Origin of the sequence: Pseudomonas mosselii, assembly GCF_003205295.1 — a bacterium.
Classification (GTDB): Bacteria; Pseudomonadota; Gammaproteobacteria; order Pseudomonadales; family Pseudomonadaceae; genus Aquipseudomonas; species Aquipseudomonas mosselii_B.
The window spans coordinates 1-44,333 of sequence record NZ_QJRP01000036.1 but is presented as its reverse complement, the minus strand read 5'-3'; the positions used below and the strand labels follow the sequence as shown (position 1 = coordinate 44,333).

Below are 44,333 nucleotides of genomic sequence, written 5' to 3'. Positions count from 1 at the left end.
AGGATTACATCGCCTACTACAACCAAGAACGCATCAGTCTCAGACTGAATGGCTTGAGTCCGGTAGAATTCCGAACCCAAGCGCTGGCCGCATAGCGCTACCTGTCCAACTTTCGGGGGTCAGTTCACGTAAAGGCGAAAAGGTGACGATGCGTCACCATCGCCAATGAATGCGTATACAACTATAAAAACAAACTTTAAAACTATAGGCGCACTTAATTCAGATGTCAGCAGTTACTGGTTCCGCCTTCAATACCAGCAGCCCCCAATTGACGCCACCCCCCGCCTGGGTAAGGCTACCCCTTCCTCCCAAACCATGAGACCACCAATGCTGATCGATCCCCGCAAGGCCACGCTGCTGGTCGTCGACATCCAGGAAAAACTCATCGGCGCCATGAGCGACCCAGAGGGCACCGCGGCCCGCGCCCGCTGGCTGCTCGCGGCAACCGCCGAACTAAAACTCCCCACGGTGATCTCCGAGCAATACCCCAAGGGCCTGGGCCACACCCTGGCTGCCCTCAAGGCCGCGGCACCAGCCGCCGAGATCGTCGAGAAACTGCACTTCTCCTGCGTCGCCGCCGAATGCCTGCCTCCCAGCCTGCTTGAGCGCGAACAGGTAATCGTCTGCGGCATGGAAACCCACGTCTGCGTGCTGCAGACCGTGCTCGGCCTGCGGGCCCTGGGCAAGCAGGTGTTCGTGGTCGAGGACGCCTGCGACAGCCGTACCCCGGCCAGCAAGGCAGCGGGCCTGGCGCGCATGCGCGATGCAGGTGCCCAGGTAGTCACCCGCGAGATGGTGCTGTTCGAGTTGCTGGGCAGCTCCAGCCACCCGCTGTTCCGCCAGATCAGCAAGACCTACCTGGTCGGTGAACAGCCCTGAACGCCCGCCTGCTGACCAGCGCGCTGCTGGCCCTGGGCCTGCTCCAGGGCTGCGCCGGGCGACGTGAGGAGGCGGTCGAGGCCGACCCGGCCAAGGTCCGCGCGCAGCTCGTGCGCCTGCTGCCAGCCCAGGTCAAGGACCGCCAGGGCTGGGCCGAGGATATCCAGGTGGCGTTCCACGCCCAGGGCATCAGCCCGAGCAAGAGCAACCTGTGCGCGGTGCTGGCGGTGACCGAACAGGAGTCCACCTTCAACGCCGACCCGCAGGTGCCGAACCTGGGGCGCATCGCCCGGGAGGAGATCGACCGCCGGGCGGCGCGCCTGCATGTGCCCCGGCTGCTGGTCGATGGCGCCCTGGCCACGCCCTCGGCCAATGGCAGGACCTACCAGCAACGGCTGCTCGCCGTGCGCAGCGAGAAGCAGCTCAGCGCCCTGTACGACGAGGTGATCGGCGGCCTGCCGCTGGGGCGCTCGCTGTTGGGCGGGCTGAACCCGGTGCGCACCGGTGGGCCGATGCAGGTCAGCGTTGACTTTGCCGAGCGGCACGCCAAGGGCTATCCCTACGACCACCCGGGCAGCATTCGCCAGGAGGTATTCAGCCGCCGTGGCGGTATGTACTTTGGCATCGCCCACCTGCTCGGCTATCCCACCCACTATGAACGCCAACTGTACCGCTTCGCCGACTTCAACGCGGGCTGGTACGCCAGTCGCAATGCGGCGTTCCAGGCGGCCTTGAGCCGGGCGAGCGGGGTGGCGTTGGCGCTCGATGGCGACCTGATCGCCCCCGGCGCCATACTGCCCGGCACCACCGAGCAGGCGGCGCGCAAGCTGGGGACGAAGCTGGGGTTGCGCAATCCGCAGATCAGGGCTCAGCTGGAGAAGGAGAATGGCCTGGAACTGGAGGACACCACGCTGTATCGCGGGGTGTTCGCCCTGGCCGAAGCGAAGGCGGGCAAGGCGTTGCCACGTGCGGTTTTGCCGGGGATCGAGCTGAAGAGCCCGAAGATCACCCGCAAGCTGACCACGGCGTGGTTTGCCGGCAGGGTGGATGAGCGGTATCAGCGGTGCATGAAACGCTGAGGTGGTCCTATGGTATTGAACATGACTCATTGATTTAGTCGGGGCCTGTGGGAGCGGCTTTAGCCGCGAACTCCGGCGAAGCCGGTGCCATGCACCGTGTTGCTTTCTTCGCGGGTAAACCCGCTCCCACAGGGTATTTGTTCCCTTCGCGATTTCCTGCAAAGGCGCTCAACTGTCGCCGAGTGCCTTGACCACCTGCTCGACACTGGCCTTGAGCCCCGTCACGGTGTCGTCCGGATCGCTGTCCAGCACCAGCAACTTCGCCCCGGAAGCGGCGATCATCTCGGCCACCTTTGCGTCCGGCTGACGATGATGCAGCACCAGCGCCACATCCTGCGCCTTGAGGTGCTCGCCCAGCGCCTTGAGCGCCGTCTCGTCCCATTTGTCGTCGGCGGGCAGTGGCTGTTCGACCACATCCAGGTTCAACCCGCTGGCCAGGTAGCCCAGGCGCTCGGACAGGCTGACCACAGTCAGGTTGTCGACCTCGGCCAGTCGCGTCTGGCTGCTGGCGGTCAGCTCCAGCATCTGCCGCTTGATGCCGGCCAGGTTGGCCTGGATCTTTGCCTTGTCCGCTGGCGAAAGCCGTTCCAGATCGTTGGCGACAACATCGGCCATGCGCCCCAGGTTGGTCGGGTTCAGCCAGGGATAGGCAGCGAAGGCTTCGTCACCCTTGACCGCGATGCCGGGCAGGGCGCCGTCCACCGGGCGTGCGGCATCGATCTCGACAATGCGGATGTTGCTGCGCCGGGCGATGGGGTAGAGCGGGTCGTCGCGCCAGATCGAGCGCACGCCGATCACCGCGTCGGCCTTCGACGCCGCCTTCTGCAGGCTGGCGCCGCCACGGCCGCTGAAGTACGAAGGCTGACGGCTGGCCGGCAGGTTGGCCGGGGCGGCGCGCTGGAGCTGCACCGAGGTGCCGTCGAGCAATGCGCTGGCCAGGCTGTGGGTCACCGGCAGGGTGGTCAGCACTTCGGTGGCACTGGCCAGCAGCGGCAGGCCGCTCAGGGCTAGGGCCAGGGTCAGTTTTTTCAAGGTCATGCCGGGTTTCCTTGCAGGCGGGGGACGAGAGCACGGGCCAGGGCGGCGAGGGCGAAGCAGACACCGGCGACCAGGATGATCGCCGCGCCCGAAGGCACCGGCAGGTCGAAGACGATCGGCAGCAGGATGCCGAGCAGGGTACTCAGGGTGGCGATGATCACCGAGACGAAGAAGAAGCCCTTGAGCGACTGGCTGACCAGCCGCGCCGCCGCCGCTGGGATCACCAGCAGGGCGCCGACCAGGATCGCGCCGATCACCTTCACCGAGGCCACGGTGACCAGGGTCACCAGCACCACGAACAGGTAGTCCAGGGTCTTCACCGCCACCCCGCGCACCGCCGCCAGCTGCGGGTTGAAGCTGGCCAGCATGATGCGGTTGTACAGCGGCAGGGCCAGGGCCAGCACCAGCACGGCGACGATGCCCAGCACCAGCAGGTCGTGGGCGCTGACGGTGAGCACCGAGCCGAACAGCACGTTCTCGAGGATGTGCACGTTGATCTTGCCGGCCAGCATCAGCAGCAGGCTCGCGCCCAGGGCCAGCGATACCGAGAGGAATACGCCGATCAGCGTGTCCGGGGACAGTCCGGTGCGGTTGCGCAGGAAGTTGAGCAGGATACCGAACAGCAGGCAGTAGCCGAACAGGCTGCCGTATGGGCCGGTATAGGGCTCGCCGAGCAGGATGCCGATGGCCACGCCGGTCAGCGCGGCGTGGCCGACCGCCTCGGAGAAGAAGGCGAAGCGCTTGACCACCACCAGGGTGCCCAGCCCGCCCAGCACCGGGCCGATCATCAGGCCCGCCAGCAGGGCGTTGACCACGAAGCCGTAGGCCAGGGCCTCCGGCAGGTAACCAGCGGTGGCCCAGTCCTGGACCAGCTGGCGGAACGATTCGAAACTCATCAGGCAAGGCTCTCGCTGCGCGGGTGGACGGAGAACAGCCCGAGCAGGCGCTCGGGCGTCAGGGCCTGGGCCGGCGGGGCGTCGAACAGCACCTGGCGGCTCAGCCCGGTGACCCGGTCGGCCAGGCGCAGCACCGCTTCCAGGTCGTGCTCGATCCACAGCACGGTGGTGCCGGCCTGGCGCCAGCCGTGCAGCAGTTGCTCGAACACCTGGATGCCGGCCTCGTCGAGGGCCGACATCGGCTCGTCCAGCACCAGCAGTTGCGGCTCTGGGATCAGCCCCTGGGCCAGCAGCACGCGCTGGCGCTCGCCGCCGGACAGCGCGCCCATGCGCCGCTTGCGCTTGTCGAGCATGCCCACCCGCGCCAGCGCCGCGTCGATCGCCGGGCGCACGCGTCGGGACAGGCCAAGGAACGCCGGGCGGCGCTGGCACATGGCGGCCATGAAGTCGTCCACGGTCATCGGCAGGCCGCGGTCGAACTCCAGGGCCTGGGGTACATAGCCAATCACCTCCTGCTCGGCGGGCCAGTGCAGGGTCAGCTGGCCCTGGTGCGGCATCTGCCCGAGCAGGGTCTTGATCAGCGAGCTCTTGCCGCCGCCGTTGGGGCCGACGATAGCGTGCACACTGCCGGGGGCGACGCTGAAGCGTACGTTCTCGAGGATACGCGTGCGGCCCAGGGTGAGGTCGATGCCGTCGAACTCGATGCGTGGCCCGCTGGCGGTTGTGAGGTTGGCGGCGGCGGTCACGTGCGGTTCTCCTGGATGGCCTGGACTACCGTGTCGAGGTTGCGCTTCATCTCCACCTCGTACTTTTCCTTGGTGTACTCGCCGTAGGAGATGTGCGTGAGCGGGTAGATGCGCACGCCGGACTCGCGGTGGATGGTGTCGACGTAGGCCGAGGGGAAGTCCATCTCCGAGAAGATCACCTTCACATCCAGGGCCTTGAGCTGGTCGATGGTCTTCTTCAGCTGTGCCGGGCTCGGCTCGATGCCGTGGGCCGGTTCCACCACGGCAGTGACTTCCAGGCCGAAGTCGCGCACCAGGTAGTCGTAGGCGGCGTGGATGGTGGCCACGCGGAAGGTCGCGTCCGGCGCCTGGGTGACCTTGGCCAGGGCCTCGGCGCGCAGGGCGCGCAGGCGCTTGGCGTAGGCCCGCGCATTCTGCGTGTAGAACTTGGCGTTGTCCGGGTCGAGCTTGCCCAGCTCGCGGGCGATGTTGTTGACCTGGGCGATGGTGGCGCTGATCGACAGGAAGGTATGCGGGTTGACCACCTTGCCGGCGCCGCGGGCGGCGATACCGGTGGCCGCCAGCAGCGGCACGTTGGCGTTGGACTCGATGGTCTTGATATCGGGTTTCTCGCTGGCGGCGATCATGCGGTCGGCGAAGTCGTCGTGGCCCACGCCGTTGAGCACGATCACGTCGAGGCTGCCGATGCGCTTGATGTCCTCGGCGCGGGGCTCGTAGGCATGCGGATTGAAGCCGGCCGGGATCAGCGGCACCACCTCGGCCTTGTCGCCGACGATGTTGCTCACGTAGCTGTAGTAGGGGTGCAGGGTGATGCCGATGCGCAGCGGCTTGCCGTTATCGGCGAGGGCCAGGGCGGGCAGGGTGCAGGCCAGGAGCAGCGCCAGGGTGCGGCGGGCGAAGCGGAGCATGGGCAGGTCCTTAGTGACGGTGTTGGCGGGTGACCCCGGCGTCGTAGTGGGTGATGATCTGCTGCCAGCCGGCGGCGATCAGCGCGTCGCTGTCCAGCGCGTCCGGGGGCAGGGCGGTGCTGTCGCGGCGCAGCCAGATATCAGGCTGGGCGCCGCTGGCGGCGGGCAGGATCACCAGGAAGCTGCCGGCCAGCTGGGCATCCTGGCTGCGGCCCAGGTAGGCGCCGTTGGCCAGCAGTGACCACTGGTGGCTGCCGCGGCTCTGACTGCTGGCGTCGCTGACGAACGGCGGCAACCCCTCGTCGGCCAGGGCCTGGGCGTCCGGGGCGGCGCCGTTGTCCTCGCGCAGGGCGCGGATCTCCTCGACGGCCACCCACAGGTCGGTGTGGATGCCCTGTTCGGCGGCATTGAGGTCGCGGCGGGCATCGAGCTGGTGGGCGGCGATGGCCTGTTCATCCTCGCGCTCGCCGCGCGCGGCCACCACGCTGGCGGCCAGCAACACGATCAGCAGCGCGGCCAGCAGCACGTAGAGGGTCTCGTGCCCGGCCCCGGCCGGGCGCACTACCTGGGCGCGGCTCATGGCGCACCGATGTCGGCGTGGTCCACTTCCACCACGTGGCCTGGGCCGGCATCGAACAGCACGTAGAACTCGCCGTCGGGACGCTTGAAGGTCAAGGTCGAGTCGTCGCCGAGCTTGCTCGCCACCAGCACCTGCTCGTCGTAGCCGATCACGTCCAGGGTCACCCCGGGGGCGCCGCTGCCGTCGGAAAAGCCACCCTTGCAGGTGATCTGCTCGCCGTGCTCGGTGCACTCGCACATCGGGTTGTGCGCCAGCGCCGGGGTGGCGGCCAGGGCCAAGAGGGGCAGGGCGAGCCTGCGCATCAGCTGTTTCATTTGTTGCCTCCTTGTTTCTCGAGCCAGGCCGCGGTGGCGGGGGATGCCTTGGCCAGCGGCACCGAGGCCTGGTACATCTTGCCGTCCCAGCCTTCGATGGTGATCCAGATGTCGGCGTCGGGCCGGGTGCGCGGCGGGATCGGCAGCGAGGTGCCCATGCGCGCCGGCGCGCCGAAGAAGATCGTGCCGGCGGCGCGCAGGCTGCGCGGCTTGCCCACCCGCAGGTAGATGGCCTTGACGCCTTCGTCGCAGCTTGTGCAGGCGGCGTTGAAGGCCTTGAAGTAGCCGGCCGGGCCTTCGGCGCGCGGGGCTTCGTCGCGCAGTTCGGCCAGGTCCAGGGTCCAGCGCCCGACCTGGAGGTCCTCGACGATATTGGCGCCCAGGCCGCTGTCGCCGCGGAACAGGCTGGCGTCGGCGAAGTATTTGGGCATGAAACCCAGGGGAACGAGGATCAGCAGGATGTTCAGGTGGAAGCGCCATTTCAGCCACAGCTGCTTCAGGCCGATGGGCGGCAGGGTGTCGGTCTGGCTCAAGGTTGGGCCTCCAGGGTGGTTGGGCTGGCCGCGGCGCGTGAGCGCGGACGCTCGCCGCGCTTGAGAGCGGCGAGGGTGGCCTGGGTGGTGCGCTTGGTCCAGATCAGCAGGCCGCTGAACACTATCAGGGTCAGTACCAGGCCGAAGAAGAACCAGATCAGCTTGATCGCCAGGCCACCGAAATCACCGGTGTGCAGCGGGCGCATGGATTCGGTGACGAACTCAAGGGCCGAGCGGTCGCCGAGCAGGAACTGGCTGTCGACGTTGCGCGTGTAGGGGTTGACCTCGGCGGTCTGGAACATCAGCGGGTACCAGCCACGGCCGCCCATGCTGTAGTGGCTGTAGGCGGTGGCCGGCAACGAGATGAAGCTGATGTCCAGGCCGGGGATCTTCTGGCTGGCGATACGTGCCGCCTGGTCCAGGTCGATGCGTGGCGCGGGGCCGCCGTCGGCGGTCTGCGGCACCTGTTCGCGGGCGATCACCGGCACGATCGGCTCGCTGGAGATCGTCACATGGTTGTCGGCGAGAATCGCCTGGATCAGGAACCAGGTGCCGGTGACGGCGATCACCGCAATGAACCAGATCGACCACACGCCGGCCAGCCGATGCACATCGCCCCAGAAGATCCGTGGGCCGTGGCCGGTGCGCACCGGCTTGAAGAAACCGCGCCAGAACTTCTTGTAGACCACCAGCCCCGTGACCAGCGAGGCGAGCATCGGCAGCCCGAGCAGCGACACCAGGTACCAGCCCCAGCTGTAGCCGTTGGTGAAGGGCACCAGCCACCAGCCGTGCAAGGCGCGGGTGAAGGCCTCGAAGTCGAAGTCCGGGCGCTGGCCCTGGATGGCCCCGCTGTAGGGATTGACATAGAGCAGCGCGTTGGTGCCGTCGGCGCGGGTCACCGCGGCCTGCAGGGCGAAGTGCGAGCCGTCCGGCTGGCTGAAGAAGCGCACCGCCAGCTCAGGTTCGGCCTTGTGCATGGCGTCGAGCACCTGCTGGTAGCTCAGGCGCTGGCTGTCGTCGTCGGGTTTGCTGGCGCGCACGTCGGCGTTGGCCAGCCAGACGATCTCCTGGCTGACCACCGCGAGCATGCCGGTGAAACAGACGATCAGGACGAAGAACCAGATCGGCAGGGCAAGCCAGCTATGGACCAGGAACCACAGCTTGGAATTGGATTTCTTTCTCGATTGTCGGGCCATCGCTCGGTCTTCTGCATATAAAAATACGGTCGAGTCTGTGCTCAACCTGGAAGGCTGCATAAGTAAGGACGAATGAGAATCAGAAAGCTGCCAAGGCAAATGAAAGAGAATGTTTCAAGAACTGGACGTGACCTCCGTCGAAACCGGTACCTTGGCCGCGCGCGCCTGCTTCTGGCTGCGCTTGAGTGCGTTGGCGGTGGCCAGGGCCGTGCGTTTGCTCCAGATCAGCAGGCCGCTGAGCACCATCATGCTTAGCAGCAGGCCGAAGAAGAACCAGATCAGCTTGACCGGCAGGCCACCGAAGTCGCCGGTGTGCAGCGGGCGCATGGACTCGGTGACGAACTCCAGGGGCTTGCGGTCGGCGAGCAGGCGCGTGGCGTCCACTTCACCGGTGTAGGGGTTGATCTCGGCCTTCTGGTACATCAGCGGGTACCAGCTGATGCCGCCGATGCTCAGGTGGGCATAGGCATTGCTGGGGAAACCGACATAGTCGACGTCGAAACCGGGGATCTCGCGCTGGGTGATGCGCACGGCCTCGTCCGGGCTGATCATCGGCGTCGGGCTGCCGTCGGCGGTCAGCGGCACCTTTTCCCGGGCGATCACCGGCACGATCGGCTCGCTGGAGATGGAGATGTGGTTGTCGGCGAGCAAGGCCTTGATCAGGAACCAGACGCCGGTGATGGAAATCACCGCGATGAACCAGATCGACCAGATGCCGCTCAGGCGGTGGAAATCGCCCCAGAAGATCCGTGCGCCCTGGTTGAAGCGCAGGGTCGGTTTGAAGAAGCCCTTCCAGAAGCGCTTGTAGATCACCAGGCCGGTGACCAGCGAGGCCAGCATCGGCAGCCCGAGCAGCGACACCAGGTACCAGCCCCAGCTATAGCCGTTGGTGTGCGGCACCAGCCACCAGCCGTGCAGGGCGCGGGTGAACTCCTCGAAGTTGAACTGTGGGGTGACGCCCTGGATATGCCCGGTGTAAGGGTTGACGTAGACCCGTACCGTGCGGCCGTCGGGGTAGGTGACGTCCGACAGCATGGCGAAGTGCGATTCGCTCAGGGTCATCAGGCTGGCCACGGCGATACCGGGCTCGTCGCGCTGCATGGCCACCAGCAGTTCGTCGTAGTTAAGCCGCCGGGCCTCGTCCGAAGGCGGGTTGGCGCGGGTTTGCGGGTTGGCCAGCCAGACGATTTCGCGGCTGATCACCGCCAGCGTGCCGGTGACGCAGACGATCAGCACGAAGAACCAGATGGGCAGGGCCAGCCAGCTGTGCACGAGGAACCAGATTTTCGAGCGTGACTTTTTCGACATGGGATACGCAGTGTCAATGGCGAAGTTCAGGGGCAAAAGCCCGGCCGTATCAGAAAGAGACGCATGAGCAGGGCAAAACCTGATGGGCCAATTGCAAGCAAGTGTTTCCAGGTCGCCCTGTGGGCTGTGCGGACGGCCGACTAATTTGCCTGCGCCTCGAAACGTCCTCCTATCACCGGACGCGAGCGTGCCCATGGGCCGCCGGTCCCTTTCATCGAATGTGTACAGGAGGCCCGTCATGGGTGTTGCTGTGGGATTTACAGTGCGTCCGCTCTTGCCGGAGCAGGGACGTTTGCCGTTGCTGGTGGAGGCGGGTGACGACGACACCAGCCTGTTGGAGGTGTTCGACGAGCTCAAGGCGCTGGTGGATGAACACCTGCTGCGCGACGGCGGCATCCTGTTTCGTGGATTCCGCCTGGAGGGTGCCGAGCAGTTCCGCCAGTTCGCCGCCAGCTTCGGTCATCCGCTGCTCAACTATGAGTTCGGCTCGACACCGCGCACCAACGTCACCCAGGGGGTCTACACCTCCACCGAGTACCCGGCGCACCAGCATATTCCGCTGCACAACGAGCAGGCCTACTCCCGCGACTGGCCGATGAAGATCTGGTTCTACAGCATGATCGCGGCAAAATCCGGTGGCCAGACGCCGATTGCCGACAGCCGCGAAGTCTATCGGCGGGTACCGGTGCATGTCCGCGAGCGTTTCGTCAGCAAGGGCCTGATGTACGTGCGCAACTTCGGCAACGGGCTGGATGTGTCGTGGGAGGATGTATTCAATACCGATGACCCGCAGGAGGTCGAAGCCTACTGCAAGGCTCACGGCATCACCTGCGAATGGAAGGATGACGGCGAGCTGCGTACCCGTCAGGTGTGTCAGGCGGTGGCCGAGCACCCGGTCACCGGCGACATGGTCTGGTTCAACCAGGCGCACCTGTTCCATATTTCCAACCTGCCGCCCGAGGTGCGGGAAAGCCTGCTGGACATCGTCGATGAGGAAGACCTGCCGCGTAATGTCTACTACGGTGATGGTTCGCCGATCGAGGACGCGGTGCTCGATGAGATCCGTGCGGTGCTGGAAGAGTGCAAGATCAGTTTCCTCTGGCAGGAAGGCGACGTGATGATGCTCGACAACATGCTCGCCGCCCATGCCCGCGCGCCGTTCGAAGGTCCGCGCAAGGTGATTGTGGCAATGGCCGAGGGGCACTCGCTGGACCAGGCCTGATCTGTCCATCCCTGGGGCTGCTGCGCAGCCCTTTCGTGCTCCGGCAGGCCGGCGCTACTTCTTGTGGGAGCGGCCTTGCGTCGCGAAAGGGGCGCGCAGCGCCCCCAGGGCTCTTGCGCCGAATCTCTCCCGCTAAATCATCCCTGCGCCCATTCGTTCTTGTTGATGCGCCCGGACCTTCCGGTCGCGCCGCCGATCAGCAAGGACCTCACACATGAATGCCGCAGACGCCCAGAAACTTTCCCGCCGTTTCATCGAGTTGCCCCTGGACAAGCGCCGCTTGTTCCTCGAAGGGATGCGGCGCGAGGGCATCGATTTCGCGCAACTGCCCATGTCGTCCTGTGTCGGCCTGAGCGAGCGCGATGGCCTGTCCTACGCCCAGCAGCGCATGTGGTTCCTCTGGCAGCTGGAGCCCCACAGCGCCGCCTACAACCTGCCAATGGCCGTGCGTCTCGATGGTGAGCTGCAGGTCGAGGCGCTGGAGCGTGCGTTCAGCCTGCTGGTCGCTCGTCACGAATGCCTGCGCACCACCTTCGCCCAGGACGGCGAGCGGGCGTTGCAGCAGGTGGCGGAACCTGCGCCGGTGAGCATCCAGCTGTTCGACCTGGCCGACCTGCCCGAAACCACGCGCTGGGAGCGCGCCCATCAGCAGATGGCGGCCCAGGCCACCCAGGCCTTCGATCTCGAAGGCGGGCCGCTGTTCGGCATCGCCCTGTTGCGCCTGGCGCCCCAGGAGCACGTGCTGCTGCTGACCCTGCACCACATCATCGCCGACGGCTGGTCGATGAATATCCTGATCGACGAGTTCATGCGCAGCTACGACGCCCTGGTGGCGGGGCACGAGCCGCAGCTGGCGGAGCTCAAGGTGCACTACCGCGACTATGCGCTGTGGCAGCGCAGCTGGCTGGAGGCCGGCGAGCGCGAGCGTCAGCTGGACTATTGGCGCGAGCAGCTGGGTGATGAACACCCGTTGCTGGAGCTGCCGACCGACCGGCCGTACCCGGCCCAGCCCAGCCACCTCGGCGAGCGCCTGGAGCTGGTACTCGACGCTGGCCTGCGCGAGGACCTGAAGCAACTGGCCCAGCAGCACGGCGTGACCCTGTCCACGGTGCTGCTGGCGGTGTTCAAGACCCTGCTGTACCGCTACAGCGGCCAGACCGACATCCGTGTCGGCGGCCTGATCGCCAACCGCAACCGCAGCGAGACCGAAGGGCTGGTCGGCTTCTTCGTCAACACCCAGGTGCTGCGCAGCCAGTTCACCGCGCAGACGCCGTTCAGCGACCTGCTGCGCAGCCTGCACCAGGCCTCGGTCGGTGCCCAGGCGCACCAGGACCTGCCGTTCGATGCGCTGATCGAGGCCCTGCAGCCCCAGCGCAGCCAGAGCCATACGCCGCTGTTCCAGGTGATGTTCAACCACCAGCCACTGGTCACCGACCTTAATGACGTGCGCTTGGGCTGCGGCCTGCGCGTGGGCTACCTGAGTGCCGAGCAACTGGCCGGCAGCCGTCGCCAGCATGCCGCCACCAGCGACCTGATGCTTGACACCCGGGAGGAGGGCGAGCAGTTGTTCGCCGCCTTCACCTATGCCACCGATCTCTTCGACGAAGCCACTATCGCCGCCCTGGCCGGGCACTGGCGCAACCTGCTGCGCGCGGTCTGCCAGGCGCCGCGTCAGCGCCTGGGCGAGTTGCCGCTGCTGGCCGAGGCCGAGCGCCAGGCGCTGCTGTATCCGGTGGCCGAAGGGTCGCCGCTGGTGCCGGTGCAGCGCCTGTTCGAGGCCCAGGCCGCCCGCAGTGGCGAGGCGCTGGCATTGATCCTGGCCGACGGCGCCACGGCGCCGTCGATGAGCTATGCCGAACTCAATGCCCGCAGCAATCGGCTGGCCCACCACCTGCGTGGCCAGGGCGTCGGCCCCGATGTGCTGGTGGGCGTGGCCCTGGATCGCTCGCTGGACCTGGCCGTGGCCCTGCTGGCCGTACTCAAGGCCGGTGGCGCCTATGTGCCGCTGGATCTGCAGGCCCCGGCCGAACGCCTGGGCCATGTCTTCGAGGACAGCGGCCTGCAGTGGCTGCTGACCACCACCGCCCAGTTGCCCGGCCTGCCGGTGCAGGATGGGCTGCGCTGCCTGTGCCTGGACCAGCTGGCGTTGGACGACGAACCGGCGGACGACCTGGCGCTGACTGTCACGGGCGACAACCTGGCTTATGTGATCTACACCTCCGGCTCCACCGGCCGGCCCAAGGGCGTGGCCATTAGTCACGGCGCCCTGAGCGAATTCATCGCCCGCGCCATCGACTACAGCGACCTGCGCGAAGGCGACCGCGTCCTGCAGTTCGCCACCAGCAGCTTCGACGGCTTCGTCGAGCAGTTCTTCCCGCCGCTGTGCCACGGCGCCTGTGTGGTGCTGCGCGATACCCGCCTGTGGGACAGCGCCGCCCTGCACGAGGTGCTGATCAGCCACGGCGTGACCCTGGCCGACCTGCCGGCCGCCTACTGGTACTGGCTGGTACAGGACTTCGCGGCGCGTCCGCCGGCCAATTACGGTGCGCTGCGCCAGATCCATGTCGGCGGCGAGGCGATGGCGGTGGACGGCCTGCGCTTGTCGCAACTGGCTGGGTTGGGTCATGTGCGCCTGCTCAACACCTATGGCCCGACCGAGGCCACGGTGGTCTCGACCATCCACGACTGCACCGGGCTCGGCCACGAGGCGGTGTCCTGGCGCGGCATCCCCATCGGCCAGGGCCTGGCGCAGCGCCGGCTGTACATTCTCGACGATGATCTTGAACTGCTGCCGCAGGGCGCCGTGGGCGAGCTGTATATCGGCGGCCCGGGCCTGGCCCGTGGCTACCACGGTCAGCCGGCGCTGAGCGCCCAGCGCTTCGTCGCCGACCCGTTCGCCCATGGCGAGCGCCTGTACCGCACCGGCGACCGTGCGCGCCTGGGCGCTGACGGCGCCATCGAATACATCGGCCGTGTCGATCACCAGGTCAAGGTCCGGGGTTTCCGCATCGAGCTCGGCGAGATCGAGGCGCGCCTGCAGCAGTGCCCGGGCGTTCGCGAAGCGGTGGTGCTGGCCCTGCCGATGACCGGCGGCCTGCAACTGGTCGCCTATGTAGTGCCCGACGCTGGCGAGCAGGATGCCGCCGAACAGGCGCGTTTCCGCCAGCAGGTGCGCAGCCTGCTCAAGGCCCGACTGCCCGAGTACATGGTGCCTGGCCACCTGCTGCTGTTGCCGCGCCTGCCCCTGACACCCAGCGGCAAGCTGGACCGCAAGGCCCTGCCGGCACCGGACCCGAGCGCGTTGCAGGCTGAATACCGACCGCCGCAGAGCGCCATCGAGCAGCAGCTGGCGCAGATCTGGATGCAGGTGCTGGGCGTGGCCAAGGTCGGCCTGGACGATCACTTCTTCGAGCTGGGCGGGCACTCGTTGCTGGCCGCACAGGTGCTGGCGCGGATCAAGGACCAGCTGGGCCTGGTGCTGCCGTTGCGCAGCCTGTTCGAACACCCGGCGCTGGGCGACCTGGCCGCCGAGCTGGGCCGTCTGGAGGGCGGCGATAAGGATGACGACTGGTCGGATATGGACGCGTTCATGAGTTCGTTGGAAGGGGTTGAGGCATGAGTGGCAACATGGCGGTACGCATTGCGAAACGGTTCGTCAGCCTGCCCCTGGAGCAGCGTCGGCAGTTCCTCGCCAAACTGCGTGAAGACGGCAAGGACTTCAGCCTGTTGCCGGTGGTCGAGTCGCGTCACGACTTCGCCAGCATTCCCCTGTCCTTCGCCCAGCAGCGCCTGCTGTTCCTCTGGCAGTTGGAGCCGCACAGCGCGGCCTACAACATGGCGGCCGGCCTGCGCCTGAGCGGCCGGCTCGATTTGGTGGCCCTGCAGCGTTCGTTCGAGCATCTGGTGGCGCGCCACGAGGCGCTGCGCACGGTATTCCAGGTCGATGGCGAACAGCCGAGCCAGGTGATCCTCCAGGGTCAGGCCGTGCCGCTGGAGCAGGTCGATCTCACCCAGGTCGCCAGCGAGCGGCGCGAGGCCGAGCTGGCCGCGCAGGTGCGCGAGGCCAGCCACCAACCCTTCGACCTGCTGCGCGGGCCGCTGCTGCGCGCCAGCCTGTACCGGCTAGCGGCCGAGGACTACGTGCTGCTGGTGTGCATGCACCACATCGTCTCCGACGGCTGGTCGATGGATGTGATGGTCAAGGAGTTCGTGCACAGCTACCAGGCTTTCAGCCAGGGGCAGGCGCCGCAGTTGCCGGCGCTGGAGGTGCAGTACGCCGACTATGCGATCTGGCAGCGCAGCTGGCTGGAGGCCGGGGAGGGCGAGCGCCAGCTCGGCTACTGGCGCCAGCAGCTGGGCGAGGAGCAGCCGTTGCTGGAGGTGGCCGCTGACCATGCCCGCCCGCTGACCCAGAGCTTCGACGGCCAGACCCTGAGCTTCGACTTCGGCGCCGAGCTGTCCCGACGCCTCAGCGGCTACGCCCGCGCCCAGGGCATGACCCTGTTCATGCTGGTGCTGGCCGGCTTCTCGCTGTTCCTCTCGCGCCAGGCCGGGCAGCGCGATATCCGCATCGGCGTGCCCAACGCCAACCGCGGCCGCGCCGAGGTCGAAGGGCTGATCGGCTTCTTCGTCAACACCCAGGTGCTGCGCTGTAAGGTGGACGAGCGCCTGAGCTTCGACGACCTGCTGGCCCAGGTGCGCGAGGCGGTGCTCGGTGCCCAGGCGCATCAGGAACTGCCGTTCGAGCAACTGGTGGACGCGCTGGTGCCGGAGCGCAACCTGGGCCACAATCCGCTGTTCCAGGTCAAGTTCAACCAGAACGTCGGCATGCAGCGCCAGCGTTCGCTTGCCCTGCCGGGCCTGAGCGTTGCCGAGTACCCGCTGGACAAGGTTGGCACTCACTTCGATCTGGCGCTGGACATCACCGACGACGGCCAGCTGATCCATGGCGAGATGACCTTCGCCAGCGACCTTTACCAGCGCTCCACGGTGGAGGCGTTCATTCCGGCGTTCATCGAGCTGCTGGGGCAGTTGCTCGACGCCCCGCAGCTGCCGCTGCACCGCCTGGCCGCGCCGCTGCGTGTTGGGCAGGCGCCGGAGCGCGAGGCGCCGGCGCTGGTGCTGGAGCAGTGGCAGCAACAGGTGCGTCAGCAGCCCGAGGCGCTCGCCGCGCGCAGCCTGGAGCACAGCCTGAGCTTCGTCGCCCTGGACCAGGCCGCCAATCGTCTGGCTCACCACCTGCAACGTCAGGGCGTGACTCGCGGTCAGCCGGTCGCGGTGCTGATGGAGCGTTCGCTGGACTGGCTGACCTGCATGCTCGGTATCCTCAAGGCTGGCGCCGTGTACATGCCGCTGGACACCAAGGCGCCTGAAGCGCGCCTGCGCCAGATGCTCGATGCAGCGCAAGCCAAGGTACTGCTGTGCACCGCCGGCGATGCGCGACTGGTCAGCCTGGCCAGCGCCGAGCGCCAGGCTCTGGCCTTCGCGCCAGCGCAATGGCAGGACCTGTCGGCCAGCGCGCCTGCCATCACGCTGTGGGCCGAATCGCCGGCCTATGTGATCCACACCTCCGGCTCCACCGGCCAGCCCAAAGGCGTGCTGGTCAGCCATGGCGCCCTGGCCAGCTACGTCGCCGGCCTGCTCGAACGCCTGGCGCCGGCACCGGAGGCGAGCATGGCGCTGGTCTCGACCATCGCCGCCGACCTGGGCCATACCGTGCTGTTCGGCGCCCTGTGCGCCGGGCGCCTGCTGCACGTGCTGCCCGAGGCGCTGGGCTTCGACCCGGACGCCTTCGCCCGCTACATGGCCGAACACCGGGTCGGCGTACTGAAGATCGTCCCCGGCCACCTGGCGGCGCTGCTGCAGGCCGGCACGCCCGCCGATGTGCTGCCCGAGCAGGCGCTTATCGTCGGTGGCGAGGCCTGCACGCCAGCCCTGGTGGAGCAGGTGCGCCGGCTCAAGCCGGGCTGCCGCCTGATCAACCACTATGGCCCGAGCGAGACCACGGTCGGCGTGCTGACCCATGAGGTCACGACCCTGGCCGCCGAGGCCCGCGCCGTGCCGGTGGGCACGGCCCTGCCGGGCGCCCATGTGCTGCTGCTCGACGATGTGCTCAGCCCGGTGGCCGACCAGGTCGCGGGCGAGCTGTACATTGGCGGCGCCAGCGTGGCCCAGGGTTACCTGGGCCAGCCGGGCCTGACCGCCGAACGCTTCGTGCCGGACCCGACGCGGCCGGGCCAGCGCCTCTATCGCAGCGGCGACCGGGTGCGGCGCAACCGCGCGGGCCAGGTGGAGTTCATTGGTCGCGCCGACGACCAAGTCAAGGTGCGCGGCTACCGCGTCGAACCGGCTGAGGTAGCGCGGGTGCTGCTGGGGCTGGACGGGGTCGCCGAGGCGGTGGTCCTGGCCCAGCCGGTGGACGGCGATGAAAGCCGCCTGCAACTGGTGGGCTGGTGCGTGGGGCAGGGGCTGCAGGGTGAAGCCTTGCGCCAGCAACTGCAGGACCACCTGCCGGACTACATGGTGCCGGCGCAGATCCTGGTCCTGGAGCGCCTGCCGCTGACCGCCAACGGCAAGCTGGACAAGCGCGCGCTGCCGGCACCGGGTGTCGCCCGGCGCCAGTACACCGCGCCGGTTGGCGAGATCGAGCAGGCCCTGGCGACGATCTGGGCCGAGGTGCTCAAGCTCGACCAGGTCGGCAGCACTGACAACTTCTTCGAACTGGGCGGCGACTCGATCCTCAGCCTGCAGATCATCGCCCGGGCCAAGCGCCAGGGCATCAAGCTCAGCCCCAAGCAATTGTTCGAGAAACAGACCATCGGCCAGCTGGCGGCGGTGGCCAAGCGCATCGAGAAAAAGGCCGTGCCGCTCGAGCAGGCCAGCGGCACGCTGGCGTTGCTGCCGATCCAGGCGCGCTTCTTCGAAACCGACATTCCTGAGCGTCAGCACTGGAACCAGGCCCTGCTGCTCAAACCGACCCAGGCGCTGCGCGCCGATTGCCTGACGGGCGCGCTGCAGGCGCTGGTCGACCAGCACGACGGCCTGCGCCTGCGCTTCACCCAGCGTGACAGCTGGCAGGCTGAGTTCCAGGCCGGCAAGGCCGACGACATTCTTTGGGTTCGTGAGTTGAACGATGTGGCTGAGCTGCCGGCCCTGGCCGAGCAGGCCCAGCGCAGCCTCGACCTGGCCAAGGGGCCGCTGCTGCGGGCGCTGCTGGTCGACCTGCCAGAAGGCCAGCAGCGTTTGCTGCTGGTGATCCACCACCTGGTGGTCGACGGTGTGTCCTGGCGGGTGCTGCTTGAGGACCTGCAACTGGCCTACGCGGCACTGGCCGAAGGCAAGCCGTTGATGCTGGCGGCCAAGAGCAGTTCGCTCAAGGCCTGGGCAGAGCGTCTTGGCGCCTATGCTCGCAGCCCCGAACTGCAGGCCGAGGCCGACTACTGGCTGGACGGCCTCGCAGCCGCTGGCGATGAGTTGCCCCGGGACAATCCGTCGGGCGCCCAGACCAACCGTCACGTCGCCCATGCCTCGTCGCGCCTGGACACCGCGCTGACCCGCAAACTGCTGCAGGTGGCGCCTGCAGCCTACCGCACCCAGGTCAACGACCTGCTGCTGGCGGCCCTGGCGCGGGTGTTGTGCGACTGGACCGAAGAGGAATCGGTGCTGATCCAGCTCGAAGGCCATGGCCGCGAGGACCTGTTCCCGGAACTGGACCTCAGCCGCACCCTGGGCTGGTTCAGCAGCCTGTTCCCGGTACGCCTGACGCCGGCCCGGGAACTGGGCGCCGGGCTGTGCGCGATCAAGGAGCAACTGCGTGCGGTGCCGAACAAAGGCATCGGCTACGGCGTGCTGCGCTACCTCGGCGAGCCCGACCTGCGCGAGCGCCTGGCGGTATTGCCGCAGCCACGGGTGACCTTCAACTACCTGGGGCAGTTCGACGGCAGCTTCGCCGAGGCCGAGGGCGCGCTGTTCACTCCGGCCGGCGAGGCCAGCGGTGCTACCCAGGATATGGACAGCCCGCTGGGCAACTGGCTCGGCATCACCGGGCAGGTCTACCAGGGCGAGCTGGAGCTGGACTGGAGCTTCAGCCGCGAGGTGTTCCGTCCCGAGACCATCGAGGCCCTGGCGCGCCGCTACGAGCAGGTGCTGGCCGAGCTGGTCGAGCACTGCGCCCAGGCGCCGCACCAGGGCGTCACGCCATCGGACTTCCCGCTGGCCGAGCTGACCCAGGCGCAACTGGATGGCCTGCCGCTGGCGGCCGGGGAGATCGAAGATCTCTATCCTCTGTCGCCGATGCAGCAGGGCATGCTGTTCCACAGCCTCTACGAGCAGGCGGCGGGCAACTACATCAACCAGTTGCGCGTGGATGTGCGCGGGCTTGACATGGCGCGCTTCCGTGCGGCCTGGCAGGCGGTGGTGGACAACCACGAAGTGCTGCGCAGCTGCTTCCCGCAGGATCTGCCGGCACCGGTGCAGGTGGTGCGCCGTCAGGTACAGGTGCCGTTCGTCGAGCTCGACCAGTCCCAGGATCCGGATGCCGTGGCCCAGGCCGAGCGCCAGGCCGGTTTCGACTTGGCCAGCGGTCCGCTGCTGCGCCTGACGCTGATCCGCACAGGCGATGACAGTCATCACCTGATCTACACCAGCCACCATATCCTGATGGACGGTTGGAGCAGCTCGCGCTTGCTGGGCGAAGTGCTGCAGCGCTACAGCGGCGCGACGCCGGGCGGCAAGACCAGCCGTTATCGCGACTATATCCAGTGGCTGCAAGGCCAGGACCAGCAGGCCAGCGAAACCTTCTGGCGCGGGCAGGTGGCCGATTTGCAAGAACCGACCCGTCTGGTCCAGGCATTCAAGTCCTCGGCCCAGGGGCAGGGCCATGGTGCCCTGGCGCTGCGTTTCGAGGCGCAGCAGACCCGGCAGTTGGCCGACTTCGCCCGGGACCAGCGCGTCACCCTCAACACCCTGCTCCAGGCCGCCTGGCTGCTGCTGTTGCAGCGCTACACCGGCCAGGCCAGCGTGACCTTCGGTGCCACCGTGGCCGGTCGCCCGGCCGAGTTGCCGGGTGTCGAGGAGCAACTGGGGCTGTTCATCAACACCTTGCCGGTGGTCGCCAGCCCTCGCCCGGAACAGACCGTCGGCGAGTGGGTGCAGCAGGTCCAGGCGATGAACCTGGCCTTGCGCGAGCACGAGCACACGCCGCTGTACGAGATCCAGCGCTGGGCCGGCTGGAGCGGTGAGGCGCTGTTCGACAACATTCTGGTATTCGAGAACTACCCGGTCGCCGAGGCGCTGCAACAGGGCGCGCCGCAGGGGCTGCAGTTCGGCGAGGTGCTCAACCTGGAGCAGACCAACTACCCGCTGACCCTGGTGGTGCAAGTAGGTGAGCGCCTCGAAGCAAGCTTCAGTTTCGATCGCCAGAGCTTCAGCGAGCAGGCCATCGACCAGTTGGCGGGGCACTTCCAGTACCTGCTTGCGCAGCTGGTTGCTGACGGTCAGCGTGCCCTGGGTGAGCTCAGCCTGCCGGTGGAAGACCAGCAGGAGGTGGCCAGCTATCCGAGTACGGCGTGTGCCCAGGAGCTGATCGAAGAGCAGGCGGCACGTACACCTGAGGCGATTGCCGTGACCTTCGCCGGGCAGGCGCTGAGCTACGACCAGCTCAACCGCCGTGCCAACCGGCTGGCGCACAAGCTGCGCGAGCAGGGCGTGGGGCCGGATGTGCTGGTGGGTATCGCCGTGGAGCGCGGCTTCGAGATGATCGTCGGCCTGCTGGCGATCCTCAAGGCCGGCGGCGCCTATGTGCCGCTGGATCCGGAATACCCGCAGGATCGCCTGAGCTACATGATGGAAGACAGCGGCATTCAACTGCTGCTGACGCAAGGTCACTTGCTGGCCGATCTGCCTGTGCCGGCGCAAGTCCGCAGCCTGAAGCTGGAAGACGATCTGGCCGGCTACAGCGAGGAGAATCCTGCGCACCTGAGCCAACCGGACAACCTGGCCTATGTGATCTACACCTCGGGCTCGACCGGCAAGCCGAAAGGTACTTTGCTGCCGCACCACAACCTGCTGCGTCTGTTCAAAGCGACCGATGCCTGGTTCGGCTTCGGCCCGCAGGACGTGTGGACGCTGTTCCATTCCTACGCCTTCGACTTCTCCGTGTGGGAGATCTTCGGCGCGCTGCTGCACGGTGGTCGCCTGGTGATCGTGCCGCGTGAAACCACCCGTTCGCCGGAAGACTTCCACCAGCTGCTGGTGGAGCAGGGCGTGACCGTGCTCAACCAGACCCCGTCGGCGTTCAAACCGCTGATGCGGGTGGCTTGTGACAGTGCTGATGATCTGGCACTGCGTTACGTGATTTTCGGCGGGGAGGCCTTGGACGTTGCTGCACTGCAACCGTGGTTCGAACGCTTCGGCGAGGACTGCGACAATCTGATCAACATGTACGGCATCACCGAGACCACGGTCCACGTGACCTACCGGCCGATCCGCTTTGCTGATACCCAGCAGCCGGGCAGCCCGATTGGTGCGGCGATCCCGGACTTGTCGATGTATGTACTGGACGCCGATTTCAATCCGGTGGCCAAGGGCTGCACGGGCGAGCTGCACGTCGGCCATGCCGGCCTGGCGCGCGGTTACCATAACCGTGCTTCGCTGACTGCTGAACGCTTCGTGCCGGACCCGTTCTCCAGCGAAGGCGGGCGCCTGTACCGCACCGGCGACCTGGCGCGTTATCGCGGCCAGGAGGTGATCGAATACGTGGGCCGGATCGACCATCAGGTGAAGATCCGTGGTTTCCGTATCGAACTGGGCGAGATCGAGGCACGCCTGCAAGAGCACGCTGCTGTGCGCGAAGTGCTGGTGCTGGATATCGATGGGGCAGGGGGCAAGCAACTGGCGGCTTACCTGATCGCCCAAGACGAAAATGCAGATCACGCAGCGCTGCGTGACACGCTGAAACAGCACCTGAAAGCCAACCTGCCGGACTACATGGTCCCCACGCACTTCCTGGTGCTGGAACAGTGGCCGCTGACCGCCAACGGCAAGCTGGACCGCAAGGCCCTGCCCAAGCCTGACGCCAGCCAGCTGCAACAAGGCTATGTGGCCCCGCGTACGGCGCTGGAACAACAACTGGCCGCGATCTGGAGCGAGGTACTGAAAGTCGAGCAGGTCGGTCTGCACGACAACTTCTTCGAACTCGGCGGTCATTCGCTGCTGGCCACCCAGGTGACCTCGCGCATCCGCCAGCGCCTGGAGCTGGAAGTCCCGCTGCGCAGCCTGTTCGAGTCCGCCGACCTGCAGGCCTTCGCCCAGGCCGCCGGTCAAGGCTCTGCCAGCCAGGCACCGGCCTTCAGCGTGGTAGATCGCAGCCAGCCGCTGCCGCTGTCCTATGCCCAGCAACGCCAGTGGTTCCTCTGGCAGCTGGAGCCGGACAGCGCCGCCTACAACATCCCCTCGGCCCTGCGTCTGAAGGGCGAGCTGAACATCGAGGCCCTGCGCAGCAGCTTCGCCGCGCTGATCGCCCGTCACGAAACCCTGCGCACCACCTTCAGGCAGCAGGGCGATAGTGCCGAACAGGTGGTTCACCCGACGCTCGATGTTCCGCTGCAGGTCGCGTCGGCTGCCCTGGATGAGACGGCGCTACAGGCCTGGGTCGAGGCCCAGGTGCGCGAGCCGTTCAACCTCGAGCACGGTCCGCTGCTGCGCGCCCGCTTGCTGCGCCTGGCCGCCGACGACCACGTGCTGGTGCTGACCCTGCACCATATCGTCGCCGACGGCTGGTCGATGCCGATCATGGTCGACGAACTGGTGCGCGGCTATGAAAGCCATCTGCAGGGTAAGGCCCCGCAGCTGCCGGCCCTGGCGTTCCAGTACGCCGACTACGCCGCCTGGCAGCGCCAGTGGATGGAGGCTGGCGAGCAACAGCGCCAGCTGGACTACTGGCAAGCGCGCCTGGGCAGCAGCCAGCCGATCCTCGAACTGGCCACCGACCGCCTGCGTCCCGCCGTGCAGCAATACGACGGTGCCCGTCTGCAGGTGAGCCTGGAGCCGGGCCTGGTTGCCCAGCTCAAGGCGCTGGCCGGGCAACAGGACGTGACCCTGTTCATGCTCCTGCTGGCGTCGTTCCAGGCCTTGCTGCATCGTCATTCCGGTCAGGCCGACATCCGCGTCGGCGTGCCGGTGGCCAACCGCACCCGGGCGGAAACCGAAGGCCTGATCGGCTTCTTCGTCAACACCCAGGTGCTGGACGCCCGCTTCCAGCCGCAAATTCGCTTCGACGAGCTACTGCAACAGGTCAAGCACACCGCCCTGGGCGCCCAGGCGCACCAGGAGCTGCCTTTCGAGCAGTTGGTCGAGGCCCTGCAGCCGGAGCGCAGCCTTAGCCACAGCCCGCTGTTCCAGGTGATGTTCAACCACCAGACCCAGGTGCTGGGCGAGTCCCGCGAGCTGGCGGGCCTCAGCCTGCAGGGGTTGGTCTCGGACAAGCAGACCGCGCAGTTCGACCTGACCCTGGACACCGCCGAGCACGAAGGTGGCCTGAGCGCGACCCTGACCTACGCCACCAGCCTGTTCGAGGCTGCCAGCGTGGCGCGCATGGCCGAGCACTGGCGCAACCTGTTGCAGGGTATCTGCCAGGACGCGGCTCAGCGGGTTGCCGAGCTGCCGCTGCTGAGCCGCGAGGAGCGCGAGCGCACCCTGCACGCCTGGAACGACAGCGCCGCCGACTACCCACGCGGGCAGGCCGTCCAGCAGTTGTTCGAGGCGCAGGCCGCGCGCACGCCGCAGGCCATCGCCGCGGTGCTGGGCGAGCAGTCGCTGAGCTATGAGCAACTGAACCGTCGCGCCAACGCCCTGGCCCATCACCTGCGCAGCCTGGGCGTCGGCCCCGATGTGCTGGTGGGGATCGCCGTGGAGCGCAGCCTGGATATGCTGGTCGGCCTGCTGGCGGTGCTCAAGGCCGGCGGCGCCTACGTGCCGCTGGACCCGCAGTTCCCCGAGGACCGCCTGGCCTACATGATGGAGGACAGCGGCATCGCGCTGCTGCTGACCCAGTCCAGTCTGCTGCAGCGCCTGCCGATTCCGCCGCAGGTGCACAGCCTGTGCCTGGACCAGCCGCTGCCGGCCGAGCACGGCGAGGACAATCCACGCCAGCTGGCACTGCCGGAAAACCTCGCGTACGTGATCTACACCTCCGGCTCCACCGGCAAGCCCAAGGGCGTGACCATCCGCCACGACGCGCTGGTCAACTTCCTGTGCAGCATGGCGCGCCAGCCGGGCATCGACGCTTCGGACAAGGTGCTGTCGCTGACCTCGTTGTCGTTCGATATCGCCGGCCTCGAGCTGTACCTGCCGTTGCTGCGCGGCGCCAGCGTGGTGCTCCTGGGCGAGCAGGTGAACAAGGACCCGCAGGCCTTGCTGGCGGTGATCCAGTCCCAGGCGGTCAGTGTCGTCCAGGCCACGCCATCGACCTGGCGCATGCTGCTGGATGCCGCGACGCCCGGGGCCTTCGCCGGCAAGAAGGTACTGTGCGGCGGCGAGGCGCTGAGCGCCGAGCTGGCCCAGCGCCTGATCGCCCAGGCCGGGCATGTGTGGAACGTCTACGGCCCGACCGAGACCACCATCTGGTCGGCTTGCCACTACCTGACCGCCAGCGACGATGTGTGGTTGGGCCGTCCGCTGGCCAACACCCGCCTGCATGTGCTCGGCGCCGAGCTGGACGTGTTGCCGCAAGGCGCGCGCGGCGAGTTGCTGATCGGCGGCGATGGCCTGGCGCGGGGCTACCACAACCGCCCAGGGCTGACCGCCGAGCGCTTCGTGCCGGATCCGTTCGCCAGCGAGCCGGGCGCGCGCCTGTACCGCACCGGCGACCTGACCCGCTATCGCGATGACGGCGTGATTGAGTATGTCGGGCGCCTGGACCATCAGGTGAAGATCCGTGGCTTCCGTATCGAACTGGGCGAAATCGAGGAGCGCCTGCTGCTGCACCCGGCGATCCGCGAGGCCGCGGTGATCGATATCGACGGTCCGGCCGGCAAGCAGCTGGCCGCCTACCTGGTGCTGCACGATGCGCAGCAAGCTGTGGATGCCCTGCGCGGCGAGCTGCGCGCGCACCTGAAGGCCGGTCTGCCGGACTACATGGTGCCGAGCCACCTGGTGGGCCTGGCGCGCATGCCCCAGACCCCCAACGGCAAGCTGGACCGCAAGGCCCTGCCACTGCCGGACGCCAGCCAGTTGCAGCCGGCCCATGTGGCGCCGGTCACGGAGCTGGAGCGCAAGCTGGCGGCGATCTGGGCCGAAGTGCTGCACGTCGAACGGGTGGGCCTGCAGGACAACTTCTTCGACCTGGGTGGGCACTCGCTGCTGATTGTCCAGGTGATCGGTCGGGTGCGCGAGCAACTGGGCGTCGACCTGAGCCTCAACGAGCTGTTCGAGCAGGCCACCCTGGCCGATTTCAGCCAGGTGGTCGAGCGCAAGTCGGGGCAGGTCGCCAACGCCCATGACGAACTGACTAAATCCCTGGAGGCCTTGAAACGTCTTACTGCACAGGAAATCGATAATCTGATCGCTTAGCGGGAGACATTCAAAGTGCAAGAGCTGCTCGACACCGTAAAGTCGCTGTCCACCAGGGAGCGCAAGGCATTGGCAGCCTTGCTCAAGCGCCAGGGTGTCAACCTCTACGGGGTCACCCCGATCTTCAGAAGGGACTCTGCGGACGGGGCAGCGCTTTCATACGCACAGCAGCGCCAGTGGTTCCTCTGGCAGCTCGATCCGCACAGCGCCGCCTACAACATCCCGGCGGCGCTGCGGCTCAAGGGCGCGCTGGATATCGAGGCGTTGCAGCGCAGCTTCGACAGCCTGGTGGCGCGCCACGAAACCCTGCGCACCACCTTCCGCCAGGAGGGTGACGGTGCGGTGCAGATCGTCCATCCGCCGATGCCGCTGGCATTGATGGTGGAGCCGTTCGCGGTTGCCGATCCGGCAAATCTGGACGCGGCCATCCGCGCGCGGGTGGAAGCCGAGGTGCAGCAACCCTTCGACCTGCAACAGGGCCCGCTGCTGCGGGTCAGGCTGCTGGTGCTGGGGCCTGAAGAGCATGTGCTGATCCTCACTGTGCACCATATCGTCTCCGATGGCTGGTCCACGCCGATCCTGGTGGACGAGCTGATCCGTCTTTACCAAGGCTTGCGTCAGGGCTCGCCAGTGACCCTGGCCGAGCTGCCGATCCAGTACGCCGACTACGCGTTGTGGCAGCGCGACTGGATGGAGGCGGGCGAGCAGGAGCGCCAGCTCGGCTACTGGCGCCAGCAGCTGGCCGGCGAGCAGCCGCTGCTGGAGTTGCCCGTCGACCGTCCGCGGCCGTCGGTGCAGAACTTCCACGGCGCGCGCCTGGCCATCGATATCGATGCCTCCCTGGCCCAGGCGCTCAAGGCCTTGGCGCGCCAGCAGGGGGTGACCCTGTTCATGCTGTTGCTGGCATCGTTCCAGACCCTGCTGCACCGCTACAGCGGCCAGGCCGATATCCGTGTCGGCGTGCCGGTGGCCAACCGTGCCCGGGCTGAAACCCAAGGGCTGATCGGTTTCTTCGTCAACACCCAGGTGCTCAAGGCCGAGTTTGTGCCGCAGACCACCTTCACCGCGTTGTTGCAACAGGTTCGCGAGGCCGCGCTGCAGGCCCAGGCGCACCAGGACCTGCCGTTCGAGCAACTGGTCGAGGCGCTGCAGCCTGAGCGCAGCATGAGCCACAACCCGCTGTTCCAGGTGCTGTTCAACCACCAGGCCGAAAGCCCGGGCATGGCCCGTCAACTGGGCGAGCTGCAGGTCGAGGGCTTGAGCTGGGAAGGGCAGACCACCCAGTTCGACCTGATCCTCAATACCGCCGAACACGACGGCGGACTGATTGCGGCACTGACCTACGCCACCTCGCTGTTCGACCCGGCCACGGTCGAGCGCATCGGCCGGCATTGGCGCAACCTGTTGCAGGGCATCTGCCAGGACCACGCGCAGCGTGTGGCGCAGTTGCCGTTGCTCGATGCGGCTGAGCAGGGCGACTGGAAAACCGAAGTGCAGCGCTACCCAAGCACGCTGTGCGCCCATGAGCTGATCGAGGCGCAGGCGGCGCGTACGCCTGAGGCGGTCGCCGTGACCTTCGCCGGGCAGTCGCTTAGCTACGACCAGCTCAACCGCCGTGCCAACCGCCTGGCGCACAAGCTGCGCGAGCAGGGCGTGGGGCCGGATGTGCTGGTGGGTATCGCCGTGGAGCGCGGCTTCGAGATGATCGTCGGCCTGCTGGCGATCCTCAAGGCCGGCGGCGCCTATGTGCCGCTGGATCCGGAATACCCGCAGGACCGCCTGAGCTACATGATGAAAGACAGCGGCATTCAACTGCTGCTGACGCAAGGTTATCTGCTGGCCGCTCTGCCCGTGCCGGCACAGGTTCGCAGCCTGAAGCTGGAAGACGATCTGGCCGGCTACAGCGAGGAGAATCCTGCGCACCTGAGCCAGCCGGACAACCTGGCCTATGTGATCTACACCTCGGGCTCGACCGGCAAGCCGAAAGGTACTTTGCTGCCGCACCAGAACCTGCTGCGTCTGTTCAAGGCGACCGATGCCTGGTTCGGCTTCGGCCCGCAGGACGTGTGGACGCTGTTCCACTCCTACGCCTTTGACTTCTCGGTCTGGGAGATCTTTGGTGCGTTGCTGCACGGCGGTCGCCTGGTGATCGTGCCGCGTGAAGTGACCCGTTCGCCGGAAGACTTCCACCAGTTGCTGGTGGAGCAGGGTGTCACCGTGCTCAACCAGACCCCATCGGCGTTCAAGCCGCTGATGCGGGTGGCCTGTGACAGTGCGTCCGACCTGTCGCTGCGCTATGTGATTTTCGGCGGCGAAGCCTTGGATGTGGCGGCACTGCAACCCTGGTTCGAGCGTTTCGGCGAGGATTGCGACAACCTGATCAACATGTACGGCATCACCGAGACCACGGTTCATGTGACCTACCGGCCGATCCGCTTTGCCGACACGCAACAGCCGGGCAGCCCGATCGGTGCGGCGATCCCGGACCTGTCGATGTACGTGCTGGATGCCGACTTCAACCCGGTGGCCAAGGGTTGCACGGGCGAGCTGCACGTCGGCCATGCCGGCCTGGCACGTGGTTACCACAACCGTGCCTCGCTGACCGCCGAGCGCTTCGTGCCGGATCCGTTCTCCTGCGAAGGCGGGCGCCTGTACCGCACCGGCGACCTGGCGCGTTATCGCGGCCAGGAGGTGATCGAGTACGTAGGCCGGATCGACCATCAGGTGAAGATCCGTGGTTTCCGTATCGAACTGGGTGAAATCGAGGCACGCCTGCAAGAACATGCGTCGGTACGCGAAGTGCTGGTGCTGGATATCGACGGGGCAGGGGGCAAGCAACTGGCCGCTTACCTGATCGCCCAGGACGCCAACGCCGATCACGCCACTCTGCGCGACACGCTGAAACAGCACCTGAAAGCCAACCTGCCGGACTACATGGTCCCCACGCACTTCCTGGTGCTGGAGCAGTGGCCGCTGACCGCCAACGGCAAGTTGGACCGCAAGGCCCTGCCGAAACCGGACGCCAGCCAGCTGCAACAAGGCTACGTGGCCCCGCGTACGGAGCTGGAGCAGCAACTGGCGGCGATCTGGAGCGAAGTGCTGAAGGTCGAGCAGGTCGGCCTGCACGACAACTTCTTCGAGCTCGGCGGTCATTCGCTGCTGGCCACCCAGGTGACCTCGCGGATCCGCCAGCGCCTGGAGTTGGAAGTCCCGCTGCGCAGCCTGTTCGAGTCCGCCGACCTGCAGGCCTTCGCCCAGGCCGCCGGTCAAGGCTCGGCCAGCCAGGCGCCGGCGTTCACTGTCGTGGACCGCAACCAGCCGCTGCCGCTGTCCTACGCCCAGCAACGCCAGTGGTTCCTCTGGCAGTTGGAGCCTGAAAGCGCCGCCTACAATATCCCTTCAGCCCTGCGCCTGAAGGGCGAGCTGAACATCGAGGCACTGCGCAGCAGCTTCGCCGCGCTGGTTGCTCGTCACGAAACCCTGCGCACCACCTTCCATCAGGAAGGCGAGCAGGCCTGGCAACGCATCCATCCGGCCAGCGACTTCGAACTGGCCGTCGAAGCGGTCAGCGCTGAAGCCCTGCAGGCGCGGGTGGCCGAGGAAGCCCGCCAGCCGTTCCACCTGGAAAACGGTCCGCTGCTGCGTGCCCGCCTGCTGCGCCTGGCCGAAGACGACCATGTGCTGGTGCTGACCTTGCACCATATCGTCGCCGACGGCTGGTCGATGCCGATCATGGTCGACGAGGTGGTGCGCCTGTATGCCGGCTACCGTCAGGGCGCCGCCGCGCCACTGCCGACCCTGGCGTTCCAGTATGCCGACTACGCCGCCTGGCAGCGCCAGTGGATGGACGCTGGCGAGCAGACCCGCCAGCTGGACTACTGGCGCGGACAGCTGGGCGACGAGCAGCCAGTGCTGGAACTGCCACTCGACCGTCCGCGTCCGCTGTTGCAGAGCCATGTCGGCGAGCGCCTGGACATCACCCTCGAGCGCGAGCTGGCCGAGGCCCTGAAGGCCACGGCACGCGAACAGGGCGTGACCCTGTTCATGCTGTTGCTGGCCTCGTTCCAGAGCCTGCTGCATCGTGTGTCCGGGCAAACCGATATCCGCGTCGGCGTGCCGATTGCCAACCGTACCCGCGCCGAAACCGAAGGCCTGATCGGCTTCTTCGTCAACACCCAGGTGCTCAAGGCCGAGTTCGACCTGCGCACCACCTTCGGCGAGCTGCTGCAGCAGGTCAAGCACACCGCCCTGCAGGCCCAGGCCCACCAGGACCTGCCCTTCGAGCAACTGGTCGAGGCCCTGCAGCCGGAGCGCAGCCTGAGCCACAGCCCGTTGTTCCAGGTGATGTTCAACCACCAGACCTACCGCGCAGGCGATGCCCGTCAACTGCCGGGGTTGACCGTGGAAGGGCTGGCCTGGGACAACCACACCGCCCAGCTGGACCTGAGCCTGGACACCTTCGAGAGCGACGATGGCCTGGGCGCAAGCCTGACCTACGTCAGTGAGCTGTTCGAGCGCGCCACCGTGGAACGCCTGGCCGGCTACTGGCTGGCCTTGCTGCGCGCCATCGCCCTGCAGCCGCAGCAGTCGATCAGCGACCTGCCGCTGCTGGACTTTGAGCAACATCGGCCTGCCGATTTCAGCGACGCTCCTTGCGTGCACCAGCTGTTCGAGGCGCAGGCCGCCCAGGCCCCGCAAGCCGTGGCGCTGGTCTGCGAGGGCGAGGAGCTGAGCTACCAGGCGCTGAACCGCCGCGCCAACCGCATCGCCCACAAGCTGCGCGCTCTTGGAGTCGGCCCGGACGTGTCGGTCGGCATCGCCATCGAACGCGGCCTGGACATGGTGGTCAGCGTGCTGGCGGTGCTCAAGGCCGGCGGCGCCTATGTGCCGTTGGACCCCGACTACCCCCACGACCGCCTGGCCTACATGATCCAGGACAGCGGCCTGCGCCTGCTGCTGACCCAGTCGGGCGTGCTGGCGCGCCTGAGTGTTGCGCCAGAGGTCCGCAGCCTGTGCCTGGACCTGGGCGACGACTGGCTGCAAGGCTGCGCCGAGGACGACCTGGCCAACCTGACCCAGGCAGACAACCTGGCGTACATCATGTACACCTCCGGCTCCACCGGCCGCCCCAAGGGCGTGGGCATCAGCGCCGCGGCCCTGCGCGGGCACGTGCTGGGCTTCGTCGACCGCTTCGGGCTGACGGCGGCGGACCGGGCGCTGCAGTTCTCCACCTTCAACTTCGATGCCTTCGTCGAGCAGCTGTACCCGGCGCTGGTCTGCGGCGCCCGCGTGGTCCTGCGCGGCCAGGCGCTGTGGGACAGTGAGACCTGGTACCGTCAGGTGCTGGAGCAGGGCGTCACCTTCAGCGACCTGCCGACCGCCTACTGGCACATGCTGGCCAAGGACTTCGCCGCCCGCGGGCCCAGGGACTACGGCCAGCTGCGCCGCGTGCACATGGGCGGCGAAGCCATGGCCGCCGATGGCGTATTGGCCTGGCGCGCCGCGGGGCTGGCCGATGTGCGGCTGGTCAACACCTACGGCCCGACCGAGGCCACGGTGTGCATCACCAGCCATGACTGCAGCGACTACGTCACCGGCCAGGCTGCCGTGCCTGGGCAGATCCCGATCGGCCAGGCCCTGCCCGGACGCAGCGTCTACCTGGTCGATGCGGCCGGCAACCTGGCCCTGCCAGGGTCTATCGGCGAGCTGCTGGTGGGCGGCGAGCTGCTGGCCCGGGGTTACCACAACCGCCCGGGCCAGAGCGCCGAGCGCTTCATTCCCGACCCGTTCGGGGCCAGCCCTGGTGGGCGTCTGTACCGCACCGGCGACCTGGCGCGCTACCGCGCCGATGGTGTCATCGAGTTCGTCGGCCGGGTCGACCATCAGGTGAAGATCCGCGGCTTCCGTATCGAACTGGGCGAGATCGATGCCCGCCTGCGCGAACACCCGGGGGTGCGCGAGGCGCTGGTGATCGACATCGACGGCGCGGGCGGCAAGCAGCTGGCGGCCTACCTGGTGCCGAGCGCGCAGGCAGGTGAAGACCTGCGCGTCGAGCTGTTGCGCCACCTGAAGGCCGGCTTGCCGGAGTACATGGTGCCCGCGCACCTGGTGTTCCTCGAGGCGATGCCGCAGACGCCGAACGGCAAGCTCGACCGCAAGGCCCTGCCCAAGCCCGACGCCAGCCAGGCGCAGGCCGACTACGTGGCGCCGCGCAGCGAGCTGGAGCAACGCCTGGCCGCGATCTGGGCCGAGGTGCTCAAGGTCGAACAGGTCGGCCTGCACGACAACTTCTTCGAGCTCGGCGGCCACTCGCTGCTGGCGACCCAGGTAATTGCCCGGGTGCGCCAGGGGCTGGGCCTGGAGCTGGCGCTGCGCAGCCTGTTCGAGTGCCCGGACCTGCAAGGCTTCGCCGCGCTCGCCGCACAAGGCAGCGCCAGCCTGGCTCCGGCGTTGCTGCCGGTGGATCGTGGCCAGCCGCTGGCGCTGTCCTATGCCCAGCAGCGCCAGTGGTTCCTCTGGCAGCTGGAGCCGGACAGCGCCGCCTACCACATTCCCGCCGCCCTGCAACTCAAAGGCCGGCTGAACCTGGAAGCGCTGCGCCAGGCGTTCGAGGCCCTGGTGGCCCGTCACGAAAGCCTGCGTACCACCTTCCACCAGCAGGGCGGACAGGCGCTGCAGCGCATTCACCCGGCGAGCACCTTCACCCTGGTCATGGAGTCGCTCCACGACACCCGCGCCGAGGCGGTCCGCGAGCGCGTGGCCCGCGAAGTGCAGCGCCCGTTCGACCTGAGCCAGGGGCCGCTGCTGCGGGTACGCCTGCTGCGCCTGGCCGAGGACGATCACGTGCTGGTGCTGACCCTGCACCATATCGTCGCCGATGGCTGGTCGATGCCGATCATGGTCGACGAAGTGGTCGACGCCTACCTGGCCTTGAGCCAGGGCCAGCAACCTGAACTGCCCGCCCTGGCCGTGCAGTACGCCGACTACGCCGCCTGGCAGCGTCAGTGGATGGAAGCCGGCGAACAGGCCCGCCAGCTGGACTACTGGCTGGCGCAGCTGGGTGGCGAGCACTATGTGCTGCAACTGCCCACCGATCACCCGCGTCCCACCGTGCAGAGCCATGCCGGGCGTAGCCTGACCGTCGAGGTCCCGGCGGCGCTGGCCCAGGCGCTCAAGGCGCAGGCGCGCGAGCAAGGGGTGACCTTGTTCATGCTGCTGCTGGCCTCGTTCCAGAGCCTGCTGCATCGCCAGACCGGCCAGGCCGATATCCGCGTCGGCGTGCCGATCGCCAACCGCACCCGGGCCGAGACCGAGGGGCTGATCGGCTTCTTCGTCAACACCCAGGTACTCAAGGCCGAGTTCGACCTGCAGACCACCTTCAGCGAGCTGCTGCAACAGGTCAAGCACACCGCCCTGCAGGCCCAGGCCCATCAGGATCTGCCTTTCGAACAACTGGTTGAGGCGCTGCAACCGGAGCGTAGCCTGAGCCACAACCCGCTGTTCCAGGTGATGTTCAACCACCAGGCCTACCGTGCGGAGAATGTTCGCGAGTTGCCGGGGCTGAGCATCGCCGGCCTGGCCTGGGACAACCCCACGGCGCACCTCGACCTGGCCCTGGACACCTTCGAGAGCGAGGACGGCCTGGGCGCGACCCTGACCTACGTCAGCGACCTGTTCGAGCACGCCACCATCGAACGCATGGCCGGGCACTGGCTCAACCTGTTGCAGGCAGTCAGTACCCAGCCGGCCCAGCGCATCGTCGAGCTGCCGCTGCTGGACGCGGCGCAGCGCCAGATTATCCTTGAGCAATGGAGCCGGCACGAGGCGGTCTACCCCGACCAGCGCACCGTGCAGCAGCTGATCGCCGACCAGGCCGCGCGCACGCCGCAGGCCACGGCGCTGATCTGCGAAGGGCAGCAGCTCACCTACCAGGCTTTGGACCTGCGCGCCAACCAGTTGGCCCACCGCCTGCGCGAGGCAGGCATCGGCCCGGACGTGCGCGTGGGCATTGCCCTGCCGCGCAGCCTGGACATGGTGGTCGGCCTGCTGGCGGTGCTCAAGGCCGGCGGCGCCTATGTGCCGCTGGACCCAGACTACCCGCACGAGCGCCTGGCCTACATGATGGAGGACAGCGGCATCGTCCTGCTGCTCGGCCACAGCGCGCAGTTGCAAGGCTTGGCGGTGGCGCCGCAGGTGCGCAGCCTGTGCCTGGACAGCGAGGCCCTGGACGCCTGGCCGAGCCATGCGTTGCCCGAGCTGGGCGACCCCGACAACCTGGCCTACATCATGTACACTTCCGGCTCCACCGGCCGTCCCAAGGGCGTGGGCATCAGCGCTGCGGCCCTGAGCCGGCACGCCCACGTCGCCAAGGGCTTCTGCGGGCTGTCGGCGGCCGACCGGGTACTGCAGTTCTCCACCTTCAACTTCGACGCCTTTGTCGAGCAGCTGTACCCGGCGCTGATCTGCGGCGCCAGCGTGGTGGTGCGCGGCCCGACGCTGTGGGACAGCGAGACCTTCTACCGCGAAGTGGTGACCCAAGGCATCACCTTCGCCGACCTGCCGACCGCCTACTGGTACCTGCTGGCCAAGGACTTCGCGGCCAAGGGTCCGCGCGACTACGGCGTGCTGCGCCAGGTGCACATGGGCGGCGAGGCCATGGCCGCCGACGGCGTGCTGGCCTGGCAACAGGCCGGGCTCGGTCATGTGCGCCTGCTCAACACCTACGGGCCGACCGAGGCCACCGTCAGCGTCATGAGCCATGACTGCAGCGCCTATGTCACCGGCGAGCAGCCCTTGCCGGTGCAGATCCCGATCGGCAAGGCCCTGGCCGGGCGCTCGATCCACCTGGTGGATGCCGCCGGCGACTTGGCCCTGCCAGGCGCTATCGGCGAGCTGCTGGTGGGTGGCGAGCTGCTGGCTCGCGGTTACCACAACCGCCCGGGGCTGACCGCCGAGCGTTTCATCCCCGATCCGTTCGCCACCACGCCGGGTGCCCGCCTGTACCGCACCGGCGACCTGGCGCGCTATCGCGAACAGGGGCTGGTCGAGTATGCCGGGCGCATCGACCACCAGGTGAAGATCCGTGGTTTCCGCATCGAACTGGGCGAGATCGAGGCGCGCCTGCGCGAGCATCCGGCGGTACGCGAGGTGCTGGTGGTCGATATCGACGGCCCGGGCGGCAAGCAACTGGCCGCCTACCTGGTGCCCAACGCGATGCCCGAGGAGGAAGGCGGCCTGCGCGCCGAACTGAAGGCGCACCTGGGCGCCAGCCTGCCGGACTACATGGTGCCCATGTACCTGGTGCTGCTCGAGCGCATGCCTCTGCTGCCCAACGGCAAGCTCGACCGCAAGGCGCTGCCGGCCCCCGATACCCGGCAGTCGCAGCCGGCCTACGAGGCCCCGGTCAGCGAGCTGGAGCAACAGCTGGCCACGCTCTGGGCCGAAGTGCTGGAGGTCGAGCGGGTGGGCCTGAACGATGACTTCTTCGAGCTGGGCGGGCATTCGCTGCTGGCGGCCCAGCTGATTTCCAAGATCAACTCGGGCCTGGGGATCGACATCCCGCTGCGCCTGCTATTCGAGAAACCGCAATTGAATGATTTTGCCCAGGCCTGTGCCTCCACCGGCTTGTCGTTGAGCGAGGACGGCTTGTCCGATATCGAAAGAATGATGAATGAAATGGCGGGCGTCTGAGATGGACAAGAGCACAGCAGAACGTATCGCCAAGCGCTTTGTGGGCCTTGCCCTGGAGCAGCGTCGGCAGATCCTCGACAAGATGCGCGAGACCGGGCAGAGCTTTCGCCTGCTGCCGATCGCCGTCACCCGTCATGACAGTCCGCGCATCCCGCTGTCCTATGCCCAGCAGCGCATGCTGTTCCTCTGGCAGTTGGAGCCGCAGAGCAGCTTCTACAACGTGCCGATGGCGGTGCGTCTGAGCGGTTCGCTGAACCAGCAGGCCCTGGCCGAGGCCCTAAACGCGCTGGTGCGGCGTCACGAAAGCCTGCGCACGCGCTTCGTCTCCGAGGAGGGCGAGTTCCACCAGCAGGTCCGTGAACAGTCGGGCGTGAGCCTGGAACTGCGCGAGGTACAGGCAGGGCCGGGCGAGGATCTCGAACAGTGCCTGCGCGGCGCGGTATGCGAGGCGCTGGATGCGCCCTTCGACCTGCTCGAAGGGCCGCTGCTGCGGGTCCGGTTGCTGCGCCTGACGCCCACCGAACATGTGCTGACGGTGTGCATGCACCATATCGTCTCCGACGGTTGGTCGGGCGAGCTGATGGTGCAGGAGTTCGTGCACCTGTACGAAGCGCTGTCCCAGGGCCGCGCCGCCGACCTGCCGCCGCTCGAGGTGCAGTACGCCGACTATGCGATCTGGCAGCGCGCCTGGCTCGAAGCCGGCGAAGGCGAGCGCCAGTTGCAGTACTGGAAGCAGCAGCTGGGCGACGAGCACCCGGTGCTGGAATTGCCGTTGGATCATGAGCGTCCGGCGCACCCCAGCTACCGCGGCGCGACCCTGCGCAGCGATGTGCCGGCGGCGCTGTCGGCCAAGCTCAAGGCCCAGGCGCGCAGCCAGGGCCAGACCGTGTTCATGCTGACCCTCGCGGCCCTGGCCGTGACCCTGGCGCGCTACAGTGGCCAGGCCGACATCCGCATCGGCGCGCCCAATGCCGGGCGCAACCGCAAGGAAGTCGAAGGCCTGATTGGCTTCTTCATCAACACCCAGGTGCTGCGGGTGCAGGTGGACGAGCGCCAGAGTGGCGCGGCCCTGCTGGAGCAGGTGAAGCAGGTGGTCAGCGGCGCGCAGTCACACCAGGAACTGCCGTTCGAGCATCTGGTGGATGCCCTGGCGCCGGAGCGCAACCTGGGGCACAACCCGCTGTTCCAGGTGAAAATCAACCAAAACATGGCCGACACCGAGGCCGGCGCCCAGGCCCGGCAAACGCTGGGCGAGCTGAGTGTCAGCGGTTTCCCGGTCGAGGGCAACGATGCCCGCTTCGACCTGGCCTACGACTTCACCGAGACCCCCGACGGCCTGCAAGGCTACTTCAACTACAGCACCGACCTGTTCGAGGCCGCGACCATCGCGCGCCTGGCTGCGTCGTTCCAGGCGGTGCTGCGCACCCTCGTCGAGCACCCCGAGGCGGCGCTGTGCGAACACCCCGATGCCCAGGCCGCGCAGGTCGAGGCCAGCACTCAGGGCTGGCCGCAGCCGGACTTCCTCGCCCTGTGGCGCCAGGGCCTGCAGGCCGGTGCCGGGCAGCCGGCACTGCGTGCGGGTGAGCGTACGGTCAGCTACGCGCAACTGGAGCAGCAGGCCAACCGCTTCGCCCACTACCTGAAGGCGCAGGGCATCGCCCCGGGCATGACCGTGGCGCTGTGCCAGGAGCGCTCCATTGAATGGGTGACCAGCCTGCTGGCCGTGCTCAAGCTGGGCGCGGTGTACCTGCCGCTGGACAGCCGCCAGCCCGCCGAACGCCTGCAGCAACTGCTGCAGGCCAGTGGCGCGCGCCTGCTGGTGCATGCCCATGGCGACGCCCAGGCGGCGGGGCTGGGCGTGTGCCCGGCGCTGGCCTATGACGCGGCGCAGCACGGCGACTGCAGCGACCAACCGCCGGCGGTGCACATCGAGCCGCAGCAAGCGGCCTACATCATCTACACCTCGGGTTCCACCGGGCAGCCCAAGGGCGTGGTGATCAGCCACGGCGCGTTGGCCAACTACCTGCAGGGTGTGCTGCAGCGCCTCGACCTGCAGCCCGGCGCCAGCCTGGCGATGGTCTCCACCGTGGCCGCGGACCTGGGCCACACCGTGCTGTTCGGCGCGCTGGCCTCGGGCCGGCTGCTGCATCTGCTGGGCCACGACCAGGGCTTCGATCCGGATGGTTTTGCCAGCTACATGGCCGAGCACCGGGTCGATGTGCTGAAGATCGTGCCCAGCCATCTGCAGGGTCTGCTGCAGGCCGCGCAGCCTGAGCGGGTGTTGCCCGAACAGCTGCTGATCCTCGGCGGCGAGGCCAGCTCCTGGGCCCTGATCGAGCAGGTCCGGCGCCTGAAACCCGGTTGCCGGATCATCAACCACTACGGCCCGACCGAGACGACCGTGGGCATCCTCACCCACGAAGTCGGCGAGCGCCTGCCCGGCTGGCGCAGCGTGCCGGTGGGCCGGGCGCTGGACAATGGCCAGGCGCGGGTGCTGGATGCCTACCTCAACCCGTTGCCCGAGCGGGTTGCCGGCGAGCTGTACCTGGGTGGCCAGGGCCTGGCCCAGGGCTATGTCGGCCAGCCGGGGCTGACCGCCGAGCGTTTCGTCCCCGACCCCTTCGGCCAGAACGGCGAGCGGCTGTACCGCGCCGGTGACCGCGCGCGCCTGGACCAGGGCGTGCTGGAATACCTGGGTCGTGGCGACGACCAGGTGAAGATCCGCGGCTACCGGGTCGAGCCGGGCGAGGTCGGCCAGGTGCTGCAAGGCCTGCCCGGTGTCGGCGAGGCCGTGGTGCTGGCGCTGCCGCTGGACAGCGATCCGTCACGCTTGCAACTGGTGGCCTGGGCCGTGCCGGCGGCGGGCGCCGAGCTGCAGGCCGAGGCATTGCGCCAGGCCTTGCTGGCGCGCCTGCCGGAGTACCTGGTGCCGGCGCAGGTGCTGCTGCTCGAGCGCCTGCCGCTGACCGCCAACGGCAAGCTGGACAAAAAGGCGCTGCCCAAGCCTGGCGTGGCCAGGCAGCGCTATACCGCGCCTGTGGGCGAAATCGAGGAGAAGCTCGCCGCGATCTGGCGCGAAGTGCTCAAGCGCGAACAGGTGGGCAGCACCGACAACTTCTTCGAACTGGGCGGCGACTCGATCCTCAGCCTGCAGATCATTGCCCGGGCCAAGCGCCAGGGCATCAAGCTGAGCCCCAAGCAGCTGTTCGAGAAGCAGACCATCGGCCAACTGGCGGCGGTGGCCAAGCTGATCGAGCAGAAACCGGCGGCCGAAGTGGTCGAGCTGGTGACCGGCTCGTTGGCGTTGCTGCCGATCCAGGCGCGCTTCTTCGACACTGCGATTCCCCAGCGTCATCACTGGAACCAGGCGGTGATGCTGAGCCCACGCCAGCCGTTGACGGTGGCGTTGCTGCAGGCGGCGCTCAAGCTGCTGGTGGCGCAGCACGACGCCCTGCGCCTGCGATTCAGCGAAGACCAGGGGCAGTGGCAGGGGCAGTTCGCGCCGGTCGATGCGCAGCAGTTGCTGTGGGTGCATCAGCTGGACGATGCCGCGCGCCTGCCGGAGTTGGCCGACGAGGCCCAGCGCAGCCTGGACCTGAAGCATGGCCCGCTGCTGCGGGTGGTGCTGATCGACCTGCCCGAAGGCCAGCAGCGCCTGTTGGTGGTGATTCATCACCTGGTGGTCGATGGCGTGTCCTGGCGCGTCCTGCTCGAAGACCTGCAGGTGGCCTGCCAGGCCCTGGCGGCCGGCAAGGCGCCGGTGTTGCCGGCCAAGGGCAGCTCGCTCAAGGCCTGGTCCGAGCACCTGCGCGAGCATGCCCGCAGCCCCGCGCTGGTGGCCGAGCTGGCCTACTGGCAGGCGCAGTTGCAGGGTGTCAGCGACGTCCTGCCCGGGGTGAACCCGCAAGGTGGCCAGCAACGCAAGCATGAGATCTCGGTGCGCACCCAGCTCAACGCCGAGCTGACCCGGCAACTGTTGCAGGAGGCGCCGGCCGCCTACCGCACCCAGGTCAACGACCTGTTGCTGACAGCGCTGGCCCGGGTCATCCGCCGCTGGACCGGCGAGGCGCATGCGCTGATCCGCCTGGAAGGCCATGGCCGTGAAGACCTGTTCGAGGACCTCGACATCACCCGCACGGTCGGTTGGTTCAGCAGCCTGTATCCGTTGAAGCTGACCCCGGTGAGCGACCTGGGTGCGTCGATCATGGCGGTCAAGGAACAGCTGCGCGCCGTGCCGGCCAAGGGCATCGGCTACGGCGTGCTGCGCTACCTGGGTGACGAGCAGGCCCGCCAGGCCCTCGGCGCCCTGGCCCAGGGCAGCATCGTATTCAACTACCTGGGGCAGTTCGACGGCAGCTTCGACAGCGAACAGGGCCTGTTTGTCCCGGCGCCGGAAGGCGCGGGGCAGGGGCAGAGCCCGGAGGCGCCGCTGGGCAGCCTGCTCAGCATCGATGGCCAGGTCTACGCCGGTGAACTGGCCCTGGACTGGAGCTTCAGCAGCGCCGTGTTCGAACGTGGGCAGATCCAGCGCCTGGCCGACGAGTACGCCGAGGAACTGCGCCTGCTCATCGCCCACTGCACCACCCCGGGCGTGGCGGGCGTGACGCCGTCGGACTTCCCACTGGCCAGTCTCGACCAGCGCCAGCTGGCGGCGTTGCCGGTGGCCGCAGGCAATATCGAGGACATCTACCCGTTGTCGCCGATGCAGCAGGGCATGCTGTTCCACAGCCTCTACGAACAGGCGGCGGGCAACTACATCAACCAGCTGCGGGTCGAGGTTCAGGGCCTGGATGTGCCGCGCTTCGTCGCGGCCTGGCAGGCCACCCTGGACAGCCATGAGGTACTGCGCAGCAGCTTCGTCAGCGGTTACGACCAGTCGCTGCAGGTTGTCCTGCGCGAGGCGCGCCTGCCGCTGGTGGAACTGGACTGGCGCGCTCAGGCCGACCTGCCGACCGCATTGCAGGCCTGGGCCGAGGCCGACCTGCGCGCCGGCTTCGACTTGGCCAGCGGTCCGCTGCTGCGCCTGGCGGTGATCCGTACCGGCGAGCAGCACTACCAGCTGGTATTGACCAACCACCATATCCTGCTGGATGGCTGGAGCAGCTCGCGCCTGTTCGGCGAGGTGCTGCAGCGTTACGCCGGTGTCGTGCCGGCGGCCAAGACCAGCCGTTACCGCGACTATATCCAGTGGCTGCAACGTCAGGACCAGCAGGCCAGCGAAACCTTCTGGCGCGAGCGCCTGGCCGGGCTGGACGAACCCACGCGCCTGGCCCAGGCCTTGCGGTCCGACGCCCAGGGGCACGGGCAGGCCGAGCACGAGATCACCCTCGATGCACGGCGCACCCAGCGCCTGAGCGATTTCGCCCGGGAGCAGCGGGTCACCCTCAACACCCTGGTCCAGGCCGCCTGGCTGCTGCTGTTGCAGCGTTACACCGGCCAGGCCAGTGTGACCTTCGGTGCCACCGTGGCAGGTCGCCCGGCCGATTTGCCGGGCGTCGAGGAGCAGCTGGGGCTATTCATCAACACCTTGCCGGTGGTCGCCAGCCCGCGCTCCGAGCAGCGTGTGGACGAGTGGGTGCAGCAGGTCCAGGCGCTGAACCTGGCCTTGCGCGAACACGAGCACACGCCGCTGTACGAGATCCAGCGCTGGGCCGGCTGGAGCGGGGAGGCGCTGTTCGACAATATCCTGGTGTTCGAGAACTATCCGGTGTCCGAGGCGTTGCAAGCCGGCGCGCCCCAGGAGCTGGCGTTCGGCGAGGTGGTCAGCCAGGAACAGACCAACTATCCGCTGACGGTGGTGGCACAGGTGGGCGACAGATTGTCGGCCAGCTTCAAGTTCGATCGCGCCAGTTACGCCGAAGCGGCCGTCGGGCAGTTGGCGACGCACTTCGTCGAGCTGCTGGAAGGGCTGGCGGACGCGCCGCAACGGGCCTTGGGCGAGATTGCCCTGAGTGCCGGCCCCGAGCAGGTGATTGCCAGCTATCCGAGCACGGCTTGTGCCCATGAGCTGATCGAGGCGCAGGCATCGCGTACGCCTGAAGCAATTGCCGTGACTTTCGCCGGGCAGGCGTTGAGCTACGACCAGCTCAACCGCCGCGCCAACCGTCTGGCCCACAAGCTGCGCGAGCAGGGCGTGGGGCCGGATGTGCTGGTGGGCATCGCCGTGGAGCGCGGGTTCGAGATGATCGTCGGCCTGCTGGCGATCCTCAAGGCCGGGGGCGCCTATGTGCCGCTGGACCCGGAGTACCCGCAGGATCGCCTGAGCTACATGATGGAAGACAGCGGCATTCAACTGCTGCTGACGCAAGGTTATCTGCTGGCCGCTCTGCCCGTGCCGGCACAGGTTCGCAGCCTGAAGCTGGAAGATGACCTGGACGGTTACAGCGATGAAAACCCGGAGCACGTGACCCAGCCGGACAACCTGGCCTATGTGATCTACACGTCAGGTTCCACCGGCAAGCCGAAAGGCACGCTGCTGCCGCACCACAACCTGCTGCGTCTGTTCAAGGCCACCGACGCCTGGTTCGGCTTCGGCCCGCAGGATGTGTGGACGCTGTTCCACTCGTACGCCTTCGACTTCTCCGTGTGGGAGATCTTCGGCGCGTTGCTGCACGGTGGTCGCTTGGTGATCGTGCCGCGTGAAGTGACTCGTTCGCCGGAAGACTTCCACCAGCTGCTGGTGGAGCAGGGCGTTACCGTGCTGAACCAGACCCCGTCGGCCTTCAAGCCGCTGATGCGGGTGGCCTGTGACAGTGCGTCCGACCTGTCGCTGCGCTACGTGATCTTCGGTGGCGAGGCCCTGGATGTGGCCGCGTTGCAACCGTGGTTCGAGCGCTTCGGCGAGGACTGCGACAACCTGATCAACATGTACGGCATCACCGAGACCACGGTCCACGTGACCTACCGGCCGATCCGCTTTGCCGATACGCAACAGCCGGGCAGCCCGATCGGAGCCGCGATTCCGGACCTGTCGATGTACGTGCTGGATGCCGACTTCAACCCGGTGGCCAAGGGTTGCACGGGCGAGCTGCACGTCGGCCATGCCGGCCTGGCACGCGGTTACCACAACCGTGCCTCGCTGACCGCCGAGCGCTTCGTGCCGGATCCGTTCTCCTGCGAAGGCGGGCGCCTGTACCGCACCGGCGACCTGGCGCGTTATCGCGACCAAGACGTGATCGAGTACGTGGGTCGGATCGACCATCAGGTGAAGATCCGCGGTTTCCGTATCGAACTGGGCGAAATCGAGGCACGCCTGCAAGAGCATGCGTCGGTACGCGAAGTGCTGGTGCTGGATATCGACGGGGCAGGGGGCAAGCAACTGGCCGCTTACCTGATCGCCCAGGACGCCAACGCCGATCACGCCACTCTGCGTGACACGCTGAAACAGCACCTGAAAGCCAACCTGCCGGACTATATGGTTCCCACGCACTTCCTGGTGCTGGAGCAATGGCCGCTGACGGCCAACGGCAAACTGGACCGCAAGGCCCTGCCGAAACCGGACGCCAGCCAACTGCAACAAGGCTACGTGGCCCCGCGTACGGAGCTGGAACAGCAGCTGGCCGCTATCTGGAGCGAAGTGCTGAAGGTCGAGCAGGTCGGTCTGTACGACAACTTCTTCGAACTCGGTGGTCACTCGTTATTGGTGATCACGCTGGTGAACCGGCTGCGCGAAACCTTCGCCCTCAACATCAGCCTGCATGAGTTCATGCTGATGGCGAACTTCGAGGAACTGGCGAACTTCATCGGTGGCGGCAAGGATCGCCTGAAATCGTCGGTGATCAACCTCAACGGTTGCCAACGCCAGCGTCCGGCGCTGTTCTGCCTGCCGCCGGGCGGCGGCGGTGCCTACGCCTACTACCCGCTGGCCAGCCGGCTGGCCGACGAGCGTCCGGTGTATGGCCTGGTCAACAAGTGCTATGCCGTGCCGGGCTGGGTGGACGAGTCCTGGGAGGCGATGGTCGGCTACTACGTCGAGCAGATCCGTCGTACCCAGGCCAGCGGCCCTTACCATCTGCTGGGCTGGTCCCTGGGCGGCGCCCTGGCGCTGGAGGTGGCTCATGCCCTGGAGCAGGCCGGTCAGGAGGTGGGCTTCGTCGGCCTGGTCGATACGCTGCTGCCGAAGGACGTGTCGGGCCTTGAGGTCGAGCCCGTCGAGGTGGTGCAGGTGGCGCGGGCGGACGAGAGTTTGCTGCGTGGCCTGCTGGCCTTCGCTCCGGGTGTGGGTGAAGCCTGCATCGTCGGCTTTATCGACGAGGCCGGTCGTCTGCCGGCCGAAGTCGACAGGACCGAATGGGTCATCGAGCAGGTGGCCGCCGCCGGGGGCGTCAGCGCCGAGCGGTTGCGGGCCATCCATGAGGATGTGCATCTGCAGCGGGAGATCGTTGATGGTTTCGCCGTGCTCGATCGTAACGCCGAACTGAGCCAGGCGTTCCGCCTGCGGCCGCTGGCGGCCCGGGTGGATTGCTGGTGGGCCAGCGAGAGCCGTAGCTTGGAGCGGGTGCGCATGGGGGAGGCGGGGTTGCTGGCGCAGGCTTCGGTCAACGGGCTGGCCAGTTCGACGGTGATCGCTGATGGGCATGAGGGGGTTATCAATGCCGTGGCGTTTGTCGATGGGCTGGTGGGGAGGTTGGCTGGCAAGGCTTGAGATTGATGAGTGACTTGGGGTGGGTAGGGCTTTAGGTCCTATCCGTTCTTTATTGTGAGTCTGGTGCTTCTGCCTGTGTGGGAGCGCGTGTTGTTGTTGTTGTTGTTGTTGTTGTTGTTGTTGTTGTTGTTGTTGTTGGGTAGTTTTGAAAGTTGTATGCGCATTCATTTATGATGTCGACGCTTATTCACCTTTCCGCCCTTACGGCGGGTTACTTTGGTCTTGGCCAAAGTAACCAAAGCCGCTGCGCTCCATTCATACGGCCCCTGCGCTTCGCTCCGGGGTTCCCTCACTCCGGCCTTGCTCCCGGGAGGACCGCGCTGCAGGGCCCATCCTGGGCCCCAGCGCTTGACGGGCATCCATGCCCGTCACCTCCCTGCGCAAGACCTGCGTTCGGCCTCCTGAAGTCGCGAAGTTACGGGCGGCGCCTGAACTGGCGCAGCTGTCGCTAGTTTGAACTTAATTAATCTCTAGATCGCATCGCGGGGCAAGCCCGCTCCCACGCGATAGTCGTCGTTATATAGATCTCTGTAGGAGCGGACTTGCCCCGCGAAAGGGCCGGAACAGCCAATACATAACTAATTGTCAAACAACTAACTTCGCGCTTCTTGCTCTTGCTCTTGCTCGGCGTTTTTCAAGGTGGTTGTCGCGTCTGACCTTTAATTCATGCTGCTTGTTTATCGTACTGTTGTTCTCGATCAGGATTCAGCAATACGGTTCCTACGGGCTGCC

17 protein-coding genes are annotated in these 44,333 nt (G+C 67.2%); 8 read left to right on the top strand and 9 right to left on the bottom strand.

Going from position 1 to position 44,333, the window contains the following annotated elements; translation table 11 throughout:
• From DMX06_RS22560 to DMX06_RS22550, 3 genes are all read left to right on the top strand, one after another.
• Window positions 1-95, top strand: a 95-nt coding sequence (locus DMX06_RS22560) for an IS3 family transposase (protein WP_146229522.1), incomplete at its 5' end; no start/stop codon positions are given.
• A gap of 232 nt (window positions 96-327) precedes the next feature.
• Entirely contained in the window at window positions 328-879 is a 552-nt protein-coding gene (locus DMX06_RS22555; RefSeq protein WP_110739425.1) for an isochorismatase family protein, read from the top strand.
• Entirely contained in the window at window positions 876-1,958 is a 1,083-nt protein-coding gene (locus DMX06_RS22550; protein WP_309147759.1) for a DUF1615 domain-containing protein, read from the top strand. Before DMX06_RS22555 ends, DMX06_RS22550 begins: the two co-directional genes overlap by 4 nt.
• A 168-nt stretch (window positions 1,959-2,126) precedes the next feature.
• Here the strand turns inward: DMX06_RS22550 and DMX06_RS22540 are convergent, their stop codons facing one another.
• From DMX06_RS22540 to DMX06_RS22500, 9 genes are all read right to left on the bottom strand, one after another.
• Window positions 2,127-2,996, bottom strand: coding sequence for a metal ABC transporter substrate-binding protein (locus tag DMX06_RS22540; RefSeq protein ID WP_110739422.1), 870 nt, complete (start codon window positions 2,994-2,996; stop codon window positions 2,127-2,129).
• Window positions 2,993-3,892: a metal ABC transporter permease gene (locus tag DMX06_RS22535; RefSeq protein ID WP_110739421.1), complete on the bottom strand. Its 900-nt coding sequence runs from the start codon at window positions 3,890-3,892 to the stop codon at window positions 2,993-2,995. Before DMX06_RS22535 ends, DMX06_RS22540 begins: the two co-directional genes overlap by 4 nt.
• Window positions 3,892-4,638, bottom strand: a complete 747-nt coding sequence (locus tag DMX06_RS22530; RefSeq protein WP_110739420.1) for a metal ABC transporter ATP-binding protein — start codon at window positions 4,636-4,638, stop codon at window positions 3,892-3,894. The genes DMX06_RS22535 and DMX06_RS22530 overlap by 1 nt, the downstream gene beginning before the upstream one ends.
• Window positions 4,635-5,546 carry a metal ABC transporter substrate-binding protein gene (locus tag DMX06_RS22525; RefSeq protein ID WP_110739419.1) on the bottom strand — a complete coding sequence of 304 codons (912 nt, stop codon included), beginning with the start codon at window positions 5,544-5,546 and terminating at the stop codon, window positions 4,635-4,637. Before DMX06_RS22525 ends, DMX06_RS22530 begins: the two co-directional genes overlap by 4 nt.
• Before the next feature lie 10 nt (window positions 5,547-5,556).
• Window positions 5,557-6,126: a DUF6162 family protein gene (locus DMX06_RS22520; RefSeq protein WP_110739418.1), complete on the bottom strand. Its 570-nt coding sequence runs from the start codon at window positions 6,124-6,126 to the stop codon at window positions 5,557-5,559.
• On the bottom strand, window positions 6,123-6,440 hold the full coding sequence (locus DMX06_RS22515; protein ID WP_028692195.1) for a hypothetical protein: 318 nt from the start codon (window positions 6,438-6,440) through the stop codon (window positions 6,123-6,125). The genes DMX06_RS22520 and DMX06_RS22515 overlap by 4 nt, the downstream gene beginning before the upstream one ends.
• Window positions 6,437-6,973 (bottom strand): thiamine pyrophosphate-binding protein, encoded by a 537-nt coding sequence (locus tag DMX06_RS22510; protein ID WP_110739417.1) that lies wholly within the window; start codon window positions 6,971-6,973, stop codon window positions 6,437-6,439. The genes DMX06_RS22515 and DMX06_RS22510 overlap by 4 nt, the downstream gene beginning before the upstream one ends.
• Window positions 6,970-8,169 carry a PepSY-associated TM helix domain-containing protein gene (locus DMX06_RS22505; RefSeq protein ID WP_110739416.1) on the bottom strand — a complete coding sequence of 400 codons (1,200 nt, stop codon included), beginning with the start codon at window positions 8,167-8,169 and terminating at the stop codon, window positions 6,970-6,972. Before DMX06_RS22505 ends, DMX06_RS22510 begins: the two co-directional genes overlap by 4 nt.
• A gap of 114 nt (window positions 8,170-8,283) precedes the next feature.
• A complete protein-coding gene (locus tag DMX06_RS22500) occupies window positions 8,284-9,477 on the bottom strand; it encodes a PepSY-associated TM helix domain-containing protein (protein WP_110739415.1) in 1,194 nt (397 codons plus the stop codon).
• A gap of 238 nt (window positions 9,478-9,715) precedes the next feature.
• On the opposite strand from DMX06_RS22500, the gene DMX06_RS22495 reads away from it, so the two are divergent.
• The 5 genes from DMX06_RS22495 (at window position 9,716) to DMX06_RS22475 (ending at window position 43,601) form a co-directional block, all read left to right on the top strand.
• The gene (locus tag DMX06_RS22495; protein WP_110739414.1) at window positions 9,716-10,699 is read left to right on the top strand and encodes a TauD/TfdA family dioxygenase; all 984 of its coding nucleotides are present in this window, start codon (window positions 9,716-9,718) and stop codon (window positions 10,697-10,699) included.
• A 214-nt stretch (window positions 10,700-10,913) separates the two neighbouring features.
• Window positions 10,914-14,318 carry a non-ribosomal peptide synthetase gene (locus DMX06_RS22490; protein ID WP_110739413.1) on the top strand — a complete coding sequence of 1,135 codons (3,405 nt, stop codon included), beginning with the start codon at window positions 10,914-10,916 and terminating at the stop codon, window positions 14,316-14,318.
• Window positions 14,315-25,267 (top strand): non-ribosomal peptide synthetase, encoded by a 10,953-nt coding sequence (locus DMX06_RS22485; protein WP_110739412.1) that lies wholly within the window; start codon window positions 14,315-14,317, stop codon window positions 25,265-25,267. The genes DMX06_RS22490 and DMX06_RS22485 overlap by 4 nt, the downstream gene beginning before the upstream one ends.
• A gap of 24 nt (window positions 25,268-25,291) precedes the next feature.
• Window positions 25,292-34,957 (top strand): amino acid adenylation domain-containing protein, encoded by a 9,666-nt coding sequence (locus DMX06_RS22480; RefSeq protein WP_446033104.1) that lies wholly within the window; start codon window positions 25,292-25,294, stop codon window positions 34,955-34,957.
• Window position 34,958: 1 nt separating this feature from the next.
• Window positions 34,959-43,601, top strand: a complete 8,643-nt coding sequence (locus DMX06_RS22475; RefSeq protein ID WP_110739411.1) for an amino acid adenylation domain-containing protein — start codon at window positions 34,959-34,961, stop codon at window positions 43,599-43,601.
• The last annotated feature ends 732 nt before the right edge of the window (window positions 43,602-44,333 follow it).

Excerpts from the sequence above, each read along its gene's own strand:
- DMX06_RS22555 (WP_110739425.1), top strand. The coding sequence starts at position 328 with ATGCTGATCGATCCCCGCAAGGCCACGCTGCTGGTCGTCGACATCCAG.
- DMX06_RS22540 (WP_110739422.1), bottom strand. The coding sequence starts at position 2,996 with ATGACCTTGAAAAAACTGACCCTGGCCCTAGCCCTGAGCGGCCTGCCG.
- DMX06_RS22535 (WP_110739421.1), bottom strand. The coding sequence starts at position 3,892 with ATGAGTTTCGAATCGTTCCGCCAGCTGGTCCAGGACTGGGCCACCGCT.
- DMX06_RS22525 (WP_110739419.1), bottom strand. The coding sequence starts at position 5,546 with ATGCTCCGCTTCGCCCGCCGCACCCTGGCGCTGCTCCTGGCCTGCACC.
- DMX06_RS22520 (WP_110739418.1), bottom strand. The coding sequence starts at position 6,126 with ATGAGCCGCGCCCAGGTAGTGCGCCCGGCCGGGGCCGGGCACGAGACC.
- DMX06_RS22515 (WP_028692195.1), bottom strand. The coding sequence starts at position 6,440 with ATGAAACAGCTGATGCGCAGGCTCGCCCTGCCCCTCTTGGCCCTGGCC.
- DMX06_RS22505 (WP_110739416.1), bottom strand. The coding sequence starts at position 8,169 with ATGGCCCGACAATCGAGAAAGAAATCCAATTCCAAGCTGTGGTTCCTG.
- DMX06_RS22500 (WP_110739415.1), bottom strand. The coding sequence starts at position 9,477 with ATGTCGAAAAAGTCACGCTCGAAAATCTGGTTCCTCGTGCACAGCTGG.
- DMX06_RS22495 (WP_110739414.1), top strand. The coding sequence starts at position 9,716 with ATGGGTGTTGCTGTGGGATTTACAGTGCGTCCGCTCTTGCCGGAGCAG.
- DMX06_RS22490 (WP_110739413.1), top strand. The coding sequence starts at position 10,914 with ATGAATGCCGCAGACGCCCAGAAACTTTCCCGCCGTTTCATCGAGTTG.
- DMX06_RS22485 (WP_110739412.1), top strand. The coding sequence starts at position 14,315 with ATGAGTGGCAACATGGCGGTACGCATTGCGAAACGGTTCGTCAGCCTG.
- DMX06_RS22475 (WP_110739411.1), top strand. The coding sequence starts at position 34,959 with ATGGACAAGAGCACAGCAGAACGTATCGCCAAGCGCTTTGTGGGCCTT.